At 65.0% G+C, this 55,087-nt stretch carries 56 protein-coding genes and 1 tRNA gene (1 of these 57 cut by a window edge); 18 read left to right on the top strand and 39 right to left on the bottom strand.

The annotated features are described in order from the left end of the window. The first annotated feature begins 323 nt into the window (after window positions 1-323). Both O4H32_RS08370 and O4H32_RS08375 read left to right on the top strand, forming a co-directional pair. A complete protein-coding gene (locus tag O4H32_RS08370) occupies window positions 324-2,084 on the top strand; it encodes a hypothetical protein (protein ID WP_269358186.1) in 1,761 nt (586 codons plus the stop codon). Window position 2,085: 1 nt separating this feature from the next. Then, window positions 2,086-5,223 (top strand): AAA family ATPase, encoded by a 3,138-nt coding sequence (locus O4H32_RS08375; protein WP_269358188.1) that lies wholly within the window; start codon window positions 2,086-2,088, stop codon window positions 5,221-5,223. A 319-nt stretch (window positions 5,224-5,542) separates the two neighbouring features. Here O4H32_RS08375 and O4H32_RS08380 read toward each other — a convergent pair whose 3' ends face one another. The 23 genes from O4H32_RS08380 to O4H32_RS08490 form a co-directional block, all read right to left on the bottom strand. Continuing rightward, window positions 5,543-7,141 (bottom strand): type IV secretion system DNA-binding domain-containing protein, encoded by a 1,599-nt coding sequence (locus O4H32_RS08380; RefSeq protein ID WP_269358190.1) that lies wholly within the window; start codon window positions 7,139-7,141, stop codon window positions 5,543-5,545. A 16-nt stretch (window positions 7,142-7,157) separates the two neighbouring features. Then, window positions 7,158-7,604, bottom strand: a complete 447-nt coding sequence (locus tag O4H32_RS08385) for a hypothetical protein (protein ID WP_269358192.1) — start codon at window positions 7,602-7,604, stop codon at window positions 7,158-7,160. A gap of 7 nt (window positions 7,605-7,611) precedes the next feature. Beyond that, the gene (gene stbB / locus O4H32_RS08390; RefSeq protein WP_269358194.1) at window positions 7,612-8,319 is read right to left on the bottom strand and encodes a StbB family protein; all 708 of its coding nucleotides are present in this window, start codon (window positions 8,317-8,319) and stop codon (window positions 7,612-7,614) included. A gap of 4 nt (window positions 8,320-8,323) precedes the next feature. Continuing rightward, a complete protein-coding gene (locus O4H32_RS08395; RefSeq protein ID WP_269358196.1) occupies window positions 8,324-8,806 on the bottom strand; it encodes a hypothetical protein in 483 nt (160 codons plus the stop codon). Between the two features lie 20 nt (window positions 8,807-8,826). After that, on the bottom strand, window positions 8,827-9,297 hold the full coding sequence (locus O4H32_RS08400; RefSeq protein ID WP_269358198.1) for a hypothetical protein: 471 nt from the start codon (window positions 9,295-9,297) through the stop codon (window positions 8,827-8,829). Between the two features lie 433 nt (window positions 9,298-9,730). Further along, a complete protein-coding gene (locus O4H32_RS08405) occupies window positions 9,731-10,651 on the bottom strand; it encodes a TrfA (RefSeq protein WP_269358200.1) in 921 nt (306 codons plus the stop codon). Between the two features lie 124 nt (window positions 10,652-10,775). Next, window positions 10,776-11,795 carry a P-type DNA transfer ATPase VirB11 gene (virB11, locus tag O4H32_RS08410; protein ID WP_269358202.1) on the bottom strand — a complete coding sequence of 340 codons (1,020 nt, stop codon included), beginning with the start codon at window positions 11,793-11,795 and terminating at the stop codon, window positions 10,776-10,778. Then, on the bottom strand, window positions 11,773-12,876 hold the full coding sequence (gene virB10 / locus O4H32_RS08415) for a type IV secretion system protein VirB10 (RefSeq protein ID WP_269358204.1): 1,104 nt from the start codon (window positions 12,874-12,876) through the stop codon (window positions 11,773-11,775). Before virB10 ends, virB11 begins: the two co-directional genes overlap by 23 nt. After that, window positions 12,873-13,700 (bottom strand): P-type conjugative transfer protein VirB9, encoded by an 828-nt coding sequence (virB9, locus tag O4H32_RS08420; RefSeq protein ID WP_269358206.1) that lies wholly within the window; start codon window positions 13,698-13,700, stop codon window positions 12,873-12,875. Before virB9 ends, virB10 begins: the two co-directional genes overlap by 4 nt. A gap of 27 nt (window positions 13,701-13,727) precedes the next feature. Next, a complete protein-coding gene (locus O4H32_RS08425) occupies window positions 13,728-14,414 on the bottom strand; it encodes a VirB8 family type IV secretion system protein (protein WP_269358208.1) in 687 nt (228 codons plus the stop codon). Window positions 14,415-14,417: 3 nt separating this feature from the next. Further along, on the bottom strand, window positions 14,418-14,555 hold the full coding sequence (locus O4H32_RS08430; RefSeq protein ID WP_269358209.1) for a conjugal transfer protein: 138 nt from the start codon (window positions 14,553-14,555) through the stop codon (window positions 14,418-14,420). Window positions 14,556-14,660: 105 nt separating this feature from the next. After that, window positions 14,661-15,551, bottom strand: coding sequence for a TrbL/VirB6 family protein (locus tag O4H32_RS08435; protein ID WP_269358212.1), 891 nt, complete (start codon window positions 15,549-15,551; stop codon window positions 14,661-14,663). A 72-nt stretch (window positions 15,552-15,623) separates the two neighbouring features. Continuing rightward, entirely contained in the window at window positions 15,624-16,328 is a 705-nt protein-coding gene (locus O4H32_RS08440; RefSeq protein WP_269358214.1) for a TrbJ/VirB5 family protein, read from the bottom strand. Between the two features lie 37 nt (window positions 16,329-16,365). Then, window positions 16,366-16,746 (bottom strand): hypothetical protein, encoded by a 381-nt coding sequence (locus tag O4H32_RS08445; protein ID WP_269358216.1) that lies wholly within the window; start codon window positions 16,744-16,746, stop codon window positions 16,366-16,368. 190 nt (window positions 16,747-16,936) lie between these two features. After that, window positions 16,937-17,488, bottom strand: coding sequence for a hypothetical protein (locus O4H32_RS08450; RefSeq protein ID WP_269358218.1), 552 nt, complete (start codon window positions 17,486-17,488; stop codon window positions 16,937-16,939). 52 nt (window positions 17,489-17,540) lie between these two features. After that, window positions 17,541-19,970 carry a VirB4 family type IV secretion/conjugal transfer ATPase gene (locus O4H32_RS08455; protein ID WP_269358220.1) on the bottom strand — a complete coding sequence of 810 codons (2,430 nt, stop codon included), beginning with the start codon at window positions 19,968-19,970 and terminating at the stop codon, window positions 17,541-17,543. Further along, on the bottom strand, window positions 19,967-20,371 hold the full coding sequence (locus tag O4H32_RS08460; RefSeq protein WP_269358222.1) for a VirB3 family type IV secretion system protein: 405 nt from the start codon (window positions 20,369-20,371) through the stop codon (window positions 19,967-19,969). The genes O4H32_RS08455 and O4H32_RS08460 overlap by 4 nt, the downstream gene beginning before the upstream one ends. A 3-nt stretch (window positions 20,372-20,374) precedes the next feature. Further along, on the bottom strand, window positions 20,375-20,695 hold the full coding sequence (locus tag O4H32_RS08465) for a TrbC/VirB2 family protein (RefSeq protein WP_269358224.1): 321 nt from the start codon (window positions 20,693-20,695) through the stop codon (window positions 20,375-20,377). Between the two features lie 137 nt (window positions 20,696-20,832). Further along, window positions 20,833-21,531: a lytic transglycosylase domain-containing protein gene (locus tag O4H32_RS08470; RefSeq protein WP_269358226.1), complete on the bottom strand. Its 699-nt coding sequence runs from the start codon at window positions 21,529-21,531 to the stop codon at window positions 20,833-20,835. Between the two features lie 12 nt (window positions 21,532-21,543). Beyond that, window positions 21,544-22,221 carry a TrbM/KikA/MpfK family conjugal transfer protein gene (locus tag O4H32_RS08475; protein ID WP_269358228.1) on the bottom strand — a complete coding sequence of 226 codons (678 nt, stop codon included), beginning with the start codon at window positions 22,219-22,221 and terminating at the stop codon, window positions 21,544-21,546. 65 nt (window positions 22,222-22,286) lie between these two features. Then, window positions 22,287-22,580 carry a plasmid mobilization protein gene (locus O4H32_RS08480; RefSeq protein WP_269358230.1) on the bottom strand — a complete coding sequence of 98 codons (294 nt, stop codon included), beginning with the start codon at window positions 22,578-22,580 and terminating at the stop codon, window positions 22,287-22,289. A 28-nt stretch (window positions 22,581-22,608) separates the two neighbouring features. Beyond that, window positions 22,609-23,553: a nucleotidyl transferase AbiEii/AbiGii toxin family protein gene (locus tag O4H32_RS08485; RefSeq protein WP_269358232.1), complete on the bottom strand. Its 945-nt coding sequence runs from the start codon at window positions 23,551-23,553 to the stop codon at window positions 22,609-22,611. After that, window positions 23,534-24,157, bottom strand: coding sequence for a hypothetical protein (locus tag O4H32_RS08490; RefSeq protein ID WP_269358234.1), 624 nt, complete (start codon window positions 24,155-24,157; stop codon window positions 23,534-23,536). Before O4H32_RS08490 ends, O4H32_RS08485 begins: the two co-directional genes overlap by 20 nt. 477 nt (window positions 24,158-24,634) lie before the next feature. Between O4H32_RS08490 and O4H32_RS08495 the strand changes: the two genes are divergently transcribed. Beyond that, entirely contained in the window at window positions 24,635-26,731 is a 2,097-nt protein-coding gene (locus O4H32_RS08495; protein ID WP_269358236.1) for a putative bifunctional diguanylate cyclase/phosphodiesterase, read from the top strand. A 191-nt stretch (window positions 26,732-26,922) separates the two neighbouring features. Here O4H32_RS08495 and O4H32_RS08500 read toward each other — a convergent pair whose 3' ends face one another. From O4H32_RS08500 to trxB, 3 genes are read right to left on the bottom strand one after another with little or no spacing between them, the layout of a single operon-like run. Beyond that, complete coding sequence (locus O4H32_RS08500) at window positions 26,923-27,258, bottom strand: DMT family transporter (RefSeq protein WP_269358238.1); 336 nt, start codon at window positions 27,256-27,258, stop codon at window positions 26,923-26,925. Window positions 27,259-27,315: 57 nt separating this feature from the next. Then, the gene (locus O4H32_RS08505) at window positions 27,316-28,095 is read right to left on the bottom strand and encodes a Smr/MutS family protein (protein ID WP_269358239.1); all 780 of its coding nucleotides are present in this window, start codon (window positions 28,093-28,095) and stop codon (window positions 27,316-27,318) included. 1 nt (window position 28,096) lies between these two features. Next, the gene (trxB, locus tag O4H32_RS08510) at window positions 28,097-29,056 is read right to left on the bottom strand and encodes a thioredoxin-disulfide reductase (protein ID WP_269358241.1); all 960 of its coding nucleotides are present in this window, start codon (window positions 29,054-29,056) and stop codon (window positions 28,097-28,099) included. A 45-nt stretch (window positions 29,057-29,101) separates the two neighbouring features. Between trxB and O4H32_RS08515 the strand changes: the two genes are divergently transcribed. The 3 genes from O4H32_RS08515 (at window position 29,102) to O4H32_RS08525 (ending at window position 33,511) form a co-directional block, all read left to right on the top strand. Further along, complete coding sequence (locus O4H32_RS08515; RefSeq protein ID WP_269358242.1) at window positions 29,102-31,456, top strand: DNA translocase FtsK; 2,355 nt, start codon at window positions 29,102-29,104, stop codon at window positions 31,454-31,456. Between the two features lie 5 nt (window positions 31,457-31,461). Then, on the top strand, window positions 31,462-32,115 hold the full coding sequence (gene lolA / locus O4H32_RS08520) for an outer membrane lipoprotein periplasmic chaperone LolA (RefSeq protein ID WP_269358243.1): 654 nt from the start codon (window positions 31,462-31,464) through the stop codon (window positions 32,113-32,115). A 133-nt stretch (window positions 32,116-32,248) separates the two neighbouring features. Further along, the gene (locus tag O4H32_RS08525; protein WP_269358573.1) at window positions 32,249-33,511 is read left to right on the top strand and encodes a replication-associated recombination protein A; all 1,263 of its coding nucleotides are present in this window, start codon (window positions 32,249-32,251) and stop codon (window positions 33,509-33,511) included. A 20-nt stretch (window positions 33,512-33,531) separates the two neighbouring features. Here O4H32_RS08525 and O4H32_RS08530 read toward each other — a convergent pair whose 3' ends face one another. Both O4H32_RS08530 and wrbA read right to left on the bottom strand, forming a co-directional pair. Beyond that, window positions 33,532-35,196, bottom strand: coding sequence for a sensor domain-containing diguanylate cyclase (locus tag O4H32_RS08530; protein ID WP_269358245.1), 1,665 nt, complete (start codon window positions 35,194-35,196; stop codon window positions 33,532-33,534). A gap of 83 nt (window positions 35,197-35,279) precedes the next feature. Then, on the bottom strand, window positions 35,280-35,879 hold the full coding sequence (wrbA, locus tag O4H32_RS08535; RefSeq protein ID WP_269358247.1) for an NAD(P)H:quinone oxidoreductase: 600 nt from the start codon (window positions 35,877-35,879) through the stop codon (window positions 35,280-35,282). Between the two features lie 118 nt (window positions 35,880-35,997). Here wrbA and serS point away from each other — a divergent pair, with 118 nt between their 5' ends. Continuing rightward, window positions 35,998-37,335: a serine--tRNA ligase gene (gene serS / locus O4H32_RS08540; RefSeq protein WP_269358249.1), complete on the top strand. Its 1,338-nt coding sequence runs from the start codon at window positions 35,998-36,000 to the stop codon at window positions 37,333-37,335. A gap of 13 nt (window positions 37,336-37,348) precedes the next feature. On the opposite strand, the gene O4H32_RS08545 is transcribed toward serS, so the two are convergent. Further along, window positions 37,349-37,705: a hypothetical protein gene (locus tag O4H32_RS08545; protein ID WP_269358251.1), complete on the bottom strand. Its 357-nt coding sequence runs from the start codon at window positions 37,703-37,705 to the stop codon at window positions 37,349-37,351. 155 nt (window positions 37,706-37,860) lie between these two features. Here O4H32_RS08545 and O4H32_RS08550 point away from each other — a divergent pair. Next, window positions 37,861-37,951: transfer RNA gene (locus tag O4H32_RS08550), tRNA-Ser, on the top strand. A 60-nt stretch (window positions 37,952-38,011) separates the two neighbouring features. Here O4H32_RS08550 and O4H32_RS08555 read toward each other — a convergent pair. After that, on the bottom strand, window positions 38,012-39,307 hold the full coding sequence (locus tag O4H32_RS08555) for an MFS transporter (protein WP_269358252.1): 1,296 nt from the start codon (window positions 39,305-39,307) through the stop codon (window positions 38,012-38,014). A 72-nt stretch (window positions 39,308-39,379) separates the two neighbouring features. On the opposite strand from O4H32_RS08555, the gene O4H32_RS08560 reads away from it, so the two are divergent. Continuing rightward, window positions 39,380-40,006: a TetR/AcrR family transcriptional regulator gene (locus tag O4H32_RS08560; RefSeq protein WP_269358254.1), complete on the top strand. Its 627-nt coding sequence runs from the start codon at window positions 39,380-39,382 to the stop codon at window positions 40,004-40,006. A gap of 9 nt (window positions 40,007-40,015) precedes the next feature. Here O4H32_RS08560 and O4H32_RS08565 read toward each other — a convergent pair whose 3' ends face one another. After that, a complete protein-coding gene (locus O4H32_RS08565; RefSeq protein ID WP_269358256.1) occupies window positions 40,016-40,933 on the bottom strand; it encodes a LysR family transcriptional regulator in 918 nt (305 codons plus the stop codon). A gap of 108 nt (window positions 40,934-41,041) precedes the next feature. Here O4H32_RS08565 and O4H32_RS08570 point away from each other — a divergent pair, with 108 nt between their 5' ends. After that, window positions 41,042-41,290, top strand: coding sequence for a DUF2798 domain-containing protein (locus O4H32_RS08570; protein ID WP_269358257.1), 249 nt, complete (start codon window positions 41,042-41,044; stop codon window positions 41,288-41,290). A 2-nt stretch (window positions 41,291-41,292) separates the two neighbouring features. Here O4H32_RS08570 and O4H32_RS08575 read toward each other — a convergent pair whose 3' ends face one another. Then, entirely contained in the window at window positions 41,293-42,363 is a 1,071-nt protein-coding gene (locus tag O4H32_RS08575) for an alkene reductase (protein ID WP_269358259.1), read from the bottom strand. A gap of 262 nt (window positions 42,364-42,625) precedes the next feature. On the opposite strand from O4H32_RS08575, the gene O4H32_RS08580 reads away from it, so the two are divergent. The 3 genes from O4H32_RS08580 (at window position 42,626) to O4H32_RS08590 (ending at window position 44,279) form a co-directional block, all read left to right on the top strand. Next, window positions 42,626-43,204 (top strand): DJ-1/PfpI family protein, encoded by a 579-nt coding sequence (locus O4H32_RS08580; protein ID WP_269358574.1) that lies wholly within the window; start codon window positions 42,626-42,628, stop codon window positions 43,202-43,204. A 122-nt stretch (window positions 43,205-43,326) separates the two neighbouring features. Next, window positions 43,327-43,761 carry a DUF5602 domain-containing protein gene (locus tag O4H32_RS08585; protein WP_269358261.1) on the top strand — a complete coding sequence of 145 codons (435 nt, stop codon included), beginning with the start codon at window positions 43,327-43,329 and terminating at the stop codon, window positions 43,759-43,761. Further along, on the top strand, window positions 43,758-44,279 hold the full coding sequence (locus O4H32_RS08590; RefSeq protein ID WP_269358263.1) for a plastocyanin/azurin family copper-binding protein: 522 nt from the start codon (window positions 43,758-43,760) through the stop codon (window positions 44,277-44,279). Before O4H32_RS08585 ends, O4H32_RS08590 begins: the two co-directional genes overlap by 4 nt. A 57-nt stretch (window positions 44,280-44,336) precedes the next feature. Here the strand turns inward: O4H32_RS08590 and O4H32_RS08595 are convergent, their stop codons facing one another. Both O4H32_RS08595 and O4H32_RS08600 read right to left on the bottom strand, forming a co-directional pair. Further along, window positions 44,337-45,041 carry an RNA polymerase sigma factor gene (locus tag O4H32_RS08595; RefSeq protein ID WP_269358265.1) on the bottom strand — a complete coding sequence of 235 codons (705 nt, stop codon included), beginning with the start codon at window positions 45,039-45,041 and terminating at the stop codon, window positions 44,337-44,339. 111 nt (window positions 45,042-45,152) lie between these two features. Further along, complete coding sequence (locus O4H32_RS08600; RefSeq protein WP_269358266.1) at window positions 45,153-45,500, bottom strand: carboxymuconolactone decarboxylase family protein; 348 nt, start codon at window positions 45,498-45,500, stop codon at window positions 45,153-45,155. A 155-nt stretch (window positions 45,501-45,655) separates the two neighbouring features. Here O4H32_RS08600 and O4H32_RS08605 point away from each other — a divergent pair, with 155 nt between their 5' ends. Beyond that, on the top strand, window positions 45,656-46,579 hold the full coding sequence (locus tag O4H32_RS08605; RefSeq protein ID WP_269358267.1) for a DMT family transporter: 924 nt from the start codon (window positions 45,656-45,658) through the stop codon (window positions 46,577-46,579). Between the two features lie 11 nt (window positions 46,580-46,590). Here O4H32_RS08605 and O4H32_RS08610 read toward each other — a convergent pair whose 3' ends face one another. Next, entirely contained in the window at window positions 46,591-47,307 is a 717-nt protein-coding gene (locus O4H32_RS08610) for an ABC transporter substrate-binding protein (protein ID WP_269358269.1), read from the bottom strand. Window positions 47,308-47,391: 84 nt separating this feature from the next. On the opposite strand from O4H32_RS08610, the gene O4H32_RS08615 reads away from it, so the two are divergent. After that, window positions 47,392-47,958, top strand: coding sequence for a DUF924 family protein (locus O4H32_RS08615; RefSeq protein ID WP_269358271.1), 567 nt, complete (start codon window positions 47,392-47,394; stop codon window positions 47,956-47,958). Window positions 47,959-48,182: 224 nt separating this feature from the next. After that, window positions 48,183-48,926 (top strand): esterase, encoded by a 744-nt coding sequence (gene ypfH / locus O4H32_RS08620; RefSeq protein ID WP_269358273.1) that lies wholly within the window; start codon window positions 48,183-48,185, stop codon window positions 48,924-48,926. A 39-nt stretch (window positions 48,927-48,965) separates the two neighbouring features. Here the strand turns inward: ypfH and O4H32_RS08625 are convergent, their stop codons facing one another. Genes O4H32_RS08625 through O4H32_RS08635 form a run of 3 tightly spaced genes read right to left on the bottom strand, consistent with a single transcriptional unit; the run spans window position 48,966 to window position 52,796 of the window. After that, window positions 48,966-50,654, bottom strand: a complete 1,689-nt coding sequence (locus O4H32_RS08625; RefSeq protein WP_269358275.1) for an ABC transporter permease — start codon at window positions 50,652-50,654, stop codon at window positions 48,966-48,968. A gap of 7 nt (window positions 50,655-50,661) precedes the next feature. Beyond that, window positions 50,662-51,747, bottom strand: coding sequence for an ABC transporter ATP-binding protein (locus tag O4H32_RS08630; RefSeq protein ID WP_269358277.1), 1,086 nt, complete (start codon window positions 51,745-51,747; stop codon window positions 50,662-50,664). Between the two features lie 14 nt (window positions 51,748-51,761). Further along, window positions 51,762-52,796, bottom strand: a complete 1,035-nt coding sequence (locus O4H32_RS08635) for an ABC transporter substrate-binding protein (protein ID WP_269358279.1) — start codon at window positions 52,794-52,796, stop codon at window positions 51,762-51,764. Window positions 52,797-52,876: 80 nt separating this feature from the next. Between O4H32_RS08635 and O4H32_RS08640 the strand changes: the two genes are divergently transcribed. Continuing rightward, on the top strand, window positions 52,877-53,725 hold the full coding sequence (locus tag O4H32_RS08640; RefSeq protein ID WP_269358281.1) for an aldo/keto reductase: 849 nt from the start codon (window positions 52,877-52,879) through the stop codon (window positions 53,723-53,725). A 51-nt stretch (window positions 53,726-53,776) separates the two neighbouring features. Here O4H32_RS08640 and O4H32_RS08645 read toward each other — a convergent pair whose 3' ends face one another. Further along, window positions 53,777-54,766, bottom strand: coding sequence for a diaminopimelate dehydrogenase (locus O4H32_RS08645; RefSeq protein ID WP_269358283.1), 990 nt, complete (start codon window positions 54,764-54,766; stop codon window positions 53,777-53,779). A gap of 212 nt (window positions 54,767-54,978) precedes the next feature. Here O4H32_RS08645 and sstT point away from each other — a divergent pair, with 212 nt between their 5' ends. Further along, window positions 54,979-55,087 carry the 5' portion of a serine/threonine transporter SstT gene (gene sstT / locus O4H32_RS08650; RefSeq protein ID WP_269358285.1) on the top strand. The gene runs 1,124 nt beyond the window's last position, so 109 of the gene's 1,233 nt are visible here — the first part of the coding sequence; its start codon is at window positions 54,979-54,981; its stop codon lies beyond the right edge, outside the window.

Consider the following 55,087-nt stretch of genomic DNA (forward strand, 5'->3'; position numbering starts at 1 on the left):
TGTTTGCTTGCAGAACCGATACGATGCCCCACAGAGCGGGCGCGAACAATCATGGGAAAAATGGAGCGTTTACGGTGATATGCCTGGCAAACACGGCTGGCGCGTTGTCTGAATCGCCCAACTTGGAGGCCCGAAACTGTCGTTCAGCGTTGAAGCTGAACCGCTAGCGACGGCGTCGCGCATATACGTTATGGGCGGCCCCTAGCCAGGTGTCCAGAGGCTCCTGGTCGGAGACGACTTCCAGACGCTCTTGGTGCGCCACCTGTCTGCAACAAATTGCTATCATCTTTCAACAAAGGATAGATATCGCCTAGGAGAGAGAAGTGGCTTTGCCTGTTTTCATCAAGGATGTCAAGGATGTTCTTGGCTCGCAGGGTCTGGAGGCTCCAGACTTGACGGTGCTTCAGGCAACGCATCAGAGCTACCGCGCGCTGCTTCTTCAGCCGTCGGGTCCTATCTACGCGGACATCCAGCGGATTGGCCACCTGAACTTGGCCGACGCGGCCGCTCGGGCCGACGCCTTCCTCACGTTGGCTGCACAGCGCGGCGACCAACTCGTAATCACCCCGGAGTACTTCTTTCCGATTAGTTCCCTGGCCAAGGCTGCGCAGGGCGGACCCTTCCCCGCTAAGGGCGCCCTTTGGGTGCTTGGGTGCGAAAGCGTGACGCCCGAGAAGCTCGCCAGGTTCAAGGAGGACTGTGCCGGGTATTGCGACGTCATCTACGAAGAGGACCCATCTCCGGAAGTTCAGGGCAACTACTTCGACCCCGTCGCCTACTGTTTTATCACCCAGGACATCGACAAGAACTTCAAGCGAGTCGTCTTGTTTCAGTTCAAGACTGCGCCGTCACGCGACAACCATGGCTTTGAGAACAAGCAGCTGCGCTGTGGCCGTACCATCTACCAGTTCCAGGGCAAGGACGGCTACATCAAGCTTTCGACAATCATCTGCTCTGACGCGCTGGGCATTGGCGAGGACGCTGATGCGATCAGGAGGTTGTCAGATAGAGCTGTTCTCATCCACATCCAGCTGAACCCAAAGCCCAAGCAAAGCGACTACCGTCGGTACCGGAATGAGGTTTTCCGGCGCAGTCGGGAAACGACCAACTGCGACATCATCTGCCTAAACTGGGCTCAGAACGTCGTCCAATACGACTCACCGGACCATGCGCCGCATGAGTGGAAGAACGAGAGCGGCTCAGCCTGGTACTTGCCAGAACGACGCTGCTCGGTGGAAGATGACGAGGTTGTCGACAACGAGGCCAAAGGCCTGTACTACACCCGGCATGAGAAAAAGCGGCACGTCCTGCACTTCCACTATGACGAGGCGATTTTTGCGCTGACGGTACCCAAGGTTCTGCAAGACGGCGCTGCGGTCCAGGACGTGCTCATCGGCCCGCAACTTGATACGCGGTTCACCTGGAACGACGACGCTGGCACATGGCTGGAGAGCGCAAACTGCCCGGAGACCGGGTGGAGCGCAATCATCAACGCAAGCCCGGAGGTCACTGCAGCATTCCAGAGCCTAACGGATATCAACAACCGGCTGTACATCGAACGGGCCATTTCGCTTTCATGCGGTCCTCATACCATGAAGGAACAGTGGTACCAAGTTGACAACCTGGACGTGTGCCGTATTCCAGAGACCGAAGTCGTTGGTCGGGCTACTCTTCAGCTTGACCGGGATGCCACAGCCTACGAGAAACGTCAGGAGCGCATCAGCCGCGTTACGGTCTTGGGATACATCCTCCAAACGGCGATATTGCCGCCCCAAATCAAGGACCTAGCCGGCGGGGGAACCTCTATCAGCTGGTCTCCCGAATCGCCCAACACCAATGTGACCAAGGCTGGCACGCGTCCTGCCTTGGTGGCCTATCTCGGCGAGAACCCATCAAAGGACGTAGTCAAGAGAATTAGCGAAAACGCGTTCGAACTCTTGCGACGAGAGGGCAAAGGCAACGAGACCCGCGTGGCCGTCTGCTATCGCACGGTCACTGGGGACACGAGGTTCTTCGACATTAAGCAGCAGATTCAATTTACTTACGATGGAAGCAGCATGGCGTCCATCACAGGGGGGCAGTGACATGCCTGAGATGCAAGCTGCGCGTGAATCGCTTACTCGCCTCCTCGTCGGGCTTCACGATGTTGACGATTTCGTGGTGCGCGGCGAGAAGAAGTTTGGGGAGAAGGCTTACGCTGTTGCCTACATAGACTTCGCTGATGAAGTGGTGGAGCGCTCGCTGCACCTGCGCGACTTTCAGGAACGCATCCTCGCTGACGACTTCTTCAATACGCCTGGCGACCTGCGCTGGAACAAGTACCTCTACTTCGTCGCTGGCCCTAACTCGAAGGCGAATCCTCAGTTCGCTGCGGCGAAAGCTGCAATCGAGGCCGACAAGGACTACGCGCGCAAGCGCGTCGTCTCGCAGGATGATCTTGAGTCTCTGCTAGGAGGGCCAAAGCTGTTCGAGACTGCGGAGCACGGAAGCACCTATGACGTGCTGACGGATTGGCGGCAACGACTCTCAGCGGACGGGCTCGAGCTGTTGCTCGACGCTCCTACCCCTCGCACCGATGTGGTGGAGAAGATTGCCCAGCGCACAGCAGGCTGGGCTTCGACGGTAAAACAGCGGGCTAGGGGCCTAAATGCCGCCGACACGCCGCTGGCGACGTCAAAGCTGCTGAGCTTGAGCATTGCGTCGTTCCGGCCAATACACAACGGCAAGAGCTTTGACTTCGGCGACGTCACGCTGCTCGTGGGCGCGAACGGGAGCGGGAAAACATCTTTGCTCGAGGCCATCGAGTACTTCTACTGCGGGAACAACCGCAGAAGCACGGCCGTCGGGCCAGTTCGCATCAGAGGAAAGCTGTTGCCTTGTGGGGGTGTCAGTGCTATTGAGCTTTCATCCACGAGTGACGGCCCCCGCATCAAGGCTCGAAATCTTGATTGGTACAACCGCAAGGAGCACAACGTTGCCGACATCGTTAACAGCTTCTCGCTTTACAACTTCCTCGACACCGATGCCGCGTATCGCTTAGCCGGCAAGCTGAAACCAGATGACATCGCCACTGAGCTGAGCCGGTTGTTGGTCGGCTCGTCAGCTGCGACGACGTTTGACTACTTTCAGAAGATTCGGGTCGACGTGGACAAGGCCTGGGGCAAGACACAGCGCCGCGCCGAGGAGCTGCAGGCGGAGTTGACTGTTTTAGAACGGCGGCTGAAGGAGTTGCAAGGCAAGCCGTCCATGGCGAAAACGCTGACGGACGCCTATCGAGCTGCGTTGGAAGGTCTCGATTGGAAGAGGCCATCTAAAGTCGGCGTGCCCGCACCGAGAGAAGGTCAGGAGCTTCTCGCCGCGCTGGCGCATGTCCAAGCGCTTATCTCCCTTGGAGCTGCAGCTCGAACCATCAAAGATGTCGAGCATCGCTCGGCGCAGCTGGAAGCTGCGGTCAGCAACGCGAAGCCGGTCGAGACGTTGCTCGCGCGGCACGTTAGGGAGGAGAAGCAACTCGTCGCCAAGATTGAAGAGCTTGAGGCCAATGCCAGAAACGTTGACCGATGGATTGCTTATGAGTCCGCTGGATTCCATGACATGCGTCGGAGATACAAGTCAGCCCGCGAGGTTTCGGAGCAACTGGCCACTCGTCTTGGAGGTTTTGTCGCCGGTGACCTGCCGCAGGTACCGCAGCAGTACGCGCCCCTCCAACTGCATGATGCCGTGCAGGCTGCGGGCGAAGCGACCACTTCCGCTCAAGTGAGGTTCGCGCGCGCCCAGCAAGCCCTGGATCTTCACGGCAAGGCCGCAGCGGCCCGTGCTGCGGCGGCCGCGAAGCTGAAGGACGCAGCGACGGAAGCACTCAAGTCGTCGGAGAATCCGGACATGTGTCCAGTTTGTCACACGGTGCACGCCAGCGGCGCATTGATGCATCTTATCGAGGAGCTCACGTCAGGGCCAGAGACCACTCAGGAGATCAAGACTCTTGCGGAGTCGCTGCGCCTAGCGGGGGACGAGGTGAAAGAAACGCAGCGGGCGGCGAGCGCGGTTGAGCTCTGTCAGAAGTATGCGGCACAGTTGCAGCTTAAGGCGGCCACGCCCAAGGAAGCCCTTGAAGAAATGGTTGCGTTGCGCGAGCGGGCGAACCAGGCGCAGCAGGAACTCCAGCGCGTCACCAAGGCGGGGCAGGATCTGCACAATGAAGGCTTTTCAAGCAACGAGGCCGACCTGGTGTGGGGTCGCATCTCTGGGCTGTTCGAGCTTGAGTCGGACGAGTTGACTACAGATATCACATCCGCGGAACGAAATCGTCAGTGGGAATTGGTGGAATCTAACCGAGAGGCTCTTGTCGAGTGCCGCCGTAACATCGAGGTCCTTACTCGTTCCATCCTGGACTTCGCTCAGACTGTCGATCTGGGTGGATGGGTCACGCGTGTGGCAATCACTGGCACGTTCGCATCGCTTGTTGCGCTGCGAGACGAGTTCCTTGCGGCAACAAGTAATGTCTCTGGACTTCGTTCCTACCTTGATGTTGGGGACGATGCTCCGCTCGTCGAGGTCCAGGCACGCATCGCTGCTGTCGCCTCCGCGTTCAAGCAGGCTGATGAAGCGTCACGCAGCGATTCGGAAAACTCGGACGAGCAACGGGACCTGCCGAAAAAGATTCAGGACCGGAATCTCAACCTTGGGAAGCATCGCAACGAGGAGAAGGCACTGCTTGAGGCCGGCAAGGTTTTGGACGACCTCATTGAGAACGCTTCGCTTGAAAACGCTACGCGGGAAGCGCTTGACGCCATCGGCGACCAAATCAATGAGGTGTTCTCGCGCATCCATTCGCCACGAGAGTACGAGTACGTCGGCAGCCTCGACGTTCTTCTGCGGACCGCAGATGGACATGACCCCCGCACGCTGGACCAAGTCAGCACAGGGCAACGTTCAGCATTTGCCTTGTCAATCTTCCTTGCCAGGAATCGTACGGCTGCGTCAGCGCCTCCAGTCCTGCTCATCGACGACCCAATTGCGCACGTTGACGACCTCAATGCGTTGTCCTTCCTTGACTACCTGCGCGACCTGGCTGTGAACTCCGGGCGACAAATCTTCTTTGCAACGGCAGATACTCGAGTGGCGTCCCTATTTTCAAAGAAGTTCAGTTTCCTGGGAGAGGCGTTTAAGATCATCAGTCTGGATCGCAGCCCGCAGGTTGAGGGTGCCGCCGCAGTAGGCTGACACCCCTGTGTGGGGCGTGTTGTTCGACGCGGCACAATAATACATGCCGTCATCCTGACGTCAAGATAGTTCGGCGGTGCTATCTTAGGTGCCCTAGTTGTTTGGGGGATGTTGACTTCTATCGCTGTCGATCTGCGAGTGCGAAGGCAAAGGTGGCAAGGGTTGGATCTTGATGCTGCCATAGTCCTTGCTCGCGATCTTCAGAGCGCAGTTGTCCTGCAGGGAGGTGCCACCAAGCAGCCTGCAGTGACCTTCCGCAATCAACCTATTTCTGCCGTTCAGCCAAGGAATTCGAGCGACGGGTCGTGGCCGATTGCAGTCATTTTCCACTCTGGAATGGCGCAACGTGTCCATTGAACCGCTGGAACGGCATTCGCACCCTCGCCACCGGAAAATCCCCCGCCAACGCCACATACCCCTCCAGCACCGGCAGCGCCTGAATCTGTGCCGCTGTCACGATGTCCTCAATCGTCCGATCCATATTATCCGACGTGTTCCGATGATCGACGCTGCGGCTGACGCTGTATTTTGGCCGCTCGACCTCATGTTTGCCAAGGCTTTCGCTCATGTCTCTGGCAGTCTGCGGGTCGGTACGGGATCCACCCAGCACGACCAGGTTGCGGAAGCTCGCCCGGATGGTGGTGGCCATAGTGCGCCCGTACAGATGTTCCAGCTGCGATGTGCTCTGCAGGCCCGCGATGATGCGCAGCCCATTCTTGCGGCCTTTGGTCAAGCCTGCTTCCAGTGACGGCAAGGCCTCCAGGCTCGCCAGTTCGTCAATGAACAGCCACCAGCGTCTGTCGGTGCCCTCGGGCATGGACAGAATTGAGGTGATGAAAACATCCGCCCAGGACGACACCAGGGGCCGCATGGAGCTCATCATGTCTTCGCGCCAGTTGATATACAGGTCGCCGCCGTCGGGCTGATCCAGCCAGTCGCGGATGGAGAAGGGGCCAGGCTTCATGCTGGTGTGTTCCGACAACTTGTTGGACAGCACGAACCGGGCCGACGACAGGGCCTTGCTGGCTTCGCTGGATCCGACAAACAGGGATTCGGCCAAGGTGCCGTCCAGGAACTGCTTCAGCACCTTGGGATCCTCGATGGTGCACAGCCGGAACAGATCCATGATGCTGGCCTCCGTCCCTTGCAACTGGTGCAGCTTCTTCGCCGTTTCGCGCAGCAGCAGCCGCCCGAAATCGTTCCATTCCTCGGCGTTCTTGTCCTGGCTCATGGGCACCAGGGAATGCGCGAGGCGCTTCCAGTCGTAGTCGGCACGAACTTCGTTGAAGAAGGACCAGCCTTCGCTTCTGACATCATAGGGGTTGAGAATCACGTCGCCGGGTTGCCAGAATTTGCTGAGCAGATCGCCGTTCGGGTCGATGACGATCATGCGGTCGTTGCGCACGGGTGCCTGGCCGGGCAGCTGGTACCGGCGGCTGCGAGATCGCGCGAGCACAGACGCCGCCATATTGCGCAGCAGCACCGACTTACCGGACCCCGTGGCACCGCTCACCAACAGGTGCAGGTTTTCGTTCGCCGTGGGCATGGGGATGCCTGCCACGTCGATCTGTTGTTTGCCAGGTTCTGTGCAGAGCTTTGCCAGGTGTTTGGCCGTGGTCATCCGGGTGCCGCGCACGAATCGCTTGTAGGCGGCCCCCTCGAAACCTTCGGTCTTCGCGGTGCGACCGATAAAGAGGATCAAGGCCAGGGCCAGTACCAGGCCCACACCCAGCGCTCCATAGAGCAAGGGATAGCTGGGGGTGAGTTTCACGAAATGCCAGGCCATCTGGCGATTCCAGTCGCGCCAGGCGATGCCGCTGCCGTAGGTGGCAGCGGTCGTCCAGGTCCCGATGGGAAAGAGCGCCAGGGAAAAGGCGGCGATACGCCGCCGGGTGATGGGGGAGACCAAGGTAGACATGATGGCCTTTGCAGAATCAGAGGATCAGCCACTGGCCCAGCGCCAGGCCAGCGAGCAGCCCGCCCAGCACCCCGGCGGTACCGCCAACAACCACGGCGATGAGCGCCATGCGCCGGGCGGCTTGGTGCGTGACGCGGGCGCACTGGGCTGCCTCCTGGGCCAGGCGATCCAGCCGGGTGCCGGTCGCATCCAGCATGGCCTGGATGGCCTGCCGGTGCTGCAGGTGGATGGGCCTGGCGGTGGCTTCCAGGGTGGTGGCGAGATGCCGGGCCAGTTGCTGGGGCAGGATCTGTTGGGTGTCGGCCACGGCCTGGATCTGCTGCTGGGCGGCATCCAGGCTTGCGCTGACCGCTTCGAGCCGATCCACGAGGCTGGCGACTTCGCCCAGCACATCGTGGTACAGCAGATCGAGCTTCGTGCGGGCGTGGCCCGGGGCCGGGCCTGGGGGCTGGGGCGCGTCCATGGCGGGATCAGGCAAAGAGCGCTGCAAAGGCTGCATTCATCTGCCGATCCACGGGCTGGGCCAGGGCGCGCAAGGCGTGCCGATTGCTCAGCTGCGAAATCCGCGCATGGTCGCTGCGGTCAGCGGCCTTCAAGAGCGCCCGGTAGTCCGTCTGATCGGCCAACACGTCGGCGAGCGTGGTGCGCAGATCGGCCAGCAGCTCGAAGACTTCGTTTTCATAGACGGCGGCCTTGGGGTTAGCCTGCACTTCGCCAGTCTTCGCTGCATAGGCGAGGATTGAGGGGAATTCATCCTCGACACTGGACTCGACTCGGTTGAACAGGATGCGCACCCGATCGGGATCCACACCCAGCTCGGCCAGGGCGGCCACGGTCTTAATGGTTTCGCGCTGGGCCTTGCCGGTGTTGATGACGGGCAGCACAAAGCAGCTCATTTCCTCGTGCGCGCCTTCGTAGCGCATCATGTGGTTCAGGAAATCCTCGATGTTGCTGGCCCCGACGTCCACGATGGCATCGTCACGGGTGAGCAGTTCTCGAAAGAGCCTGCCGAAGTGTTCGCCGCGCAGTTGATCGACTTCCAGGCCCAGGTCCGCGCCGGTTTCGTTGGTGGACTCCACGGCAAAGATCTGGGCGCCGTTCATGCGGGGCGCGAGCAGGTGCGAGGCGACGACGGTCTTGCCGACCGATCCGGTGTAGTTCAGGACTGCGACTTTCATGGGTTTATTCCTTGTCGTGTTGGGTTTCGGTGTTTTGGGAGGTCTTGGCCCGGTTGGCCAGGCCTTCGCGGCGCAGGGCATCGAGGTCGATGCGCATGTCGCGGATCTTGCGTAGATCCCCTGGGGTCTGGATGCGGCTCGGTCTCCCCTGGATGGCATCCAGTGGTGGTGCAGTGGGTTTGGAGTCGGGTGTCGTGTCAGGCTCGACTGCGGGTGTGGCGGTCGCCTGACTTGCTTCTTCAGCGGCCTGCCGCCTGGCTTTGCGCCAGCGGCGCAGCGTGGTGATGTAGGTGTTATGCCGCACCGGCAGGCCTGCGGCGGCCAGATCCTCCATGATGGCGGCGTGAGGCACGCCTGCAGCCACCTGGGGTTCGATGATCGGGTACAGGGCCCGCAGCTTCGCGGCCTGGCGCAGGCGCGGATCCAGACTCTCCAGCACGGCACGATAACGGGCGATGGGATCGGGTTTGAGCGGGTTGTCAGTCATGAAAGGCCTTGAGTGAGGATTCAGTGATGCAGGGCGGGCAGCACGGCGGCTTGTTTGCCGTCCAGCCAGGCCAGGCCAGCGGCGTGGGCTTCGTCGTAGGCGCATTGATCGTCGGCAAAGCGCACGGACTGGCCACGGGCGGGGAAGTACCCGCAGCCGACTTCCTGGTTGTGATCGAGCAGACGCAGCAGGTAGCCTTCGCCGTCGCCTTCACGCGGCACGATCTCGAACGAGAAGCGCAGCCGGGCCTGGGCCAGCTCCATCTGGAACTGCCGGGCAACCGTCGGGATGCGGGCGGCCCAGTCGCAGCCGATGCGATCCAGCGCGTCAGCGATGCTGTAGCCGCGTTCCTGCAGCCAGTCGCCGCGATCCAGCACCAGGGCGGCAGTTAGCGCTTCGCCCAGGCTCAGTGCGCCGATGCCCTCACGGGCGGCCCGATGGGCGATGGCGAGCAGCCGGGTGTCGAGATTTGCGTGTGGGTTCTGGGACATGAGAACTCCTTGGCCCTGCGGGTTCAGGGCGGTGATGGGGGAATGGGTGGGGTGTGGCCCGAGCGGGCCGATGTCGATCACTTGCTGACCGATGCAGCCGCCAAAGCGGCTGTGCAGCGTGGCAGGCTGAGATGGACTGGGGATGAGGTGATCAGGCTGGACGGCAGACGGACTTATCCACAGACCGCTTCTGATAGAGATAAGGTAGAAGAAAGGTAGAGCATGATTTCGATGGCTGGAAACCCGCATGAATGCTGCGTTTCAGCACTTGTTCCCGCCTTCTTATTACGACGAAAACGCCTTCTTATTACGATAAAGCGCCTTCTTATTACGATGCGCCCGCCTTCTTATTACGATGGTCGTGGTCGCTTATCCACAGGCTGATTTCAGCCGGTTTTTTGGTCCTGGTTTCAGGCTTTCGAGCGCCTTGTTATTACGATGCCGACCGGCCGTTATTTCGGACCCAGCTGGCCACCTCCCGGCCTTTTTCCAGTCCGATCTGGGGGCTGGCAATCAGGTTCAGGTCTGTCAGTTCTTCCAGGGCCTTGAGCAGGGCAGCACGGAAATTTCTCAGGTGTCCGGTGTGATGCGCCCGATCCTTCAGCCACTGCAGGCTGTAGCGCTGCTGCGTGTCGGCGGAGGTGGCGATCAGTCGCTGCAGGCTGCGGGCGAGATTGCCGCGCAGTTTCTGGCGCGTCTCCCAGTCAATCAGGGCATATTCCCGATTGCCGAAAATCTGTGCCCAGCGTGGGTCGATGACCAAGATGTAGATGCCGTCCGCGTAGTCGAAGCCGCCCATCATGGGCAGTACCCGGCAGGCCGGGTGCATGCCAAAGCTGTATTTGGCTGATCCGTCTGGCCTCCTGGCTTCGATGCACAGGGAAAAACGGGCCAGATCCTTCATGCCTTCGTGCAGCCATTGGTAGCTGGCCCCACTGGTATTGCGCCCGATTCCGCGCAGGAAATCTGCGCGGTTCACGATGGGCTGTTGGCCTGCGGGGCTGGTGGCTTGCAGGTACATGGCGTGCATCCAGATATCGGCATGGTCTTCGGATAACTGCTCGCCGCTGCCCGTGATCTGAATGTTGCGGGCGGACAGAAAGATGGTTTCCTTGTGCATGATGCTGGCCCCGCGTCGGATGGGCGCGAAGATGCCAGAGCGAGCGATGTGGTTGGGGATGGCCCGGGAGGTCTCGGAAATACCGGGTACAACGAAGGGCCGGATATCGAGCCCTGCGGTGGGTGACTGGGTTTTGGCCTCTGCGGCCTTACGGTGGGCAAAGCGCATGGCGTCTTCCAGGCGCTTGGCTGCGGCAGCAGGGGATCGGGTCAGGTGGCTGGTGTGGGTCAGCATGAAAAATACTCCAGACAGGCCCGCACAAGGCCTGCCTGGTCGTGTGCAGCGCCTCACACGGGTACAGGGGGTATGGCCAGCAGAACAGGCTGCGTGGCCGTGGATGATGAAAGGGACGGATTGCTTACGCAGGCCCAAGCCGTCGCGGCTCGAACCACAGTTCCTTTAGCCGGAACCGCTCGAAATACAGCACGATGTCCACGATCTGGCGCAGAAAGGCCTGGATGGTGGCCAGGTCCAGATTGCCGCCCGTAGGCGACTGTTTGATGAGCACAGCCAGCCGGTCGAAGGTATCGGCCGCACTGTTGGCGTGGGTGGTCGTGACCGACCCCGGATGGCCGGTATTCAGGGCCGCCAGGTAATCCCAGGTCTCGGGGCCGCGCAGTTCGGCCAGAAAGATTCGATCCGGGGACAGGCGCATGCAGGCGGCCAGGCTGTCGGTGGCCGAGACCCGGCCGCGCGTGCCGCCATACATGAGATGGATGCAGTTGCGGTGGCGCGGCAGGATCAGCTCGTGCACGTCCTCGATGGTGATGAGCCGTTCATCGACGGGTACCCGATCGATGAGCGAGCGGGCAAAGGTGGTCTTGCCCGATCCCGTGGCCCCGGCCACGACCAGGTTCTTGCGTGCCTGAATGGCCGCGTGCAGGAAGGCGGGGATGTCGCCTGCTGATTTCAGCGCCATGAGCTGCTGGTCTATGGCTGAAAGGCTACCCGCTTCGCGTTGCGCAGCGATGTCCTCGACCGTATCGAATGCCCCTTGGGCCTGCAGTTCATCGAGCGTGAAGGCCGCCTGGGTGTGCTTGCGGATGTTGATGGCCATCGTCCCATCCAGGCAGGCCGGGGGCTGCACGATCTGGCCGCGTTCGCCGCCCGGCAGCAGCACCGACAGAATTGGTGCTTTGGCCATGTGGTTGTAGGCCGCCAGGGCCGTGGCCAGGGCTTCCAGATGCGGGTAGGTCAGCATCTCGCACTCGTGCAGCAGCCAGGTCCCACGGATGCGGGTGTAGAGCTCACCTGCCCGCACGATGGCGATCTCGGTGACTGCGGGATCGGCCAGGTGGGGGGCGAGCGGCCGCAAAAAGGTCTTGACCGCAATCGCCCGGTCAAAGGGCAGCGGCTCAGGGGATGGGTTCAAGGTCATAGACTTGGCTGAAGTCCAGGTCACGCGCGACCATGATGCCGATGCGTGTGCCCTGGTTCTTGTAGAGGGTGGGAGGGATGTCGAGCGACTTTTCCAGGATCTTGGCCACGACTTCCTGGCCGCCTTCGCTGGTGTTGTCAAAGCGAATGTTGTTGCTGCCAGACTGCCCTTGGTTGGCCGCCCAGCTGCCGAAGTCTCCGACCAGCGACAGCAGGATGGCGTTGCCAAAACGCTGCCAGAAATGATTGTCGATATGGCCATCCAGGCCCGCTTCACCCAAGGGGCCGGTGCCCGGTGACCCCAGATTGACGATGACGCCAGCGGGTGTCTCCAGCCGGTTCCAGGTGACAAAGGCGCGGGCCTGGCCCTGCACGATGCCGCCGGACTGATAGCCCGTGAACTTGGTTCCGGCATCGATCAGTTTCACCTTGCCGTTAGCGCTCATCACGTCGTGGGTGGCCAGACACGTCAACAGCCCCGCCTGGGTGCTGACCAATTTGGTCTGCAGCGTGCAGTCGATCATCGTGCCCTGCGTGAGCAGAAAATTGCGGTCGCCCAGTTGGCCCGCGACCGATGGGGCGAGCTCCAGCGGCCGCAGCTTGTCGGCCAGCGGCCCGGCATCGGCCAGTGGCCCACTGGGCCCCGTGGGGTGGCTGGCTGCAGCGCCGCCATCGGCCGCACCCGCGTTCAAGGGGCTGGCGAGCCTGCGCTGGGCGACTTCATCCACGGGTGGCGGAGCGGCAGGCATGGGCGGGGGGACATAGTAGGAGCGGCTTGGTTCTGTGGCTGGAGGCGGTGCTTCTGGCTTGGTTGCTGGGGCTGGGCGCTCGACCTTGGGGGCTGTCAGGCGGTTGGTGATGCCGCTCTGGTCAGATTCCAGGCCTGTGGTACTGGTCTTCTCCGAATCGCGGCTCCAGGCCTTCACCAGTACGCCCGCAGCGACTGCAAAGGCCACGAGGATGGTCAGCCACAGAAAGGCCCGGGCTCCGCGCGGGGCACTGCGGCCGGTGTCGCCCAGGTCCAGGGGTTCGCGCTCCAGCGGCGCGCGCTCTAGCTTCGGGTGGGGTTGTTCATCGTTCATAGGATATTCCTTGCTGGGGCTTTCTTCACCCGGCGCTGCACGGCAGGCGATGTCGTCCCGGTATGCGCCGGTGGCGGCGTTGCACCAAAGGTCTCGTTATGGATGGCCAGCACCAGATCACCCAAGCGCAGATGCCACAGGGCGGACGTGCGGTGCAGCACCAGGGTGCGGTCGTCTGCCATGTGGAAGTTGGTGATGACTTCCTGGCCGTCGGGTGTGACCCGATAGACCGCCGGGATATCCGCGCCCGGTGCGAATTGCAGCCAGGTCTGGCGGCCATCGTCCCAGGCATGGACCGGGGCAATCGCGGCGTCGCCACTGCGGGTGTAGGCGAGCCAATTCACGCGGGTGGGGGTGGCCTGCAGGGATCTCTCGATGGCGGCTTGCTGTGCGGCCTGGTCGCGCTTGCGGGCTTCTGCATCTGGATACCGGATAACCAGTTTGTAGAGGGCCGGTGCGCTGCGGCTGTCGCTGTAGGACAGCCGAAAACTGTAATCGCGCTGGTCGGTCACCACGATCAGGTTGGTATTCGCGTCCTCGGCCGTGGGCTTGAAGAACAAGTGATTGTCTTTATAGGTAAAGGCGTAGGCCTGGCTGTCACCAAAGACGTGATAGACGTAGCGTTCGTCGGGGGCCAGCACGATATGGGTGGCCACACCGATCACGGCATCCAGCTGGATCACGTCGGCCGCGTTGTAGTTCACAGTGCGCACACGATGGTCCAGGCGCGAGGATCTGGGGGTTTCCAGGGCCAGGGCGGGTCCTGCAAGCGCCAGGCTCAGCATCAGGGCCAGCGCCTGACGACTGGGGAGGTGGTCAAACATGGGATTTCCTTCTGATGCGGTTCGACATCAACGCGAGAGATCGGCCGCCAGGTCGTAGCGCGTCACCTGAAAGCCCAGCGGATTGCGCCGGGCCACGGCTTCGGTGAGCGGCACATCGGCGTATTGGTAGGCCATGGTGGCAATGAGGTGGCGCACCTTGGTGGTCTCGCCCGTGGTCACATCGCGCTCGGTCTTGGAAAAACGCACGATCGCGGCCTGGTTGGCCCCCAGGGTGATGGAATGCACCTGCACATCCACCGTGCCCTGGGTGCCCAGGCGGGTAGTGACGGCCTCGGGGCCCTCAAAGCGCTTGCCGTAGACCGTCTGGATGGGTGGCGACGACAGCAGGGCGCAGGTATCGAACTGCTCCTGGATGGTCTGCCAGCTGTAGCCTTCGCAGTTCAGCACATAGCTGTTCAGGAAATACTTGGCGATGCGCTGACCGTAGTCCTCCAGCGGCTGGCCCAGACGGCTGACGTGCTCGATGCCGCCCGTGGCGTCGTCCACGCGCACCACATACATTTCCGGAGGCTGCTTCAGGGGCGTGAGGCCCAGTACCGCGCCCACGGCGGCCAGGGCCAGGATGCCAGCGGCGAGCGCCACCTGCCAGGCCCGTTTGCGACTGGCGATGAGTTCGCCCAGATGGTCGCGCTCCAGGCCTCGGGAGCGCTCCAAGTAGGCCGCGATGTCTTCGGATTTCAATGTGTCGGCCATGGCTCAGGCTCCGTCAAACGAGGGGGGCGTGGCATTGACCGGCACACGGGGGGAATCGGCAGGCTGCGGGGGCTGGGGCGCGTGAAAGGCGCAGCCAGCCAGAAAGCCAGCCAGCATCAGGGCGGTAATGAGGGATTTCATGGGGAATGGGCTCCTGGCCTGCCGGACGCGCGTGCCGGGCAGGCAGATGAGAGAAGGGGAATTCCGATTGCTGGGTCTGAGAAGGCCAGAGGGTCGGCAGATGGGTTACTTGGCGCGGGGGCGCAACATGCTGCGCAGGCGCAACACCGAGAAGGCACCGTGGGCGGCCGCACCGATGCCCAGGCGGGCCCCAAAACCATTGGATAGGCCTGCAGCCAGGCCGGGGAGCATGATCATGACGACCAGGCTGGCGATGCCGACCAAGAGTTGGGCACCGTACAGACCCAGGATATCCTTGGCACCGCCGTTGATCTGATCGACGATCATGCGGATCAGCTGGATATTCAACTGCAGCAGCAGGCCAAAGATGAGTCCAGCCAGGAGTGCCAGGAACACGAAGTTCAGGGCCTGGGAGACCCAGCTGTTGAACAGGGGCTTGGTGGGTTCAAACAGGGTGGCCGCAATAAAGATGGGCCCTGCGGCCACGACAAGTGCCATGCCTACCTTGCAGACGACGACAATCACCATGATGATGCTGCCGACGACGGCGGCATTGATGCGTACCAGCGTGGCGAGGATGCTGACCAAGACTTCTTTGGTGGATGGCAACACGTTGTACCAGGCTCCGTTGCCACCCTTGCCGATCATGGTGTTGGAGGCCTTGCTGGTCTCTGTCTGCAGCTTGTCCACTTCCTCGGCCACACTGCCGGTGCCCAGAGCAATCTGGGTGACATCGTCCGGTAAAGCGATCATGGTCTGAGCGATATCGGCCTGATACAGGCCACCGGCTCCGAAGAAGATCGAAATGATGGCGACCATGATGGCCTTGCGAAAGAACTCAGTGACGGTCATGCCGCCCTGACCGTGCATCAAGGCGAAGGCGTAGACCACGAACTGCAGTGTGAGGCCCACGACGATGACCGGCATCAGGGCTTCGAACAGGGCTTGCATGGGGCCTGTGACGGCATCGTTCAGGGTGTTTTGGGTCTGGGTCATGACCCACTGGGCAATATCGCTGGGTGCGGTCGGCTGAGTAATGGGGGGAGTCAGGCCAGACATGATGCGGCCTTACTCAGTCGTCCCGGCACCATCGCCGGTAGTCTCGCTGTCCCCAAACCAGCCTCCATACACTCGCTCGGCACGGGCCTGCAGCAGGTTGCGTTCGGCCTCCAGTTGCTGGGAGGCCAGCTGGATCCGGACCTGTTCGGCCTGGATATTGGCCTGTTCGATCTGGATGCGTGCCTGCAATTCTGCAATTTCCTTGGGGTTGGTGGTCTGATTGATCTTGTCTTGCAGGGTATCTACATTGGCCAGGCGTCGAGTCATGGAATCGTAGGCACGTTGGCTCATGGCCTTGGAGGTTGCTTCGATATTCAGGGCGCGTTGGGACAGCTTGGCTCGGTCGGTCTGAAAGTCTACTGGTGCGGTCACTGAATCAGTGATCCGGCTGACATCGTTATCCAGACTGGATCCGCCAGACCGGTCCAGCAGATCCTGAGCACTGGCGGGCAGAGCAGCGCGTAGCTGGTGGCGGATGTCAGGGTTGCCCACGACGTTGCCATAGCCGCTCGATTGGGTGAAGGCGGCCAGCTGGCTTTTGGCGGTGGCCAGCTGTTCGGTCAGGTTCTGCAGTTGGTCTCGGGCGGTGAGCAGCTGTTCCTGCAGCTGGGCGATAGTGGCGGCGTCGATGGTGGGGATGCCGCTGGCGTGGGCAGGGTTCATGAAAGCAGCGGACAGGGCGATGCCCGCCGCGAATTGCTTGCAGCGTGTCATGGAAAATCTCCGGAGAATGCGCCCGTAGGCGCTGGCGTCAGGGCTGAGTGGTGGCCGGTTTGGCGATGGCCTGATATTCGGCTTCGGTGGCGCGGCGTGCCTTCATCTGGCCCGAGACAATCATGTCGGCCTTCTCGTCATAGGCGATGCGGTTTTCGCCCACGATCAGGATGTTGTTCGACCCATCCAGCTTGGCGGGCAGCTTGTGTGCCTGATAATCGCCACCCAGCGGCCCTTTTGCGACCACCGTGAACAGGAAACTGTCGCCGTTGCGGGCAATGTGGATCACGTCGGGATCATATTTGCTGTCCGATTTCCAATACCCGATGAACTTCTCCCCATCCGGCTCCGTCTTGCATCCGGCCAGGATGGTCAGCAGGGTGGCGCCGGTGGCAGCAATGAAATGTCGTCGGTTCATGGGGTGTCCTGTGGTGATGGGTTGGTGTGGGTCGCCTGGTGCCGTTTGAAGGCGGCCCAGGCATCAGCCACGCTGCAGGCGGGCCCAGCTTTTGTAAGCCAGGTCGCGCGTTCCGATGGTTTCAGGATGTTCCACCAGGCCATGCCCATCGCTTCGTCGGCGGTGGGCGGCCGGTCAAGGTTTGCAGGGGTCACAGACATAGGTCGGGGCCCTCCTTTTCATGCGTCGGTGCCTGCAGCTGCAGAGGGTGATCGAAGCGCACACCGATGACATCGGCAATCCGCTGGATGTCGGCCGGTTCTGGCCGATGGCCATTCACTTCGTGGATATGCAGGCTGTAATACTTGTGTACACCTTGCCCGAAATACTCCTGATCCTCGCGCGGGGTGCTGGATGAAAACCAGAGATACGGCGTGTGGCGGGGATCGGAGGCAGAAGGCAGGTCCAGGCCGTAGTCCTGGCCGATGCGCTTCAGGTCGTCGGTATCGACTGTTTCACGTTCGATTTCGGCTGTGCCTTCGCTGAATTGGCCTGCTTCCCGGTCTTCAAGTGTCCAGCGTTCGCCATAGATCGAAATCAGGAAGCGTTCTTCAGGAGGATCGGGTTCCGGTTCGGGGTCAGCCAGGCCCAGGCGGTCGTAAAAGGCGGGGTCGTGGTGGTGATCCTGTCGGGCTTGCCCCAGATCCTGGCGGCGCGATTCGTCCGCGCGTAGCTGATCCTGAGCATGGGGTTCATGCTTCATGGTGTAGTTCCTTGTGAGGGTGGCCAGCTGACTTAGCAGGCGGAACAGGTGATTACAGATGCGGCTGTCGGACAGCAGCCAGATACACCGGCAACCAGACGGCGGGATCTGGGCCCGCCTGGGTTACCGCCTGTTCGGCAATCTCGGCCATGTCGGGGCTGCCGGAGAACACCAGCAGCTCGTCTTCGCAGCCGGACAGATCCAGCTGGGCGACCGTCACGCTGACGCCCTGTTTGACCAGGAATTTGCGGCTGGCTTCACCCAGGCTTTGCAGCAGGGCGAATTCCGCAGGCGTCAGGCCAAAGCCTTCGATGTAATCGCGGGCGCGAGCCTTGGGGTTGGGCAAGAGGATGAGCGTCGCGGTCTGCTGCACGAGCGACGGCCCCACGGGGTTCTCAGTGATGGCTCCCGGTTCCTGGGTGGCAAAGGCCAGCACTCCATTCTTTTTCCGAATGGTGCGGCTCGCGTCCTGCATGGATTCCTGAAAATGTGCATCCTTCAGGGGATGTTGGCACTCGTCGTACAGATTGATGATGCGCCGCCCGTCGTGCAGGGCGTCGATCCGATGCTTCAGATACAGGGTGGCGGCCCCGCGCACGTCATCATCGTCCAGCAGTTCGGTCAGGTCGAACCCGAAGATCGCAGGCTTGCCGCTCGTGGTCTCCAGGTCCAGGTGATCGCCAGGATTGTCGAACACCCAGCCGTATTCGCCGCCCTGACACCAGGGGGCAAGCCGCGCGTGGATGGTGCTGTGCGACTCGTCCTCGCTGTAGGGATTGGGCAGCAGCGTGTTCAGGGTGGACAGGGTCCTGGCAGATCGGTCGATGAGCGTCACCAGCTGCTGCATGGCCTGGGTGATGTCGGCCCGCTGACGGGTGCTGACTGCTTCGCCCCGACGTTCGGCCAGGAACACCACCAGGCGTACCATGAAGGCGACGTTGCCCTTGGTGGGCTCCATCTGAAATGGGTTCCAGCCGGTCGCTTCACCCAGACGGATGTTGAAGTAGCGCCCGCCCAGCGCCATGATGAGCACCTGCATGCCCTGGTCCTTGTCCCAGACCACGCAGGTCGCGCCAAACTTCTGGGCTTGCGTGAGCAACATGCCCTGCAGCACGGTCTTGCCGGTGCCGGTCATGCCGATGATCATGGTGTTGCCGGGGCGCCGCTTGCCCGTCTCATCCAGGTCTTCGGTAGAGGCATGAAAGTTGAAGAAAAAGGGCGATCCAGTCTGAGTCTTCAGCATGGTGACCGCCGGCCCCCAGGGGTTGCCTGCAGGCTTGCCGGTCAGCTGATTGTGCAGGCTGGAAAAGCATAGGAAGTTGAGCGACGTGACCGGTACCGGCCGGGGCCGCCAGTGCCAGTTGCCCGGCAGTTGCGCCCAGAAGCCTGCTTCCAGAGCCCGATCCAGTGGCCGAAAGCCCACCGCGTCTTCGGCGAGCGTTGTGGCCGTCTGGGCGAGCGCCTGGCGCACGCCTTCGGCCGTGTTGCCGTAGATGAGGATCGTGGCGTGATGGTCGCCCAGCCCCAGACGGGCTGAGGTCAGGTCGTCCATCACGTCCGCGAGCTGGGCCACTTGGCTGGCCGAATCGTCACCCGAATCGACCAGCAGCTTGTGGTGTTTTTTCACGAGTTTCTTGGCGGCGGCTCCCGTGTGGCTACCCCAGGACTGGGTCAGCACGAATTCATGAGGCAGGCCCAGGAGCCGGTCCAGGTGGCCAGGCTTGGTAGCTTCCGGATAGTCGCGTAATTCCATCATGCCAAAGATCCGGGATCCGACCACGGTGCGCAGTTCGCCAAGTTCCCCGTGCCGCCCGAAGATGGGCCGTGCATGGGGCAGGGTCTCGCGCAGGCGCTCCCGGCTGATCGCCACGGGCCGGTGGGTACCTGAGAGCAGGAAGCCCAGGAATTCGGCGGTTTCGCTGAAGGCCAGGCCGCTGCGGTCTACGATGCCGAGGATCTGTGGATCGTAGCGATACAGGCCGGCCGTGAGCGCCCGCAGGGTGCTGGTCAAGCGTTCGATGGACTCGGCTTGCCAGTGCGCCAGCCGCTGCCCGTTGGCCTTCTCCAGACTGGCAAAGGTGCCCAGCACCGGGTCTTCGACCGGATGAATCAGCACGGTCAGATACAGGTCGTTCACCATGAGGCCCGAGGCGTCGAACGTGGCCCGATAGGCCGCGTCGAACTGCGCGGCAAAGGGCTGCGCAAAGGTGCTGTCCGGGTATTCGGTCACGCGCCTGCGGATGATGTGTGAATAGAGGCCCAGCGAGCCCATGGGCAGGCCGCGCAGCACATTGTGCAGGGCTTCGATCCATTCTTTCAGTTCCGCCTGGGCATAGGCGTCCGGGGCCCGCCCAGCCACTTTGATGACCGCCAGGTATTCATGGTTGTCGCAGGCGATGATGTGGTCTGTGACATGGTGGGAATAGGGCAGGTAGCGGGAAACCAGCCGTTCATCGACGGCGAGAGCTGCGGCTGCTGTCATGGGTGATTCCTTCGGTGAATAAGGCTGTGCCAGGGGCGATGCCGGTGGTAGCCCTGGGTCGCGTAGCTGGATCCGCACCAAAAGCGCTGGTTACGGTTCATGCGGCGGGTCTTGAGCTCCAGCCACAGGACATCGAGCGCCTTGTCGTCGTCACGGGTGGCAATCGCCAGCGCTGGCATCACCACAAAGAGCAGCCCCCACCAGGCAAGGCCCGCCGTCATGGCGATGACTGCCACGCAGACAAAGGCCCCGAGCATGAGCGTCGTGGGAATGCCCATGAAGGTCGCCTTGCGCCCCAGGCCTTTGAAGACGGGATAGGTGTTGGGGTTCTGGTGGGTGGCGTGTGTCTGGCCGGTGGAGTCCTGGTGTCCTGGCCGTGTGTCGCTGGTGTGTGTGGCCATGGCTTACTTCCAGAGCAGCACGACCAGTTCAGCAGCGGAACCCGCCAGCAGCACGCCAATGCCCCAGCGGATGGCGTCGTCCTTCCTCATGACTTCAGCGGAATACAGCACGAAGATGATGACGCCAATGATGACGGCGGCAATCGGCAGGATCACATCCAGATTGTCCTTCAAGGTCTGCAGCGTCGTCTGGGCGCGTGAAAGGCCACCCATGGATTGGGCAAACGCCCCCTGATGAACCCCGACCAGTATCCAGAGTGTCGCCAGGGTGCGGGCGAATCGTCCTTGAAGGGTCTTGTTCTTGATGTGGTTCAGTATTTGCATGGTGTGGCTCCTGCCCCAGGGCACGGTGGTGCGCTGGGGTGATGAGAAAAGGAATGGGAAGTGACCGGGTCAGGTCTAGCGCAGGTTTGATGGCCTGATCAGCGTTCTGGGTCAGGGGGCTGAATCAGCGGTGTGAATCAGCGGGTAGGCTGCGTGAAGCCGTCGGCTGTGGGATGGGCTGTGAAACCGTCAGGAGTGCCCTGCTGGCTGGCGTCAGGGGATCCGTCCTGCTGATTGGGTGAACGATCCGGAATTTCCGGATTGTTGCCAGTCCCGGTGATGGCTGGGCGTGGTGTGGTGGTGCCCGGTTCCAGAGAGGCTGTGGGATCCACAGATGAGCTGCCAGGACGAGCGATGGGTTTCAACGCCGGTACCTGGATCCCGGCCTGGGCCAGGACCTTGCCCACATAGCCATTGACAAAGCCCTTGGTGAAATTCCCGGTGTTGTAGCAGGACAGGGCCGCCCGTAGAGCTTGTTGCTGATCGCGGTGGGTGTCGAGCGCTCGCGCATAACAGGCCGACAGAATGGCCTGCGCAGCCGCCAGATTCTGGCAGGGATCGAAGACTGTGGTGCTATCGAGCCCCAGCCAAGCCCAGTTGCGCACATTGATCTGGCCAAGGCCCGCATCGAAGTCGATGCCCTCAGCGATCAGATCTTCGGCTGCCTGGCTGGCTGCTTTCAGATCATGCGGTTGCTGGGGCAAGGCCTTGCCCTTGCGGTTCACGCCAATGGCGTACTGTCGCGCACCGGACTCATGCTGGATCAGGGCTTTCAGGGTGACCGAGTGGATATTGGGTGCGCAGGTCAGGGCCAGGGCGGCCAGTTCGGCAAGCATGGATGGCCGCCTTCAAAGGTTGTCACGCTGCCTGGGGTCAGACATCGAGAAGTTCCAGCCCTTGGCCCATTGGCCGCCATGCTCTGCATCCCAGCGAGCCTGGGCGGCCTCGTAGTCTTCGGCCTTGATCCAGCGGCCGCCCATCGTGGGTCTGCCCACATAGCGCACGGACAGTTCATAGGTCCAGTCGTGATCGTTGTAGGCCACGCACCAGGTCGGCAGCTGGGTGAGCGTCACCGTGGACAGCGCGTGGACTTCGTAGACGGGCTCCTGATTGCCGGTCGCGGCATCGTATCGATAGCCGCGCTTGCGCCATTTGTAGGCGGTGTCGGCATAGCTGCGGTTCAGGTAGTCGGCATCACATTTGCCCGCGCCGTGCGAGATGGCCTCCACCCGTTCGGGCATGCCGGGATCGGCTGCGGCTGGGCACTGGCCCAGAAAGGACCGGCGGGCAGCAACAGTAGCGTCCCAGTCCAGACCACGGCGGTTGAATCGCTTGATGCCGAAATAATGGTCGAGGGACGGACTGCATTCACCAGGCCGCAAGCTGGAGGACAAGCACAGCGTGGCTTCGCAGGCCAGACGCGGGATACCGGTCAGCAGATCGGTGGCGTCGGCAGCATGGGCAGCTGGAGCCAGAGCGCAGGCGAACGCCAGCGCCCCAGCCCGCAAGACGGGAAGGGTTTGCATGGGGGGTGTCTCCGGGGAAGGGGGAAAAGAGAAAAGCAGGTGGCCGCAATCGGGCCGAGGAGTGGTCAGCGCAAGCGCTGCAGGTTCTGCCGTGCCAGGTCTATCTGTTCAGGCTTGGCCATGGCCCGCACCAGGTGCATGGTTTCCAAGGCTGCCATACGCGTATCCCGCAGCTGGCCCAGGTCGGCCACGATCTGGCGCAGCAGCGTCAACTCTTCCTGCAAGGTGTCGTCGGCCACCAGGCGGCGCCGGACGTAGTTGGACAGGGACAGCCCCGACAGGGCCGCCGCCTCGCCCAGACGTGCAGCATGGGACGGGGTCACCCGGATGCGGATGACCTCGGAGAGAGGTTCGTTCATGGGGCACCTGTTCGAAGGTTGCTCCGGTTTACATGATCCCCAGATTTTCGTGAATCCGCTGGATCAGATCCGGAAAGGTCAGTTGTTCCTGGTAGTACAGGCCCGCTGTTTTGTGAAATTCCTGCGTGAAGCGTTGCAGCAGTTCAGGGTCGTTGAAGATAAAGGCGGGGTTGTGGGCGATGACTTGCTCATCGCCTGTGCGAAAGCGCTGGGCCTTGCGGGCGACATAAGCGGGTTGCCGCATGAAGTCCTGAATCTCGTCCAGCGCCAGCAGGCAGTACACATCGTAGTAGTGGCGCAGGAAATTGGCCGGAAACTGGTTCGAAGCCTGAAGCTGCCGGAACTTGGTGGAAATCGTCTGCAGCTTCTCGACAAAGGTATGAGTGGGTGCGTAGCACAGGACATCCACCGCTCGATTATCGGTGACCGACACCCCGTGCTTGAACGCAGTATCCAGCGCCCAGGATGAAATGGTCACTGCGCGATTTGGGGCTGTGTCGTCAAAGCCCAGTTCCAGCAGTATCCCTTCCTTGATGCCCGCCACCTGCGGCGTCTGCGTGTCATAGAAGAGACGTATCCCGGCGCTGCGCAGCTTCGGGTCATCAAACTGTTTGTCGCGCGTGATGCTTCCGATACCGGGAATGCGAATGCGCTCGGTCAGCATGTCGTAATACGCGCCCCGTGAGGCGATGTGGGCGGGCCGGTCGTGATTCCGACCCGTCATCACCTTGACGTCGTCCGGTGGTTCGATCCGGATGTCGATGTCTTCCGAGAATCGGTGGATGATGCCAAAGCCTTTGGACAGGGATGTGCCGCCCTTCAACTCGAACTGGAAGCCCTGGGCCTGCAACCCCCACAGGCAATGCATGATCCAGTAGTCCTTTTCCACCAGGCTGGGGTCTATGCCCTTCTGATCAGCGACGACCAGGATCAGATCCCTGAAATCGGGGAGTTCATGCAGGAACGAGGTCATCCATCCAGGCCTTGACGTGTTTGCGGGTGGCTGCGTTGCCGTACAGTTCAGCGGCTTGAAGCAGTTTGGGGGATACGCGGGCGGGCCACAGCGTTCGGGCGCGATCCAGAACGTCATCGCGATCTTCGGCCAGTTCGTCCAGGTTGTTGAGCAGGTCAACGAACAGGAATTCAGGCGTCAGCTGATGGGGAAAGCGGGGTTTTACGCGGAAATCGAATTCCCGGTTGCCCAGCTTGAAGACGCCGTGGCGCTTACGGTTGTAGACCAGCGTGCGGTTGTATAGCTGCGTAGTGCCCAGGCCTACCGTGTTGTAGGCGGATGGTGAGAACAGCAGGAAATCCTTGTCGCCGCGTAGAAAGGATTGCACGACTTGACCGTCCTCCGGGGGCAGCAGCCCGAAGCGCGAAGACTTCGGTGCATGGTACAGGCCCTGTGCCAGTTTTTTCAGTCGTCCGGCAGCTACCAGCTTGCCTAGGTCGCGGTCCACCGCAGACGACAGGCGCGTCAGGTCTTCGCGCCGGTAGACATGTCCAGCACGAAGATGGTGGGCCAGCGCTGCCGCCGAGCCCTTCTGAGGTAGGTTGTCGAGGTGGTGTGTACTCATGGTACGATCAAAAACGCATGAAACTCCGTTGATGTTTCATGCATTTTACCTTGATCCATGATTTATCGGGGGGTCAAATGACGGTATCATTGCTCGCGTATACAGGTTGTCAGGTGTTCAACGCGCAGCCCACCAGGTGCATAGCTGGCTTTTTCGCAAGCGGGGCCATATTTGGGGCCATGATGGCGATATCTAAGTCATATCCATCTGATTTATATGAACATAAAGCAAGATTACAGGTTTTGATCGACAATATGTGATCGTCGCGCCGTCCCGCTTCGCGCGGGACGCGGATTCAGGCCTCGCCCTCCTCGGAGGGCGGGGCCTTTTTAGTTTTCATCCGGTTTTTTCGCCCATCCGGATTGGCGCCGGCCGGTATACTGGGCAGGCGGGCAGTCGGGGATCAGCGCATCGCGCAGCGCCACTGGGGATCGTATGAGTCATGAGCGCCGGACGAATCCGTCGGACTCGACGGAGGTGACCGAGACGGAAGCGGCCAAGCGTCCGCGGGTTTCGGCGCGGCATGTCGATCCCGACACCGGGCACGATCCGGGTCAGGATGCCCTGGAGCGACGGGTGGCCGAGCGCACGCGCGAACTGGTCCATGCCAATGCCAGGCTGCGGGAACAGGTGCGCGAAAGCGAACGGGCGGCCCATCTGCAGGCCACGCTGTATCGGGTCGCCGCGCTTGGCCATGAACAGGACAGCAACGAGGCTTTCTACCGCAGCATCCATCAGGCCGTGGGCGAGCTGCTCGATGCCGAAAGCTTCTGCATCGCCCTGGCGTCCGATGATGGCCAGTGGCTGGAATTTCCCTATTACGTGGACAGTTCGGGGGCGGAACTCACGCGCCGGCCCATGGGCCGCGGCATGAGCGAATATGCGATTCGCCGCGCGCGGACCATCCGGCTCGAGGCGGAGGAGATCAGTGCGCTGATCGCCCGGGGCGAGGTGGACGCGGCCACCTACGGGACGCCGGCCGTGTCCTGGCTGGGTGCGCCCCTGATGGGCGCCCGGGGCGTGATGGGCGTCGTCGTCGTGCAAAGCTACCGGCCCGATCTGCATTACACCCCGCAGGACGCCGAGCTGCTGACCTTCGTGTCCTACCAGATCGCCAATACCCTGCAGCGGCGCCAACAGGCCGAGGCCCTCCTGATTCTGAATGCCCGGCTGGAACAGCGGGTCCAGGAACGCACGCGGGAATTGCGTCGCCAGATCATGGTCCGCGAGCGTACGCAAAAGCAGCTCAAGCATCAGGTCATGCACGACTCGCTCACCGGACTGCCCAACCGGCTGTATCTGCGCGAGCGCCTGGAACGCGCGCTCGTCGCGCAAAATCTGGATCCGGCACGCCGGTTCGCCCTGCTGTACCTGGACGTGGACCGCTTCAAGCTGTTCAATGACGGCCTGGGACACGGCGTGGGCGACGATGTCCTGCGCATCGTCTCGGCCCGAATCGCCGAGTGCGTGCGGTCGCCCGACATCGTCGGCCGGCTGTCGGGCGATGAATTCGCCGTCTTCCTCGAGAACTGCCCGCAGCCGGAATCGGCCTGCCTGGTCGCCGAGCGCATTCATGCGCGGATGGCCGAGGTCATCGAGGTGGGCGGCCGCCATCTGCACGTCTCGGTCAGCATCGGCATCGCGATCAGCCAGCCGTCCTACCGGACGGTCGATCAGATCCTGCACGACGCCGATACCGCCCTCTATCGCGCCAAGGCGGCAGGCCGACGGCGTTTCGTGCTGTTCGACGAAACGCTGCACGCCTCGGCCCTGAACGTGCTCGATCTGGAGCAGCAGATGCGGGACGCGCTGGAAAAGGAGCAGTTCGCATCCTATTTCCAGCCCATCGTGCGCCTGGCCGACAGCGGCGTGACCGGCTACGAGATCCTGATCCGCTGGCGGCATCCGCAACGCGGCGTGCTGTTGCCGGACCAGTTCCTGCCGGCCGCCGAGGATTCCGGCCTCATCGAGACGATCGACTGGCACATGTACCGCCTGGCCTGCCAGGCCGCGCCCGCGTTGTTGGGGCGGGACAGGATCCTGAACCTCAATATTTCCCCGTGCCACTTCCACAGCCGTAATTTCCCCCGGCGCCTGCTGGATCTGGCTGCGTGGGCCGGGGTCGCCGCGGATCAGCTCTGTGTCGAAGTGACCGAAAGTTCCCTGCTGTCGGATCCAGAGGCGGCGGCCGAGATCCTCGGCGCCCTGCACGAGGCGGGCGTGCGTATCGCGCTGGACGATTTCGGCACCGGCTATTCCTCGCTCAGCCACGTGCACCGCTTCCCGTTGCGGACGCTGAAGATCGACCGGTCCTTCATCGGGCCGCTGGAATCGGGTCCGCGGCAGCGCAGCACGGCGATCGTGTCGGCGGTGCTCAGCCTGGCCTGTTCCCTGAATCTGGACGTGGTCGCCGAGGGCGTGGAAAACGCAGCCCAGAGGGACGTGTTGTTGTCCATGGGATGCGTCCATGCGCAGGGCTTCCTGTTCGGCAGGCCCGCTCCCCCGGAGTTCTGGATGTCGTCCCCCCAGGCCCGCCCGCCGGACCCGCATCCTGTCCCTACGGGACTTCCCTAGGTGTCATTTGCGGATGCGGACGGCATAATGCAGCCCATGCAGGTGAGGAGACAGCCCTGCTGGGCACTGGCGTCACGCAGAGGACGCTTTCATTTGTGGCAGTACCCATAAAAAACAGAAATCTGGCGGGGCCGACGACACAATCGTCGGCCCCGGTCCATTTGGGCGCTGCCCACGCGGGGATGTCGGCCTCAGTGCCCGCCGGACCCCGAAAACACGTTCAGCACCAGCACTCCGGCCAGGATCAGCCCGATGCCGGCCATCGCGGCGGCGTCCAACGCCTGCCCGAAGACGAAATAGCCGATCAGGGCGATGGCGACGATGCCGGCACCTGACCAGACCGCGTACGCGATGCCGACGGGAATGGTTTTCAGCGCCAGGGCGAGCAGATAGAACGCCAGACCGTAGCCGATGGCGGTGATCGCCGAGGGCAGGGGGCGCGTGAAACCATCCGAAACCTTCAGGGCGGACGTGGCGACGACCTCGGCCAGGATGGCGATGCTCAGGAGGATCCAGCTGGTATTCATCAAGGGTTCCAAAAAAATGACGGCGGGTGGCCGGATCGGGATGGGGGCTGGCCGGATTCAGTCCCGGGGCGCGGGTGGCAGGCGCAGCAGTGCATGCAGGGCGCCTTCTCCGCCCTCGTGCTCGCCGCATTGGACCCAGGCCTGGACGGCTTCCAGGCGACACAGGTGCTGGCGGATCGCAGCCTTCAGGACGGGTTCACCTTGGCGCGAGCCGATGCCCTTGCCGTGGATGACGCGCACGCAGCGGATGTCGTGTTCCAGGCACGAGGCCAGGAAACGGTCCAGGCGCTCGCGGGCCTGGTCCAGGGTGCTGCCGTGCAGGTCCAGGGACGCCAGGGGAATCCATTTGCCGCGCCGCAGACCACGCAGCAGGTCCGGACCGCAGCCCGCCTGCAGAAAGGCATCGGCCTCCGGGTCGAAGGCCGATGCTTTGCGCCGCTGCCGATGGACGGGCGGCGCCGCCCGGGATTCGGCGCCGCCCTGGGCGTGCGCGCGCCGGGCCACCAGCAGGGATTCGGGGTCGCGCCGCGTGCCGCCCGCCCGGGCGCGCGGACCGTGATCCGGCAGGGGCTGCACGAAGCGCATGGCCTGGCGAAACAGGGCGCGGTCGGCCGGATCCAGCGGCGGGGCTTCGGCGGGCGAGTCGGCGTCGATCGCCGGCTCGCCGTCCGGTCGCGACGCCGACTCGCCGCGCCGGCCGCCTTGCGGTCGCGTGACCGAATGCGGGTCGCCGCGCCTTTGGCCCGGGGTGCGGCGGGCGGCCGCCGGCGGTTCGGGCGGGGCGGCCTCGGCGCGCAGGCGGCGCAGGTCGGCGAGGGACGACTTGGATGCCTTCAATTCAGAGGCCTTCGCTCTCCAGCCAGCGCTGGGCGTCCAGGGCGGCCATGCAGCCGGTGCCGGCGCTGGTGATGGCCTGGCGGTAGACGTGATCCTGCACATCGCCGGCGGCGAAGGCACCGGGCACCGAGGTCATGGTCGCCAGGCCTTGCAGGCCGCTGCGGGTGGAGATGTAGCCGTTCTCCATGGCGATCTGGCCTTCGAAAATCGCCGTGTTGGGCTTGTGGCCGATGGCAATGAAGGCCCCGGTGACGGCCAGTTCCTCGGTGTCGCCGCTGCGGTTGTCGCGCAGGCGCACGCCGGTGACGCCGGAATCGTCGCCCAGGACCTCGTCCAGTTCGCGGAACAACGCCAGGCGCATATTGCCGTTTTCGACCTTGTCCATCAGCTTGTCCACCAGGATGGGCTCGGCGCGGAACTTGTCGCGGCGGTGCACCAGGGTGACCGTGCGGCAGATGTTGGACAGATACAGGGCTTCTTCGACGGCGGTGTTGCCGCCGCCGACCACGACCACGTCCTGGTTCTTGTAGAAAAAGCCGTCGCAGGTGGCGCAGGCCGACACGCCGCGCCCCATGAAGGATTGTTCGGACGGCAGGCCCAGGTACTGGGCCGAGGCGCCCGTGGCGATGATCAGGGCATCGCAGGTGTAGGTGGCGCCCGTGTCGCCGGTCAGCGCGAAGGGGCGCCGCGACAGGTCCACGCTGGCGATGTGATCGAACACCATTTCGGTATTGAAGCGCTGGGCGTGCTCCATGAAGCGCTGCATCAGGTCCGGTCCCTGGACGCCGGCGACGTCGGCCGGCCAGTTGTCGACCTCGGTCGTGGTCATCAACTGGCCGCCCTGTTCCAGGCCGGTGATCAGGACCGGCGCCAGGTTGGCGCGCGCGGCGTAGACCGCGGCCGTGTAGCCCGCGGGTCCGGACCCCAGGATCATGAGTTTGGCGTGTTTTGCGCTGGACATCGCTGAAAATCCGTTCGATATTGACCCCGCAATTATAATGATGCGATGGCAAGAATTCCGGCGACCCCCACACGCTCCTCCCGCAACGTGCGCAACGGCCCCTCGCCCCTGCAGACACGCCTCTCGGGCCTGTTCCGCGAGGCCCGCTGGGTGCTGCTGGCGGCCCTGGCCTGCTGGCTGATCCTGGTGCTGGCCACCTGGAACCGCGCCGATCCGGGCTGGTCCCATTCCGTTCACGGCGGCATGGTCCGCAACTGGGGTGGCACGTTCGGCGCCTACGTCGCCGACCTGCTCCTGTTTCTTTTCGGCGCGTCGGCCTGGCTGTGGGTGCTGTTGTTGCTGCGACGGGTGGCGGCGGGGTTCTACCGCCTGTCCCGGGCCGTACTGCCCAGCCGGGTTCCTGAACTGCTGCCCAGGGTGCGTTGGGAAGTCGGCATCGGCTATACCTTGCTGTTCCTGGGCTGCATGGGCGTCGAGGCCCTGCGGCTGAGGCTCTGGGGCGCCGCACTGCCCGCCGGCGCGGGTGGACAGCTGGGCCAGTTGCTGGCGGGCGGCCTGGCCCACCTGATGGGCGGCGCGGGCAGCACGCTGTTGCTGCTGGCCTTCATTGTCATGGGCTCCAGCCTGTTCTTCGGTTTCTCCTGGCTGAACGTCTCCGAACGTGTCGGCTACGCCATCGAACTGGCCTGGCGCCGTCTGCGTGACCTGAAAAACGCCTGGCAGGACCGCCGCGCGGGTGTCACGGCCCAGGCCGAACGCCAGGAAATCGTCGAGACCCGCCAGACGCAGCTGGTCCACGAGCAGCCCGTGCGCATCGAGCCCACCGTCACCACGGTGCCGAAATCTCCACGCGTCCAGCAGGAAAAGCAGCAGGCCCTGTTCACCGCGCGCGACGATCCGGCCATGGCAGGCAGCCTGCCGGCCCTGTCGCTGCTGGACCCGGTGGAGCCGTCCCAGGAAACCGTTTCGCCGGAAACCATCGAATACACCTCGCGCCTGATCGAAAAAAAGCTGTCCGACTTCGGCGTCAGCGTGACCGTCGTCGCCGCCCAGGCCGGGCCGGTCATCACGCGCTACGAGATCGAACCGGCCACCGGCGTCAAGGGCAGCCAGATCGTCAACCTGGCCAAGGACCTCGCCCGCGCGCTCAGCCTGGTGCGCATCCGGGTGGTGGAGACCATCCCGGGCAAGAACCTGATGGGGCTGGAACTGCCCAATCCCCGCCGCCAGACGGTGCGCCTGTCTGAAATCCTCGGCTCCCAGGTCTATCACACCAGCGCGTCCATGCTGACGATGGCACTGGGCAAGGACATTGCCGGCAATCCGGTCGTGGCCGATCTGGCGAAGATGCCCCACCTGCTGGTGGCCGGCACCACCGGCTCGGGCAAGTCGGTCGGGATCAACGCCATGATTCTGTCGCTGCTCTACAAAGCCGACGCGACCCAGGTGCGCCTCATCCTGATCGATCCGAAAATGCTGGAAATGTCCGTCTACGAGGGCATTCCCCATCTGCTGGCGCCCGTGGTCACCGACATGCGCCATGCGGCCAACGCCCTGAACTGGTGCGTGGCCGAAATGGAAAAACGCTACAAGCTCATGAGCAAGCTCGGCGTGCGCAACCTGGCCGGCTACAACGCCAAGATCCGGGAGGCCCAGAAGCGCGAGGAGCCGATTCCCAACCCCTTCTCGCTGACGCCCGACGCGCCGGAACCCCTGGGCACGCTGCCCATGATCGTGGTGGTGATCGACGAACTGGCCGACCTGATGATGGTGGTGGGCAAAAAAGTCGAGGAACTCATCGCCCGGCTGGCCCAGAAGGCCCGTGCCGCGGGCATCCACCTGATCCTGGCCACCCAGCGTCCCAGCGTGGACGTCATCACCGGCCTCATCAAGGCCAACATTCCCACACGCATCGCCTTCCAGGTCTCGTCCAAGGTCGATTCCCGCACCATCCTCGACCAGATGGGCGCCGAGACCCTGCTGGGGCAGGGTGACATGCTCTATCAGCCGCCGGGCACCAGTGTGCCCACGCGGGTCCACGGCGCCTTCGTGCATGACGACGAGGTCCACCGCGTGGTCGAGGCCCTCAAGGCCGAAGGCGAGCCCGATTACGTCGAAGGCCTCCTGGAAGGCGCCGGCGACGGCGAAACCGGCGACGGCGTCAGTGCCGTCACGGGATTTTCCGATGCCGAAAGCGATCCCCTCTACGATCAGGCCGTCGAGGTCGTGATGCGCAGCCGCCGGGCCTCGATCTCCTTCGTGCAACGCAATCTGCGCATCGGCTACAACCGCTCGGCGCGCATCCTGGAACAGATGGAACGCGCCGGCCTGGTGTCCCCCCAGCAGCCCAACGGCAACCGCGACATCCTGGTGCCGGCCAAATCCGGCGAGGACGAGTGACCCCCATGAACATCCAGTTCCCGAATCGCCGCCGCGTCCTGTCTGCGACCGCCTTGTTGTGCGGCCTGGCGGGCCTTCCTGGACTGACCCTCGCCGCCGACCCGGCCCGGACGCAACTGCGGTCCTTCGTCGAAAAGGTCAAATCCGCCACCGGCCAGTTCAGCCAGGAGCGGACCGACGCCCAGGGGACCGCCCAGAAGCCGCAAAGCGGCGCCTTCGCTTTCGAACGGCCCGGGAAATTCCGCTGGGAAGTCCGCGCGCCCTACGCGCAACTGATCGTATCCGACGGCCAGCATGTCTATCAGTACGACCCGGATCTGGAGCAGGTCACCGAGCGCCGTGCCAATCAGGCCGTCGGCGCCTCGCCGGCCGCGCTGCTGTTCGGCTCGGGTTCGCTGGACGACGCCTTCGACCTCCAGCCCCGGCCCGATCGCGACGGGCTGCAATGGCTGCGCGCCGTGCCCAGGACGCCGGATGCGGGTTTCGTCCATGCGGACATCGGCTTTTCCGACGGCCTGCCACGGCGACTGGAGTTGCTGGATGCCTTTGGCCAGGTCTCGCGCATCGTCTTGACCGGATTGAAGGCCAATCCCGGCATTCCCGCCGGGCAGTTCCAGTTCACGGTGCCCAAGGGTGCCGATCTCGTGAAGATGGACTAGGCCGGCCATGGCGAATCAGGGCGACCTGCTGGGCGACGACCCCGGCTTCACGGACGCGACGGCGCGAACCCGGAGTACGCGGGGCGGACAGGGCCCGATCGCGGATCATGCCGTCGGCGCCCCGTTGGCCGAGATGCTGCGCCCGCGCAGCCTGGACGAAGTCATCGGGCAGGCGCACCTGCTGGGCGAGGGCAAGCCTCTGCGGCTGGCCTTCCAGTCGGGCAAGCCGCACTCCATGATCTTCTGGGGGCCTCCCGGGGTGGGCAAGACCACCCTGGCGCGGCTGACCGCCACGGCGTTCGACTGCGCCTTCATCGCCCTGTCCGCCGTGTTTTCCGGCGTCAAGGACATCCGTGCCGCCATGGCACAGGCCGAACAGAACCAGGCCGGCGGCCGGTCCACTATCCTGTTCGTGGACGAAATCCATCGTTTCAACAAATCCCAGCAGGACGCCTTGCTGCCCTTTGTCGAAAGCGGTCTGGTGACCTTCATCGGCGCGACGACGGAAAATCCCTCGTTCGAGGTCAACTCCGCCTTGTTGTCGCGCGCCCAGGTCTATGTGCTGAAGCCGCTGGACGAGGACGAATTGCGCCAGCTGGCGCGGCGCGCGCAGTCGCGGGCCATGGAGGGTCTGACGTTCGACGACCTGGCCATTGATACCCTGGTGGGCTATGCCGATGGCGATGCCCGGCGCCTGCTGAACCTGCTGGAACAGTGCCAGACCGCGGCGGGCGCCAGCGGCGTCGCGCGGATCGACGCCGGCTTCATCGAAAACGCCCTGACCCTGAACAGCCGCCGTTTCGACAAGGGCGGGGACAACTTCTACGACCAGATCTCGGCCTTGCACAAATCGGTGCGCGGTTCGCACCCGGACGCCGCGCTGTACTGGCTCACGCGCATGCTGGACGGCGGCGCCGATCCGCGGTACCTAGCACGGCGCATCGTGCGCATGGCCTGGGAAGACATCGGGCTGGCCGACCCGCGCGCCCTGCAGATCGCCAACGACGCGGCCGCCACCTACGAGCGCCTGGGCTCGCCGGAAGGCGAACTGGCCCTGGGCCAGGCCGTCATCTACCTGGCGGTCGCCGCCAAGAGCAACGCAGGCTACATGGCCTACAACCAGGCACGCGCCTTCGTGAAGCAGGATCGCAGCCGCGAGGTGCCGGTGCATCTGCGCAACGCGCCCACGAAGCTCATGAAGGAGCTCGGTTACGGCCATGCGTACCGATATGCCCACGACGAGCCCAATGCCTACGCGGCGGGGGAAACCTATCTGCCCGACGGCATGGCCGAGCCAGGCTGGTATCGGCCGGTGGCCCGGGGGCTCGAACTGAAGATCAGCGAAAAGCTGGCGCAGTTGCGGGCGTGGGACGAAGAGGCCGAAACCGACCGCTGAGCGTCAGCCCGACCGCTTTCTCATGGGCGCGTCGACTCGTTGGATACGACCACCCGATTCCGGCCGGCGGCTTTCGCCCTGTAGAGCGCTTCGTCCGCGCGCTTCAGCGCGTCGTCCGGATTGCGATCCGACGTCTGCACGATGCATGCGCCGATGCTGATGGTCACTGTGCCCACGGGTTCCAGGCCGGTCGATTCGACGATCGATCTGAGTTTCTCGGCAACGGACTCGGCCTGGATCTGGTCGGTCGCCAGCAACAGCGCCATGAATTCCTCGCCGCCGACGCGTCCGAAGAAATCCGTTCCCCGGATGGCGTCGCGAATGATCGAGGCGACACTGCGCAGGATGTCGTCGCCTGTGGCATGGCCATAGGTGTCATTGATCCGCTTGAAGTGGTCGATGTCCATCATCAGGACGGCATAGGGGGGATGGCCGCGCTTGAATCTGGCGAATTCCCGCAGCAGCGCTTCGTTGGCCGCCATGCGATTGGGCGTTCCCGTGAGCGCGTCCGTCCGTGCCAGCGATTCCAGCTCGCGGTTCAGGCGATGCAGTTCCTCGGTCCGGTGGGCAACCTTGATTTCAAGCCGCTGGTTGCTGGTTTCCAGCGCGTGCTTTTGTTCGAGCAGCGTGTTCGACATGCCTTCCAGCGCTTTCGAAAGCTCCTGCAATTCGCGGCTGCTGGCCGGCGGGGCGGAGAACCGCGCATGCTCGTCGCCTTGCCGGATGCGGCGGGCGCTGTCGGTCAACCGCTCGATCGGTCTGCTGATGAGGGAAGCCGCCTGCCATGCCAGCAGGATGAACACGACGACGCCCAGGATGGAAATCAGCAGGATCGCCCGCTGCAGGCGAGCGACGTTCGCGAGCAGAATGGATTCCGGCTGGCGCACGACCACCCGCCAGTTCAGGGTGGAAAGCGCGGTCGGCTCGGCCACCGCCGAGGCCGTGATCAGAAAACGCCCGTCCCGGCCCCAGGCCAGGAAATTCTTTCCATGCCGGGACAACAGATCCTCGTTCACGGTGGTCGACTGGGGCGCCGCGCCCTGTTCCGGGTAGATGATCCGGTCCTGGTCATTGACGATGAACAGCTGGATGCCTGTCTGGTCCGCGTCCCGGGGCGTGGCGGCCTTGAGGGCCGTGCCCGCCCATCGCCAGTGCGCGTGCGCGGCAAGCACGCCGCGCAACTGTCCATCCTCCGAAATCACGGGCGAGGCGAAATCGATGAAGCGTGCAGGTTGTCCCGGTTCCGTTTGCGGGAGCAGTTTGGTCAGGAGAAGCGCTTCGTGCACATCGCCCACGAACACATTGAAGCGGCCTTTCTGGAACCAGGGGCGCGCCGCGGCCGACTGGCCGACCAGATGGTTCGATGTGGCCGAGCGCACGATGCCTTCCGGGTCGGTCAGTCCGATCCAGGAGTAATGCGGATACGATTTCTTGAGCCGCTCCAGGGCGATGTGCACGGCCTTGCCGTCCAGGGGCGCGGTTCTGAATGTGTCGGACTGAGCAAGCAGCTCGATTTCCCGCCGCCGCTGCACCAGGTTCTCCGCAATCACGGTGGCCGCGGCGTCGGCCATGTTCTGCAGAATGGCGCGTTGTTCATCCAGGATCTGTTCTTTTTGGATGTGGCTGATGACCAGGTAGGTCGGCGCGCTCACCAGAATGGACAGCACGCCGAACAGAAGGGCCATTCGGGCGCGGAAGGAACCGGGAATGATTTTTATGGCGTTCAGTCGATCCAAACTGTCTCTTCCTTTTGATCAATCGTTCAAAGTCACCCGAACAGCTTGTTCGCCACCTCGGCGGCGTGCCTGCCCTGGAAACGCGCGCCGTCCAGTTCGTTCGCGGAAGGCTTGCGCGAGCCGTCGCCTCCGGCGATGGTGGAGGCCCCATAGGGTGCCCCGCCGGTGACCTCGTCCAGGCGCATCTGGCCCTGGAAGCTATAGGGCAGGCCCACGACGACAAAACCGAAGTGCAGCATGTTGGCGATGATGGAAAACAGCGTCATTTCCTGGCCGCCGTGCTGGGTGGCCGTGCTGGTGAAAGCCGCACCCACCTTGCCGTTGAGCTGGCCGCCGGCCCACAGGCCGCCCGCCTGGTCCAGGAAGTTCGCCATTTGCGAGCACATGCGCCCGAACCGGGTGCCGCAGCCGATCAGGATGGCGTCGTAGTCGGCCAGATCCTTGACCTGGGCGATGGGCGCGGCCTGATCGAGCTTGTAGCCGGACTTGCGGGCGATGTCCTCGGGGACCAGTTCCGGCACACGCTTGATGTCGACGGAGGCACCCGTCGATCGGGCGCCCTCGGCGACGGCCTGGGCCATGGTTTCGATGTGACCGTAGGTCGAATGATAGAGCACCAGTACTTTGGACATGAAGAGACTCCTTTTCTGAGGGATGCCCGTCATCCGGGCCGACGCGCGGCGGGGCCGCGACAGGGCGGGTGCGGGATTGAATACAATAGCTCCTTTCACGAATCCACGTCACCTCGCCATGCTCGACACCAATCTGCTGCGCAAGGATCTGGACCGCGTCGTACGGGCTCTCGCCCGGCGCGGACTGGCCTTCGATACCGACCGCTACCACGCCCTGGAAGCCCGCCGCAAGGCCGTGCAGGTCCGCACCGAGGAACTGCAGGCGCGGCGCAATGCGCTGGCCAAGCAGATCGGCCAGTTGAAGTCGCGCGGCGAGGACGCTTCGGCCGTGCTGGCCGAATCCCAGGCCATTCCCGACCAGCTCAAGGCCCTGGAGCAGGATCTGGGTGCCGTGCAGCAGGAACTGTCCGCCTGGTTGATGACCATTCCCAACCTGCCCGACGACAGTGTGCCGGATGGCGCGTCCGAGGCCGACAACGTCGAGGTCCGCCGCTGGCTGCCGGGCGCGGCCCGCGCCGACGGCAACCCCGCCGACCTGGGTTTCGAACCCCGCGACCACGTCGCCCTGGCCGAACCTTTCGGCCTGGATTTCGAGGCCGCACGGTCCCTGGTCGGCGCCCGCTTCATGATGCTGCGTGGCCCTATCGCCCGTCTGCATCGCGCGCTGGCGCAGTTCATGCTGGACCTGCAGACCGGCGAGCACGGCTACCAGGAATGCTATACCCCCTACATCGTCAATGGTTCCACGCTGTACGGCACCGGCCAGCTGCCCAAATTCAAGGACGACATGTTCTGGGTGACCAAGGGCGGCCAGGGCGCCACGCCGGACGAAGATGGCCCGGCCGAGGACCTGTACCTGATCTCCACCGCCGAGATCCCGCTGACCGGCACGGTGCGTGACCGCATTCTGGACGCACGCGATTTGCCGGTCCGGCTGACCGCGCACACGCCGTGCTTCCGGTCGGAGGCCGGCAGTGGCGGGCGCGACCTGCGCGGCCTGATCCGCCAGCATCAGTTCGACAAGGTCGAGATGGTGCAGATCGTGCATCCGGATCAATCCTGGCAGGCGCTGGACGAAATGGTCGGCCATGCGGAACACGTGCTGCGGGCGCTGGGGCTCCCGTATCGCGTGGTGCTGCTGTGCGCGGGCGACATGGGCTTTGGCTCGGCCAAGACCTACGACCTGGAGGTCTGGCTGCCGGCGCAGAATACCTGGCGGGAAATCTCGTCGGTGTCGAACTGCCTGGACTTCCAGGCGCGACGCCTGCAGGGGCGTTTCCGCCCCGAAGGCCCCAAGGCCAAGCCGGAGTACCTGCATACCCTGAACGGATCCGGGCTGGCCGTGGGCCGCGCCCTGGTGGCCGTGCTGGAAAACTACCAGCAGGCCGATGGCGGCATCGTGATCCCGACCGCCCTGCGTCCCTACATGGGCGGGCTGGAGGCCATCCGGGCCTGATCGGACCATACCGTCAGGTCTTGCGGGCCTTCGGGCCGCGGTAATGCGGCATACCGGGCGCGTCCTGGGGCGCTGCATCGGGGTTGGCCGCTTTCCGGTCGGCGCCGATGCGCGTGATCAGGACCAGGCAGCCCACCCAGAACAGCAGGTTCAGGACCGTGGCCAGCAGGCTGTGGAAGCTGGCGTAGCCGGTCGCGACCGAGGCCTGGATGTGGAAAGTGTCGGCGATGGGCGGGATGTTGCCCAGGCCTTCGACCATCAGGCGGCCGGGCAGGGAAAAGGCCCATTTCAGGGCTTCGATGACCTCCCATCCGGCGAACGAACCGTTGCCGTCGATGTCGAGCACGAAATGCAGGGCTTGGATGTTCATGGCGGACCTCCGACTGCGTTTATGCCTGAGTTCACTATAGGCCAGAAGGCGGGGGCGGGCAATGGATCAGCGGGGAGTGGCGGTTTGCGGGCGTCCCCGCCGATCTCTGCGATTCATGCTATGATGCGCGACTCGACTTGCAATGCGTCGTATCCGGAGAGGTGGCAGAGTGGTCGAATGTACCTGACTCGAAATCAGGCGTACGGTAACCCCGTACCGTGGGTTCGAATCCCACCCTCTCCGCCAGAATCAAAGAGAAAAGGCCCTTGGATCCAAGGGCCTTTTCTCTTTTCGGTCGATGCCTCCTCAAGCCGCCGCCAGCATGCCCCCTGCGCGCTGACGCTTGATCATCAGTGCGATCACGGCGGCGGCGATGCCGGTGGCGCCCGAAAGCACGAAGGCCGTCAGGTAGCTGCCTGACACCTCGCGCACGAAACCGCCCATCCAGGCCGCCGTGGCGGCGCCGATCTGGTGGCCGGCGACGATCCAGCCGAACACCACCGGGGCGTCGCGGTCGCCGAAGATGTCGGTGGCCAGGCGCAGCGTGGGCGGCACGGTGGCGATCCAGTCCAGGCCGTAGAACACGGCGAAGATAGACAGACTGTAGAGCGAGAAATCGGTGTAGGGCAGCACCATCAGCGACACGCCGCGCAGGCCGTAATACACGAACAGCAGCTTGCGCGGGTCGTAGCGGTCGGTGAGCCAGCCCGAGGCCGTCGTGCCGACCAGGTCGAACACCCCCATCAGCGCCAGCAGGCCCGCCGCCTGGACTGCGGCGATGCCGTGGTCGCCGCACATCGCGATCAGGTGCGTGCCGACGAGGCCGTTGGTGGTGAAGCCGCACACCCAGAAGGTGGCGAACAGGAACCAGAAGGCGCGGGTGCGGCTGGCACGCCCGAGCGCGCCGAAGGTGGCGGCGATCAGGCCTGTGCGCGGCGCGGGCGGCGCGGGCGGGTCGGCCGGGTTGCTGCCGTAGGGCAGCAGGCCCACACTGGCGGGGCTGTCGGGCACCAGCCGCCAGACCAGCGGCACTATCGCCACCATGGCGATGGCCACGGTCCAGACGGCGCGCGTCCAGTCGCCGGACGAGGCCAGCCCGGCCAGCAGGGGCAGGAAAATCAGGTTGCCGGTGGCGGTGCTGGCGGTGAGGATCCCCATGGCCAGGCCGCGATGCTTGAAAAACCAGCGATTGGCGATCGTGGCGCCCAGCACCGTGGCCACGGCGCCCGAGCCGATCCCCGAGAACACGCCCCACAAGGCGATGAGATGCCAGGTCTGGGTCATGTAGGCGCTGGCGGCTGAGGACGCCGCCATGACGGCCAGCGCCGTGAGCAGCACGCGGCGCAGGCCGAAATGATCCATGGCGGCGGCGGCGAAGGGACCCACCATGCCGTAGAAAAAGATGCCGATGGCGGCCGCCAGCGAAATGGTGGACCGGCTCCAGCCGAAGGCCAGTTGCAGGGGATCCAGCAGCACGCTGGGTGTGGCGCGCAGCCCGGCCGAAAACAGCAGGCAGAAGAAAATGACGCCGACCACCACGAAGGCGTAGCGTTGACCCAGGCGGGATGGGAGGGTGCGTGCGGAACGGTCGGAGGGCGGCATGGAATGTGACTGGTCGGTACCTGCGGAACGGCATATAATACGTACCGATCAGTAACATCGTCAAGCAAAGCCATGAAAAAGACACCTCGGGCCGCTCCCCGGCCGGATGACCCGGATCGCGCGCAGAAGGCGGGGCCGTTGCCGCGCGCGGCCGACCGCATCCGCAGCAGCGCGCAGGATCTGTTCTACCACCAGGGCATCCGGGCGGTCGGGGTGGATGCGATCGTCGCCGAAGCGGGTGTGACCAAGCCCAGCCTCTATCGCAGCTTTGGTTCGAAGGACGATCTGGTGGTGGCCTATCTGAGGGACTACGAGACCGAATTCTGGCGGCGTTTCGAGGCCGCGGTCGAGGCTCATCCCGGCGATCCGCGCGCGCAGATCCTGGCTTATTTCTCGGGGTTGACCGAACGGACCTCCCGGTCGGAGTATCGGGGCTGCGGCTTGACCAATGCATGCATCGAATACCCCGAACCCGACCATCCCGCCCGGCAGGTGTCGGTGGCCAGCAAGCGACGGGTGCGCGCGCGCCTGACCGAACTGGCAAGCCAAATGGGCGCGCGCGATCCCGAAGCGCTGGGCGACGGCCTGCTGCTGTTGCTGGAAGGCGCTTGCGCATCCAGCCAGGTGCTCGGCGCGGAGGGGCCGGTGCGTCACCTGGCGGATGCGGCGGCCCGCCTGATCGACGCCAGTCTGAAATAGGGCGGGTTCTCAGGCGGTGCGCGCGGGGCCGGACACACTGCCGAAGATCGGTTCGGTCTCGATGAACGCCTGCAGGTAGTCCAGCAGCGCGCGCACCCGGGCGGGCAGATAGCGCTGCTGCGGCCACACCGCGAACAGGGGCCTGGGCCTGGGCAACCAGTCTTCGAGCAGGCTCGACAGGGTGCCGCGCGCGATGCCGTCGAGCGTGAAGGTGGCGGGGCAGAGCAGGATGCCCAGGCCGGCCTCGGCCGCGGCGAGCGCGAGCCGCATTTCATTGGCCCTCAGGCGCGCGGCGGGCCGCACAGTCGACTCGATCCCGGTGGCGGGGTCGCGCAGGGACCATTCCTGCAGCGGCATCGAGACGACCGCGTCGTGCGCGGCCAGATCCCGCGCGGTGGCGGGCGTGCCGCGCCGGGCCAGATAGGCGGGTGCGGCGACCAGGCGCACGCCGATCTGCCCGAGGCGTCTGTGGGTCAGCAACGAATCGGCCTGATCGCCGACCCGGATGGCCAGGTCGGCGCCGCTTCCGACCAGATCCTGAATCGTGTTGCTGAGCTGGAATTCCAGACTGACCTCGGGATGCCGCCGCAGGAATCCGAGCCAGGCGGGCGTGAGAGGGCCGCTGGCGAGATTCACTGGCGCCAGCACGCGGATGTGGCCCGCGATGCGGCGCAGGTTGTCGTCCAGGGAACGGGTGGCCTGGCCCAGCGCGTGGATCAGAGGCCTGCATTGTTCATAGTATTGCAATCCCTCGGCGGTCGGCTGGAGCCGGCGCGCGCTGCGGTGCAGCAGGCGGCAGCCAAGTTCGCGCTCGAGAGCCTGGAGGCGGCGGGTGACCGTGGCGGCGGGCATGTCGAGGCGTTCGGCGGCGGCGCTCAGGCTGCCGGCTTCGACGATGGTGACGAACAGGGCCAGGGCGTCCAGCATGCTATCGCTCTATGATTGCAATTATCGAAATTATAGATTGATAGATACGATCTGGTTCCTGCTTTGGATGGAATTCATACTGTGAACCTATCCACACAGGAGCTTTCCATGTCTTCCACCCAACGCCTTCGCCTCGTCTTCGCCGCGCTGATGTCCCTCTGGATGTCCCTCTTGATGACCGCTTTCGTGGTCTGGCTGAATCTCGGCCTGGATGCGGCCTATCTGCGGCATTGGGGACACGCCTTTGCCGCCGCCTGGCCGGCGGCGTTCACCATCGTGCTGCTGTTCGGGCCGGCGGTGCAGCGGCTCAGCCAGCGGGTGTCCCACTGGCTGCCCGCGCCTGGAGGACGGGATTGACCTCAGGCGTCGGCTCCGCAGCCCTCCAGCGCGGGATAGTCCGTGTAACCTTCGGGGCCCGGGGCGTAGAAGGTCTCGGGCTGAGGCGCGTTCAGGGGCGCGCCCTGCGCGAAGCGGGCGGGCAGGTCCGGGTTGGCGATGAACAGCCGGCCGAAGGCGGCCGCGTCGGCGCGTCCCTGCGCCAGCCAGTCGGCCGCTTTGTCCAGATCGAGGGCCTCGTTGGCGATCAGGCGGCCGGGGAATTTCGCGCGCATCATCGGCGCCAGGCTGTCGGGGCCTTCGTATTCACGCAGGCACAGAAACGCGATGCCGAGCCGGCCCAGGGCCTCTGCCACGTGACCGAACGTCTCGGCCGGCCGGTCGTCTCCCATGTCGTGGGAATCGCCCCGGGGAGACAGATGCACGCCGACGCGGCCGGGCGCCCAGGTTTCCAGGACTGCGTCCGTGATTTCCAGCAGCAGGCGGGCGCGGTTCTCGACCGGGCCGCCATAGGCGTCAGTGCGCCGGTTGGTGCGGCTTTGCAGGAACTGGTCGATCAGGTAGCCATTGGCGGCGTGGATCTCCACGCCGTCGAAACCGGCGGCCAGGGCGTTTTGTGCGCCGCGCCGGTAGGCTTCGACGATGCCGGGGATTTCCCCGGTTTCCAGGGCGCGCGGCGTGACATAGGCCTTTTTGGGACGCACCAGACTGACGGTGCCGGCGGGCTGGATGGCACTGGGGGCGACCGGGGCCGCGCCGTCCAGATACAGGGGGTCGGAGATGCGGCCGACGTGCCAGAGCTGCAGGACGATGCGTCCGCCCGCCTCATGCACGGCGGCGGTGACTTTCTTCCAGCCCTCGATCTGGGCGTCGGACCAGATGCCCGGGGTGTCGGGGTAGCCGACGCCCATCGGGGTGACGGCCGTGGCTTCGCTGATGATCAGGCCCGCGCCGGCGCGCTGTCGATAGTATTCGACCATCAGTGCGCCGGGAATGCGTCCGGGTTCGGCCCGGCAGCGGGTCAGGGGGGCCATGATGATGCGATTGGGCAGCGACAGGTCGCCGAGCTGGAGTGGATCGAACAAGGTATGCATGGAGGATTTCCAGAGTGGCTGGTGTGTACGTTTTGGACGATAGATGATACGTACCTGTAAGTAACATTGTCAAGCATCTTGGCCCGCGCGCCGGCCGCCGGAACCGGGTCCGGGCGTGTCGCTGCATGGGAATACCCACCCGGGCGCGCGCCTGGAGAGGCACAATGAATGGATGCGGCGTCCGGACGCGAAATCCGCCATCCGGCGGCCGATATCCAGGGTCCGGTGATCGGTCCGGGCCGACTCAAACAGGAGACGCATGATGGCGAAGAAATTGCTGATGCTGGTGGGCGACTATGTCGAAGACTACGAAGTCATGGTGCCCTTTCAGGCGCTGAAGGCCGTGGGACACGATGTCGACGCAGTGTGCCCGGGTAAGCGGGCGGGGGAATGGGTGGCCACGGCCGTCCACGATTTCGACGGCGCCCAGACCTATAGCGAAAAGCCCGGGCACCGTTTCACGGTGAACCGGGATTTCGACGCGGTGGACGCGGCGGCCTATGACGGGCTGGTGATCCCCGGCGGCCGCGCGCCTGAATACCTGCGCATGGACGAGCGGGTGCTGGCCATCGTGCGACACTTCGCGGACGCCGCCAAACCCATCGCGGCGATCTGCCATGGGGCTCAACTGCTGGCGGCGGCCGGCGTGCTCAAGGGGCGTACTTGCTCCGCGTATCCGGCCTGCGCGGCGGAAGTCCGCCTGGCGGGGGGCCAATACGCCGACATCGCGGTAGATCAGGCGCATACGGACGGCAATCTGGTGACCGCGCCGGCCTGGCCCGCGCATCCGGCCTGGATCGCCCAGTTCCTGGCGGTGCTGGGCACGCGCATCCAGCACTGACGCGCCGCTTCGCGGGGCGGGCGGCGCCCGTCCCGCCTCCCGCCGCCGAAACGGATCTTCCGGATTGCGCATCCAATGGCCCGAAACGCGGCGATTTCCGCCGCGCACATCGGGAGATTCTCATGTCCTCACGTTCATTTCTGACGGCCGTGGCGGCCGCCGCGGCCCTGGGTCTGGGCGCGCCCGCGGTCCAGGCCGCGGACGCATCCGTGGTGAAGGCGCCGCCGGCCGCCCCCTACAAGGCGGTCAGTTCGCTGGTGAAGCTGCCTGATTTCGTCCCCGGCATGGGGCGGTTGTTCGTCGATCCCGCCACGCTGCCGGCCGGGCCGTTCCTGGGCTACGACCATGAGGGCCGTCTCGTGAACGCCACCTATATGATCCCGCTGTCGCTGATGAAGCCCGACATGCATCTGAACGATCTGAAGGTGCCGGCCGGCGTCAAAGTGGACCACGTCGACATCGTGTACAACGCGGGGCATCCTGGCGTGGAGGAGCCGCACATCCACATCGTGTTGTGGAACGTGCCGGCCGCGCAGGAAAGCAGCGTGACGAAATGAGCGCGCCTGTGCATGACCCGCGCCGCCGGCTGCTGCTGGGCGCCGGCGGCGGCCTGCTGCTGGCGGCCGTTCTGCCACGGCCGGCGGGCGCCGGCGACGCCCTGGAGATCGGCATGTCCGGCACATCGACCGGATCCGAAGTCTGGTTCCGGCCCCGGGGTTTGCTGGTGCGGCCTGGCCAGGCCGTCCGCTGGCTCAATCGCGATGCGGGCAACGTCCATACCTCCACGGCCTATCACCCGGCCAACGGCAAGCCGCTGCGCATGCCGGAAGGCGCGAAGCCATGGAACTCGGACTACCTGCTGCCCGGGCAATCCTTCACTGTGGTATTCGATATACCCGGCGTCTATGACTATTTCTGCCTGCCGCACGAGCATGCGGGGATGGTCGGGCGGATCGTGGTGGCGGGTGCGGATGCCGCGCGTCCCTATGCCGCAACGGATGCGCGACTGCCTTCGGCAGCCGCCGCCGGCTTTCCGGATGTGGCGGCCATCCTGAAACAGGGCCGGGTCGATTGACCCGGCGCCGGGCCGGGAACGGGCGAGTCTGTCGCGTCCGGTTCGGGCCCGGATGCTTCAGTGAGCGGCCGCCCGCGCCCGCGCCAGCACGCCGGACACGATGCGGTCGCAGCGGTCGCCGGCGAAGGAGAACGCGCCCGCCGCACGCGGATCGAAATCCGGCCGCAGTGCTTCCTGCAGCAGACGGCGGGCACGCATGAATCGTACGCGCACGGTGGCCTCGGGCAACCCCAGGACAACGGCGACCTCGGCGGCCGGCATGTCCTCCACGGCGCGCAGCATGAAGACCGTGCGGTAGAGGTCGGGGAGTTCGTCGATCCGTTGTTCCAGCCGCCGCCGCAACTCGGCGCGCCAGGCCTGTTGGTCGGGGCCGGCTGTTGCGGGGGCGGCGGTATCGGGATCGTGCATCGGCATGGCGTCCTGTTCGTGAGGAACCTGGTATGCGGATTGGATGAGGTTCTCGCGCGATTTGTTTCGCCTGCGGCGCATGAGGGCCTCGTTGATGGCGATGCGCGTCAGCCAGGTCGCGGGCCGGGCCTCGGCGCGAAAATCCTGCAAATGTCCATATGCTTTCCACCAGGCCTCCTGGACGGCGTCTTCGGCTTCGGCCTCGTCGCGCAGGATGCTGCGCGCCGCCCGGTAGAGTGGCTGGTTGTGACGGCGCATCAGGGCTTCGAAGGCCGCCAGGTCGCCGTCCGCCGCGCGGCCGATCAGGGCGAGGTCGTCCGCCGCCGCCGGATCGTGCTGGAACTGGATGTCCACATGAACTCCTGAAAGAATACCGTCGGCATTGGATGCGGCCGGACCGGAAAACGTTTCGTGCCGTGCCGGGGAGGCGGCCTGATGCGCGACGCCTCCGCGCGGCGGCATGCGTCAGGCCGGTTTGCGTCCGGGCAGGTCTTCCAGGGTCTGCAGAGCCAGGTTGGAGTGGGCGTAGGCGCCGCCCGCCCGCATTTCGGCCGCCACCCAGATGGCTTCCATGATTTCCGCGTCGGATGCGCCGGCGCGGGCCGCGCCTTCGGTGTGGCCCTTGATGCAGTAGGGGCACTGGGTCACGTGGGCCACGGCCACGGCGATCAGTTGCTTGGTCTTCGCGTCCAGCGCGCCGGGCGCGAACACGGCCTTGCTGAAGGCCTTGAACGCGGACAGGGCCTCTGGCGCGAGTTCGGCGCGCCGCTTGGCCAGCCCGGCGGTGGGGTGGGGATACATCGGTGCATCCATGATGCGGGTCTCCTGGGGCTTTGATCGGAACCATCATAGACCCGCGTTGAAGGTGCCGCCAGGAAAGCCCCGGGCCGGGCAGGGACTCGGCGCGTCCATCCGGGACCGGGTTCGGCAGGCCTACAATGGCGGTTTTTCCGTTCCGGGTGAATCGTATGGAATCCCGCCGGCCCATGGACGGCCTGGCCTGCGGCCTGATGCTGGTGTTGTGCCTGATCTGGGCCATGCAGCAGATCGTGCTCAAGGCCACCGCCACGGACTTCGCCCCCATGTTCCAGATCGCCGTGCGCAGCGCCGTCGCCGGTGTGTTGTTGGGCTTTTTCATGGCCTGGCGCGGCGAGCGCCTGGCCGGGATCCTGGGGCTGTGGCGCCCTGGGCTGCTGGCCGGCACCCTCTACGCCCTGGAGTTCGTGCTGGTGGGCGAAAGCCTGCGCCATACCTCGGCCGGTCACGTCGTGGTGCTGCTCTATACGGCGCCGATCTTCGCGGCGTTGGGTCTGCACTGGAAACTGCCCGATGAGCGCCTGGCCGCCGTGCAGTGGCTGGGCGTGGCGCTCGCCTTCGGCGGGGTGGCGCTGGCGTTCCTGTGGCGTGATGACGGCGCCCAGGCGGCGGGCGACGCCATGCTATGGGGCGATCTGCTGGCCTTGCTGGGCGGAGCCGCCTGGGGCGCCACCACTGTCGTGGTGCGGGTGACGCGGATGGCCGCCTTGCCGGCCAGCCAGACCCTGATGTACCAGCTGGTGGTGGGGGCGGCGTGGCTGCTGGCGGTTTCGTTCCTGTTGGGGCAGACGGATGTCCGCATGACGCCGACGGTCTGGGCCAGCCTGGCTTTCCAGACGGTTTTCGTCGCTTTTTTCAGCTACCTGACCTGGTTCTGGCTGCTGCGCAAGTACCTGGCGTCCCGCCTGGGCGTGTTTTCTTTCCTCACGCCGCTGTTCGGCGTGGTCCTGGGAGCCTGGCTGCTGGATGAACCGCTCGGGGCGGGTTTCCTGGGGGGCACGCTGCTGGTGGTGTCGGGCGTCGTGCTGCTGAGCGGCTACGGCTGGTATCGCCAGTGGCGGGGTCGGCGGATCTGAGACGGAGCGGCTCAGGGCGCGACCGAGGCGCCCTGGATGCCATGGCGCGCCAGCGACCGTGCCACGAAGCCGGACGCCTTGCAGCGTTCGACGAAGTCGGCCAGTGCGACGGCGGCGCGCGCCGGGCGCGATTTCGGCAGGCCCATGGCCTGCTCGATCACCATGAACCGGCCAGGCAGTAGCCGCACGCCGCCGACCCGGTCCGCGTCGGCCTGGAGTTGCTGGCGCACCCCGGCGGCCACTTCCTGGCCGCCGGTCAGGAAGTCGTCCACCACGCGCTGTGAATTTTCCGCCCGCACGATTTCGGCCTGTTCCAGATGGCGGCCGAGATACAGATCGTAGGCGCTGCCCTGGCCCACCACGACGCGGTGGCCGGGCCGGTCGACCTCGGCATTGTCGCGCAGCGGGGAGTCCGCGCGCACCAGATAGGCGCCTTCGATGAGCACGTAGGGTGCGGTGAAGGCGATGCCCTCGCCGCGTTTGGGGTCGATGGCGAAGAAACCGATGTCGGCGGCCTCGCCAGTGACCGCCTCGACCGACTGGATGGCCTTGTCGAACACCGCCAGCGCCAGTGCGACGCCGAGTTCCCGCGCCAGTTCTCCGGCCAGATCCACGGACACGCCCGAGACTTCGCCGGTGCCGGCGTCGCGGCGGGCCAGCAAGGGGTTGCCCAGGTTGATGGCGGCGCGCAGGACGCCGGTGGGGGCGAGATCGTCGGACAGGGGCATGGCGGGTTCGATGGGGAGGCTGGTGATGCGATTGTAGAAGGATCGGTGTACCGTAGCGCATTGCCTCGCTTTCCGGAGTCTTCCATGTCGCATGCCGCCGCCCCGATTCCCGCCATCCCGCCCGACACGGCGCGCGCTGTCGTGTCCTTCTGGCGCGAGGCCGGCCCCGCACGGTGGTTTTCCAAGGACACCGCCTTCGATGCCGCGTTTCGCGAGCGTTTCCAGGATGCCCATTTCGCGGCCGCGCGGGGCGAACTTGAAGGCTGGCTGGATCAGCCCGAATCGGCCCTGGCCCTGATCCTGCTGCTGGACCAGTATCCCCGCAACGCCTTCCGGGATACCGGCCACATGTTCGCCACGGACGGTCTGGCCCTGGCTTGCGCGCGCCGGGCGCTCGTCTTCCTGGACCGGATCGAGCCCGCCCTGCGCGGCTTCGTCTGCCTGCCTTTCATGCATGCCGAAGACCTGGCTATCCAGGAGGAATCCGTGGCCCTGTACGAGCGCGAGGTGCCGGCATCGCTGCACTGGGCGGTCGAGCATCGCGACATCGTCCGGCGTTTCGGGCGGTTCCCGCACCGCAACGGTGCCCTCGGGCGCGATACCACGCCCGAAGAACGGCGCTTTCTGGACAACGGCGGATTCGCGGGATGAGGCAGGACACAGAGCAGTCCCTGCGGACTGCTCTGTGCCTGACGAATCCGACCGGCATGCAGGCCGGGAGGTGGGGGGGATGCGGCAACTGTAAAAGAGCAGTCCCTGCGGACTGCTCTGTGCCTGACGAATCCGACCGGCATGCAGGCCGGGAGGTGGGGGGATGCGGCAACTGTAAAATGGTCCCAGCCTGACGAATCCGAACCGCTGACTCCAAGCCTCCCATGTCCGATCCCCGCCCCGCCTCTCTGATCATCGAGCCGTCCGCTGGCGAGCCCGCGCAGCTCTTCGTCGTGCTGCATGGCGAATCGGCCGCGCCGGATCAGGTGCTGGACCTGGTGGCGGCGATCCGCCAGGCCTTTCCCCAGGCGCTGATCGTCCAGCCCCAAGGGCCGTTCGGCGCGGGTCCGGCCCGGCGCTGGATCGCCCGGACGAACCCGGACGCCGAGTCCTACGTCGGCCTGGTGGCCGAAGCGGGGACCGCACTGGCGGTCGAAGTCCGCGCGCTGCAGCGCGATCGTGGCCTGAGCGGTGAACAGACCGCTCTGGCGGGATTTTCCGAGGGCGCCGCCGTGGCGCTGGAAGCCGTCTGCGCCGATCCCGGCCTGGCCGGCCGGGCGCTGTTGTTCTCCACCCGCTTCGCCACGCTGCCGCAGGCCGCGCCTATGCTGACCACCCTGCACCTGCTGCACGGCGCGGCGGACCGCGTCGCGCCCGTGGACCAGGCGCGCCAGGTCCATGGTCACCTGGCCGAGCTGGGCGGCGACGCGACCCTGGACATGGCGTCGAACGTCGGCCATGAACTGCATGACGCCTTGATCCGTCAGGCCATTGCGCGCCTGCAGACCTATCTGCCGCAACGCAGCTGGGAAGCCGTGATGGGGGCGCCGGACATGCGGGTCGACGAGTACGACGCCGACGATGGCGCGTCCGACGCGGACGCCGGGGACAACGGCACCCTGCACTGAACGGATTCGCCGGACGCGCGAGGCCGCGCGCGTCCGGTCTTACAGCCCCTGGCGCCGCCGGAAGGCGCGGCCCGCGGCCTGGGCGCACAGCACCAGCAGCGTCGACAGCACGATCATGAACAGGCCCAGGGCCGACAGCTTGCCCCAGAGGCCATCGTCGGCGTAGCCCAGGATCTGGATGGCCAGGACTTCCGTGCCGGGGCGCGACAACACCACGGACACGGTCAGCTCGCGCAGGAACATGGTCGCCATCAGAATCCACGCGGACACGATGCCCGGGACCAGCAGCGGGATCACGATGCGTCTCAGGGTGACCAGACGGCTGGCTCCGCAGACCAGCGAGGATTCTTCCAGGTGGCCGTGGATCTGCACGAAGGCACTGGCCAGGGGGCGTACGCCGTAGGGCAGGTAGGCCGCGATATAGGCCAGCAGCAGGGCGGTCAGCGTGGAATAAAGCGGCGTCTGGACAAAGAACCACATGAAGCCGATGCCGATGACGATGCCGGGGAAGGAGAACGACAGAAAGCTCAGCGTTTCCAGCAGGGTCGCCAGGGGGCCGCGTGTCTTGACGACGACGTAGGCCACGCCCAGGGACAGCGCCACACCCAGCGTGGCCCCCGCGATCGCCAGGAACAGGCTGTTGCGCAGCGCCAGCAGGGCGCCGGGCTCGTGGAAAACGGCAATCCAGTGGCGCAGGTCCATGGCGGCGAAGGCCTGCGCGCCGGGTGGCATGACGTAGGGCACCAGCGAGGTATACAACAGCACCAGTACCGGCAGCACGACCATCAGCAGGCACAGCAGCCCGACGGCCAGGCCCAGCGGACGCCGCATGGCGCCGAGCTCGACCAGGCCGGGCCGGAAACCGCGCGCCGAAACCGTGACGTACTTTTCGCCCTCGGCCGTCAGGGCGCGGTAGAGCACGATCAAGGCGATGGAGGCCGACAGGACGCTCATGCCGACGGCGGCGGCCTGGCCGTAGTCCGGGGCGAAGCCGGTGGAGATCATGTCGTACAGATAGGTGGCCAGCACGTCCACGCGGCCCGGTGTGCCCAGGACCCGGGGGACGGCGTAGGACGCCAGGCTGCGCACGATGCCCAGGACCAGGGCCGCCAGGATGGCGGGCCGCAGGACCGGCAGGGTGACCCGCAGCAGGGTGCGCGTCCAACCGGACCCCGACACGCGCGCGGCCTCTTCCAGCGAAGGGTCGAAGGCGGCCATGGCCGGGGCGATGATCAGATAGGCAATGGGCATGTTCAGCAGCCCCTCGACCAGGGTCATGCCCCACAGCGAGTAGATGTCGAACGGCGCCGACTCCAGGCCGAACAGCCCCTGCAGCGCCTGGTTGAGCAGGCCGTTGCTGGGGTTCAGCAGCAGCGCCCAGCTGGCCGAGAACAGCAGGTGCGGGATCATCATCGGGACGATGGACAGCACTGTGAACAACGGTTTGGCGGGGATGTCGGTGCGGGTGTTCAGGTAGGCCAGGAACAGGGCCAGCAGCGTCGCCAGCAGCGACGAACCCAGCACGAACGCCACGGTATTGAAAGCGACGTCCCACAGATACGGATCAGTGTAGGCGCGGACATATTTCGACAGGGTGAACTGTCCGAAGGCGGTCAGGCCTCGGGACAGGCTGCCCAGCAGCAGCATCAGGACCGGGCACAGGGTCAGGAAGCCGACCAGGATGATGAGGGCCCAGCTCAGGGCGCGCGACTGGGAGCGGGCGTGCATGGCGGTCTCAGGCGCTCAGCAGCAGGCAGTGGGCCGGGTCCAGGCGGATTTCGACGCGTTCCCCGGGCGCGGTCCGGACGTCGGGGTCGATGCGCGCCAGCAGCCGTTCGTCGTTGACACGGATCTCGGCCTCATAGACCTCGCCGACGAACTCCATGGATTCGATCGTGCCCTCGATGACGTTGAAACCCGGCCCGACCTCGTGGCGCGTGACGCGGATGAATTCCGGGCGGATGCACAGCGTGGCCTCGGCGCCCTCGGGCAGATCGCGGGCCTGACAGTGGATCGTGCCCAGGCCGCAACGCGCCAGCGTGAAGTCGCTTTCCCGGTGTCGGACGATGGCCTGGAACTGATTGGCCCGGCCGATGAAATCCGCCACGTAGCGGTGCTGCGCGTCGAAGTACATGTGCTGCGGGGTTCCGGTCTCGATCACGCGCCCGGCCTGCATCACGGCGATCGTGTGCGACAGGGCCAGGGCCTCGACCCGGTCGTGCGTGACGTACAGGGCGGTGATGCCGAGTTCGCCCAGGAAACGGCGCAGCAGCTTGCGGGTCTCCTCGCGCAGCTTGGCGTCCAGATTGGACAGGGGCTCGTCGAACAGGATCACGCGCGGCTCGGCGACCAGGGCGCGAGCCAGGGCCACGCGCTGCTGCTGGCCGCCCGACAGGCGTGTGGCGGGCTGCTGTTCGACGCCACGCAACTGGACGAATTCCAGCGCCTGGGCGACTTTCTCGCGGATCCGCGCCCGGGGGGCGCCACGCACCTGCAGCGGATAGGCAATATTGTCGAAGACCGACAGGTGCGGCCAGATGGCGTAGGTCTGGAACACCATCCCCAGGCCGCGTTTTTCCGTGGGTACGGCGATGCGGCGTTCGGCCGACCAGACGATTTCGTCGCCGATGCGGATTTCACCGGCGTCCGGGGTTTCCAGGCCGACGATGCAGCGCAGCAGCGTCGTCTTGCCGCAACCGCTGGGCCCCAGCAGGGTGAAGATCTCGTTGGCCGGGATCGTCAGGTCGACGTGGTCCAGCGCGGCGACGGTGCGGCCCTCGGACCGGTAGGTCTTGCACAGGCCCTCGATACGGATTTCCATGGCGTGCGCCGAGGTCAGCGGGCGCCGAACAGCTTGCCGAACTCGCGCCCCCAGCGCTGCAGCTCCTGGTCGGAAAGGTCGCGCACGGGTTTGACCCGGACGCGGTCGATACCCGGGATCGGGGGGTGCACGCCCGGGGCCAGCACGTATTCGCCCACGTCCTTGGCAAGCAGCGACATGGCCTCATGACCCAGCCAATAGTCCACGAACGCGCGCGCGGCGGCCGGGCGGGGCGCCTGGGCCGTCACGGCGATGGCGCGGGGCGAGCCCAGCAGCGGACCGGACAGAGGGCCCCAGGCCAGCGGCGCGGGCGCTTTGGTGACGATGTACTTGGGCATGGAGATGGCGATGCGCTTTTCACCGCTTTCGATGGGCGCCGGGGTAGGGCCGAACGAGGCGACGAACATGGGCTTGTTGGCCGCCAGCGCCTTGACGAACCGCATCCATTCGTCCTCGGAGGCGAACACCTGTTCCTTCAGTCCGACCAGCCAGGAGATCGTCGATGCATGGTTGGAGGGGTTGGCCATGACAATCTGATCGCGCCATTTCGGGTCGCCCAGGTCCTGGTAGGTCCTGGGGGCGTCGGCGGCCCGGACGTGGCGGGTGTTGTACAGGTAGGAGACGTATTCCACCCCGAACAGCGTGATGTGCCCGTCCCGGGTGGCCCAGTCCGGGTAGCCCTGCGCGGCTGGAGACCGGTAGGGCGCCAGGATGCCTTGTTCTTTCAGGAGCTCCAGCATGGGCAGGGGAGCCTGCACCACGTCCGCCGTCAGTTTTCCGGCGGCGGCCTCGGTCAGCAGGGTGGGGATGAACTTGGAGCTGGAGATCCGCGTGTATTCGCCCTGGATGCCGGTCGCCTCGTGAAAGGCGGCCATGATGGGCTGCACGGCCGTGATGTTGGCGAAGAACGTGGCCTTGCCTTCGGCTCGGGCGGCGGCGAGGGCGGCCGCCGTGTCGTCGGCGGCCCGCGCCCAGGCGGGCAGGCCGGGCAGCGCGGCGGCGCCCGCCAGTTTCAGGAAGTCTCTGCGTTCGAAGGAAGGCGGCTTCATGATTGACTCCTGAATGATGTTTTTGGCATGGTAGTGTGCGCAACGGCCAGAGGCAAGCAGGCCGGAACTCAGGAGATGACATGGAAAGGCGGATGTTCGGCGCGACGGGGCGCCGGGTGGCGGTCCTGGGCCAGGGCAGCTGGTATCTGGATCGGGCGGCCGACCGGGCCGCGGCGGTCGCCGCCTTGCGGCGCGGCCTGGACCTGGGCATGACGCATATCGACACGGCCGAGATGTACGGCTCGGGGGCTGCGGAGTCGCTGGTTGGCGAGGCGGTCCGGGGCCGCCGCGACGAGGTGTTCCTGGTGTCCAAGGTGCTGCCCTCGAATGCGGGCCGGCGGGCCGCCGTCCAGGCCTGCGAACGTTCCCTGAAGGCCCTGGGCACGGACCGCCTGGACGCCTATCTGTTGCATTGGCGTGGCGACGTCCCGTTGGAGGAGACCTTCCGTGCCTTCGAGGATCTGAAGGCCGCCGGCAAGATCCGCGCCTACGGAGTCAGCAACTTCGATGTGGACGACCTGGAAGAGGCCTGGGCCATCCTGGGGGCCGGCAAGCTGGCCTGCAATCAGGTGCTCTATCATTTAGAGGAACGGGCCGTCGAACACACCGTCATTCCCTGGTGCCGCGACCACGATGTGGCCGTGGTGGCCTACAGCCCTTTCGGACACGATACGTTTCCGGAAGAGGACTCTGCGGGCGGCCGCGAACTGGCCGGAATCGCACGGGCGCGCGGGGCGACGGCGCGTCAGGTGGCGCTGGCCTTCCTGACCCGGGAGGATGGACTGTTCGCGATCCCCAAGGCAGCGGACGAGGCGCATGTGCGAGACAATGCCGCGGCGGGCACCCTGCGGCTTGCACCGGCCGAGATCGCGCGGCTGGACGCCGCCTTTCCCAGGGGACCGCGTCCCGCTTTTCTGCCGATGATCTGAGGTGATCCCCGGGCGAGCGGGCGGGCCGGGAAGGGCGGTGTCCCGGCCGCCTTACAGCAGCGCCTGGCGCAGGGCCTCGGGGGACCGGGGCGACAGCAGGCCGGGCGCCACGTCGAAGACGGTGCGGGCGCCGGTTTCCCCGGCGGCCTTCATCCGCCAGGCGGCGCGCGCGTAGGCCACCAGCACGCTGGACGTGAACGCCGGGTTGCTGTCGAGCTTCAGGGAAAATTCCATCGTCTGGCGCTCGGCGCTGGCTGTCTGGCCGCTGCGGATGACGAAGCCGCCATGCGGCATGCCGGCGTGTTCCCGGGCCAGGGTGGCCTCGTCGATGAAGCGCACCGTGGTGTCGTAGTCCGCGAAGTAGTCCGGCATGGCGACGATGGCCTGCTCGACAGCCCGCGCGTCTGCACCCGGTTCCAGCACCACGAGGCATTCGCGCCGGTGCTTTTCGCGGGGCGAGAGCGACGGCTGTTCTCCTGCGCGCACGCGCGCGACCGCTTCCGGGACGGGGATGGTGTACTGCACCCCGGCCCGCACGCCTGGCACGCGCCGGATGGCGTCGGAATGCCCCTGGCTAAGGCCCTTGCCCCAGAAAGTGTGGGTGGCGCCGGCCGGCAGAATGGCCTCGCCCATCAGGCGGTTGATGGAGAACAGGCCCGGGTCCCAGCCGACCGCGATGATGGACAGGTTGCCATGCGCGCGGGCGGCGGCGTCGATGGCCTCGAAGTACCGGGGAATCCGGGCGTGGGTGTCGTAGCTGTCCACCGTCGTGAACGATCGGGCCAGCTCGGGGCCCTGGTCGGGCAGGTCGTCCTTGGATCCGCCGCACAGGATCATGACGTCGATGTCGTCGCGGTGCGCTGCGGCCTCGTCCAGGGGCAGGACCGGCGTCGCAGGGTCGGGCAGGCGCAGCGAGGTGGGATCACGGCGCGTGAAGACGCCCGCCAGGCGCATGTCGGGGCAGCGGGCCAGGGCCGCCAGGGCGCCGCGCCCAAGGTTGCCGTAACCGGCGATGCCGACGCGGATCGTGTCTGAAGCCATGGAATTCCTTCGGGTAGCGTGAAGATGACCGCCAGACCGGGCTCTGGCGGCGAACGCGGCGGGTCTTGTCGTGCGACAAGGTTTGATTGTATCGGCTCACCGGGGCGGCGATGTCGCGGTGCTAGAATGGCGCCCATTTTCAGAGGGCCCCTGACGGTTCAGGCATTCCCCCGCCGGGCGCGAGCCCCGGAAAATCCTTGCGGAGTATCCCGATGACGTCCAACGTCCTGAAACCCAACCCCCTGCTCCAGTTCGTCGGCGGCGGCAACCTGGTGACGCGGATCCTGATCGGTCTCGTCGCCGGCGTCGTCCTGGCGCTCG

The sequence above is a fragment of the Castellaniella denitrificans genome, from assembly GCF_027214045.1.
GTDB lineage: Bacteria > Pseudomonadota > Gammaproteobacteria > Burkholderiales > Burkholderiaceae_B > Castellaniella > Castellaniella denitrificans_A.

Coding starts and splice junctions, on each gene's coding strand:
- O4H32_RS08400 (WP_269358198.1), bottom strand. CDS start 9,297: ATGTCCCAGAACCCACACGCAAATCTCGACACCCGGCTGCTCGCCATC.
- O4H32_RS08610 (WP_269358269.1), bottom strand. CDS start 47,307: ATGCCCCTGTCCGACGATCTCGCCCCCACCGGCGTCCTGCGCGCCGCC.
- ypfH (WP_269358273.1), top strand. CDS start 48,183: ATGTCCGATCCCCGCCCCGCCTCTCTGATCATCGAGCCGTCCGCTGGC.
- O4H32_RS08605 (WP_269358267.1), top strand. CDS start 45,656: ATGGAATCCCGCCGGCCCATGGACGGCCTGGCCTGCGGCCTGATGCTG.
- O4H32_RS08570 (WP_269358257.1), top strand. CDS start 41,042: ATGTCTTCCACCCAACGCCTTCGCCTCGTCTTCGCCGCGCTGATGTCC.
- O4H32_RS08440 (WP_269358214.1), bottom strand. CDS start 16,328: ATGACACGCTGCAAGCAATTCGCGGCGGGCATCGCCCTGTCCGCTGCT.
- O4H32_RS08500 (WP_269358238.1), bottom strand. CDS start 27,258: ATGAATACCAGCTGGATCCTCCTGAGCATCGCCATCCTGGCCGAGGTC.
- serS (WP_269358249.1), top strand. CDS start 35,998: ATGCTCGACACCAATCTGCTGCGCAAGGATCTGGACCGCGTCGTACGG.
- O4H32_RS08545 (WP_269358251.1), bottom strand. CDS start 37,705: ATGAACATCCAAGCCCTGCATTTCGTGCTCGACATCGACGGCAACGGT.
- O4H32_RS08575 (WP_269358259.1), bottom strand. CDS start 42,363: ATGCATACCTTGTTCGATCCACTCCAGCTCGGCGACCTGTCGCTGCCC.
- O4H32_RS08490 (WP_269358234.1), bottom strand. CDS start 24,157: ATGAGTACACACCACCTCGACAACCTACCTCAGAAGGGCTCGGCGGCA.
- O4H32_RS08525 (WP_269358573.1), top strand. CDS start 32,249: ATGCTGCGCCCGCGCAGCCTGGACGAAGTCATCGGGCAGGCGCACCTG.
- O4H32_RS08460 (WP_269358222.1), bottom strand. CDS start 20,371: ATGGCCACACACACCAGCGACACACGGCCAGGACACCAGGACTCCACC.
- O4H32_RS08385 (WP_269358192.1), bottom strand. CDS start 7,604: ATGGACGCGCCCCAGCCCCCAGGCCCGGCCCCGGGCCACGCCCGCACG.
- O4H32_RS08470 (WP_269358226.1), bottom strand. CDS start 21,531: ATGCTTGCCGAACTGGCCGCCCTGGCCCTGACCTGCGCACCCAATATC.
- O4H32_RS08425 (WP_269358208.1), bottom strand. CDS start 14,414: ATGGCCGACACATTGAAATCCGAAGACATCGCGGCCTACTTGGAGCGC.
- virB10 (WP_269358204.1), bottom strand. CDS start 12,876: ATGAACGATGAACAACCCCACCCGAAGCTAGAGCGCGCGCCGCTGGAG.
- trxB (WP_269358241.1), bottom strand. CDS start 29,056: ATGTCCAGCGCAAAACACGCCAAACTCATGATCCTGGGGTCCGGACCC.
- O4H32_RS08565 (WP_269358256.1), bottom strand. CDS start 40,933: ATGCTGGACGCCCTGGCCCTGTTCGTCACCATCGTCGAAGCCGGCAGC.
- O4H32_RS08445 (WP_269358216.1), bottom strand. CDS start 16,746: ATGAACCGACGACATTTCATTGCTGCCACCGGCGCCACCCTGCTGACC.
- virB11 (WP_269358202.1), bottom strand. CDS start 11,795: ATGACCTTGAACCCATCCCCTGAGCCGCTGCCCTTTGACCGGGCGATT.
- O4H32_RS08375 (WP_269358188.1), top strand. CDS start 2,086: ATGCCTGAGATGCAAGCTGCGCGTGAATCGCTTACTCGCCTCCTCGTC.
- O4H32_RS08515 (WP_269358242.1), top strand. CDS start 29,102: ATGGCAAGAATTCCGGCGACCCCCACACGCTCCTCCCGCAACGTGCGC.
- O4H32_RS08485 (WP_269358232.1), bottom strand. CDS start 23,553: ATGACCTCGTTCCTGCATGAACTCCCCGATTTCAGGGATCTGATCCTG.
- O4H32_RS08435 (WP_269358212.1), bottom strand. CDS start 15,551: ATGACCCAGACCCAAAACACCCTGAACGATGCCGTCACAGGCCCCATG.
- O4H32_RS08590 (WP_269358263.1), top strand. CDS start 43,758: ATGAGCGCGCCTGTGCATGACCCGCGCCGCCGGCTGCTGCTGGGCGCC.
- O4H32_RS08555 (WP_269358252.1), bottom strand. CDS start 39,307: ATGCCGCCCTCCGACCGTTCCGCACGCACCCTCCCATCCCGCCTGGGT.
- lolA (WP_269358243.1), top strand. CDS start 31,462: ATGAACATCCAGTTCCCGAATCGCCGCCGCGTCCTGTCTGCGACCGCC.
- O4H32_RS08455 (WP_269358220.1), bottom strand. CDS start 19,970: ATGACAGCAGCCGCAGCTCTCGCCGTCGATGAACGGCTGGTTTCCCGC.
- O4H32_RS08640 (WP_269358281.1), top strand. CDS start 52,877: ATGGAAAGGCGGATGTTCGGCGCGACGGGGCGCCGGGTGGCGGTCCTG.
- O4H32_RS08475 (WP_269358228.1), bottom strand. CDS start 22,221: ATGCAAACCCTTCCCGTCTTGCGGGCTGGGGCGCTGGCGTTCGCCTGC.
- O4H32_RS08380 (WP_269358190.1), bottom strand. CDS start 7,141: ATGTCTACCTTGGTCTCCCCCATCACCCGGCGGCGTATCGCCGCCTTT.
- O4H32_RS08600 (WP_269358266.1), bottom strand. CDS start 45,500: ATGGATGCACCGATGTATCCCCACCCCACCGCCGGGCTGGCCAAGCGG.
- O4H32_RS08450 (WP_269358218.1), bottom strand. CDS start 17,488: ATGAAGCATGAACCCCATGCTCAGGATCAGCTACGCGCGGACGAATCG.
- O4H32_RS08465 (WP_269358224.1), bottom strand. CDS start 20,695: ATGCAAATACTGAACCACATCAAGAACAAGACCCTTCAAGGACGATTC.
- O4H32_RS08530 (WP_269358245.1), bottom strand. CDS start 35,196: ATGGCCCTTCTGTTCGGCGTGCTGTCCATTCTGGTGAGCGCGCCGACC.
- O4H32_RS08580 (WP_269358574.1), top strand. CDS start 42,626: ATGGCGAAGAAATTGCTGATGCTGGTGGGCGACTATGTCGAAGACTAC.
- O4H32_RS08395 (WP_269358196.1), bottom strand. CDS start 8,806: ATGACTGACAACCCGCTCAAACCCGATCCCATCGCCCGTTATCGTGCC.
- O4H32_RS08625 (WP_269358275.1), bottom strand. CDS start 50,654: ATGCACGCCCGCTCCCAGTCGCGCGCCCTGAGCTGGGCCCTCATCATC.
- O4H32_RS08645 (WP_269358283.1), bottom strand. CDS start 54,766: ATGGCTTCAGACACGATCCGCGTCGGCATCGCCGGTTACGGCAACCTT.
- O4H32_RS08430 (WP_269358209.1), bottom strand. CDS start 14,555: ATGAAATCCCTCATTACCGCCCTGATGCTGGCTGGCTTTCTGGCTGGC.
- O4H32_RS08635 (WP_269358279.1), bottom strand. CDS start 52,796: ATGAAGCCGCCTTCCTTCGAACGCAGAGACTTCCTGAAACTGGCGGGC.
- virB9 (WP_269358206.1), bottom strand. CDS start 13,700: ATGTTTGACCACCTCCCCAGTCGTCAGGCGCTGGCCCTGATGCTGAGC.
- O4H32_RS08630 (WP_269358277.1), bottom strand. CDS start 51,747: ATGGAAATCCGTATCGAGGGCCTGTGCAAGACCTACCGGTCCGAGGGC.
- O4H32_RS08560 (WP_269358254.1), top strand. CDS start 39,380: ATGAAAAAGACACCTCGGGCCGCTCCCCGGCCGGATGACCCGGATCGC.
- wrbA (WP_269358247.1), bottom strand. CDS start 35,879: ATGTCCAAAGTACTGGTGCTCTATCATTCGACCTACGGTCACATCGAA.
- O4H32_RS08585 (WP_269358261.1), top strand. CDS start 43,327: ATGTCCTCACGTTCATTTCTGACGGCCGTGGCGGCCGCCGCGGCCCTG.
- O4H32_RS08615 (WP_269358271.1), top strand. CDS start 47,392: ATGTCGCATGCCGCCGCCCCGATTCCCGCCATCCCGCCCGACACGGCG.
- O4H32_RS08480 (WP_269358230.1), bottom strand. CDS start 22,580: ATGAACGAACCTCTCTCCGAGGTCATCCGCATCCGGGTGACCCCGTCC.
- O4H32_RS08405 (WP_269358200.1), bottom strand. CDS start 10,651: ATGCTGACCCACACCAGCCACCTGACCCGATCCCCTGCTGCCGCAGCC.
- stbB (WP_269358194.1), bottom strand. CDS start 8,319: ATGAAAGTCGCAGTCCTGAACTACACCGGATCGGTCGGCAAGACCGTC.